Origin of the sequence: Treponema bryantii (assembly GCF_036492245.1) — a bacterium.
In the GTDB taxonomy this organism is placed as follows: domain Bacteria; phylum Spirochaetota; class Spirochaetia; order Treponematales; family Treponemataceae; genus Treponema_D; species Treponema_D bryantii_C.
Window position 1 is genome coordinate 1,492,710 of the sequence record NZ_AP025286.1, and the last position, 57,671, is coordinate 1,550,380.

At 31.9% G+C, this 57,671-nt stretch carries 38 protein-coding genes (2 of these 38 cut by a window edge); 31 read left to right on the plus strand and 7 right to left on the minus strand.

Going from position 1 to position 57,671, the window contains the following annotated elements:
* The 19 genes from AABJ44_RS06625 to AABJ44_RS06715 form a co-directional block, all read left to right on the plus strand.
* Nucleotides 1-3,606, plus strand: the end of a protein-coding gene (locus tag AABJ44_RS06625; protein ID WP_338371099.1) for an OmpL47-type beta-barrel domain-containing protein. The gene continues 11,421 nt to the left of window position 1, outside the view; only the last 3,606 of its 15,027 coding nucleotides appear in the window; its start codon lies beyond the left edge, outside the window; the stop codon is at nucleotides 3,604-3,606.
* A 16-nt stretch (nucleotides 3,607-3,622) separates the two neighbouring features.
* On the plus strand, nucleotides 3,623-6,994 hold the full coding sequence (locus tag AABJ44_RS06630) for a hypothetical protein (RefSeq protein WP_338371100.1): 3,372 nt from the start codon (nucleotides 3,623-3,625) through the stop codon (nucleotides 6,992-6,994).
* Nucleotides 6,991-8,169 carry an SH3 domain-containing protein gene (locus AABJ44_RS06635; protein ID WP_338371101.1) on the plus strand — a complete coding sequence of 393 codons (1,179 nt, stop codon included), beginning with the start codon at nucleotides 6,991-6,993 and terminating at the stop codon, nucleotides 8,167-8,169. The genes AABJ44_RS06630 and AABJ44_RS06635 overlap by 4 nt, the downstream gene beginning before the upstream one ends.
* Before the next feature lie 66 nt (nucleotides 8,170-8,235).
* The gene (locus AABJ44_RS06640; RefSeq protein ID WP_074645648.1) at nucleotides 8,236-9,123 is read left to right on the plus strand and encodes a toll/interleukin-1 receptor domain-containing protein; all 888 of its coding nucleotides are present in this window, start codon (nucleotides 8,236-8,238) and stop codon (nucleotides 9,121-9,123) included.
* An 89-nt stretch (nucleotides 9,124-9,212) separates the two neighbouring features.
* On the plus strand, nucleotides 9,213-9,647 hold the full coding sequence (gspG, locus tag AABJ44_RS06645; protein ID WP_074645650.1) for a type II secretion system major pseudopilin GspG: 435 nt from the start codon (nucleotides 9,213-9,215) through the stop codon (nucleotides 9,645-9,647).
* A gap of 143 nt (nucleotides 9,648-9,790) precedes the next feature.
* On the plus strand, nucleotides 9,791-10,264 hold the full coding sequence (locus AABJ44_RS06650) for a hypothetical protein (RefSeq protein WP_338371102.1): 474 nt from the start codon (nucleotides 9,791-9,793) through the stop codon (nucleotides 10,262-10,264).
* Nucleotides 10,261-11,262, plus strand: coding sequence for a hypothetical protein (locus AABJ44_RS06655; RefSeq protein WP_338371103.1), 1,002 nt, complete (start codon nucleotides 10,261-10,263; stop codon nucleotides 11,260-11,262). The genes AABJ44_RS06650 and AABJ44_RS06655 overlap by 4 nt, the downstream gene beginning before the upstream one ends.
* Complete coding sequence (locus AABJ44_RS06660; RefSeq protein WP_338371104.1) at nucleotides 11,253-12,278, plus strand: hypothetical protein; 1,026 nt, start codon at nucleotides 11,253-11,255, stop codon at nucleotides 12,276-12,278. Before AABJ44_RS06655 ends, AABJ44_RS06660 begins: the two co-directional genes overlap by 10 nt.
* The gene (locus AABJ44_RS06665; protein ID WP_338371105.1) at nucleotides 12,271-13,050 is read left to right on the plus strand and encodes a hypothetical protein; all 780 of its coding nucleotides are present in this window, start codon (nucleotides 12,271-12,273) and stop codon (nucleotides 13,048-13,050) included. Before AABJ44_RS06660 ends, AABJ44_RS06665 begins: the two co-directional genes overlap by 8 nt.
* Nucleotide 13,051: 1 nt before the next feature.
* A complete protein-coding gene (locus AABJ44_RS06670) occupies nucleotides 13,052-13,699 on the plus strand; it encodes a tetratricopeptide repeat protein (protein ID WP_338371106.1) in 648 nt (215 codons plus the stop codon).
* Nucleotides 13,699-14,157, plus strand: a complete 459-nt coding sequence (locus AABJ44_RS06675) for a prepilin peptidase (RefSeq protein ID WP_338371107.1) — start codon at nucleotides 13,699-13,701, stop codon at nucleotides 14,155-14,157. The genes AABJ44_RS06670 and AABJ44_RS06675 overlap by 1 nt, the downstream gene beginning before the upstream one ends.
* Before the next feature lie 62 nt (nucleotides 14,158-14,219).
* A complete protein-coding gene (locus AABJ44_RS06680; RefSeq protein WP_338371108.1) occupies nucleotides 14,220-14,624 on the plus strand; it encodes a hypothetical protein in 405 nt (134 codons plus the stop codon).
* A 14-nt stretch (nucleotides 14,625-14,638) separates the two neighbouring features.
* Nucleotides 14,639-20,659: an RHS repeat-associated core domain-containing protein gene (locus AABJ44_RS06685; protein ID WP_338371109.1), complete on the plus strand. Its 6,021-nt coding sequence runs from the start codon at nucleotides 14,639-14,641 to the stop codon at nucleotides 20,657-20,659.
* A gap of 9 nt (nucleotides 20,660-20,668) precedes the next feature.
* A complete protein-coding gene (locus AABJ44_RS06690; RefSeq protein ID WP_338371110.1) occupies nucleotides 20,669-21,136 on the plus strand; it encodes a hypothetical protein in 468 nt (155 codons plus the stop codon).
* Between the two features lie 167 nt (nucleotides 21,137-21,303).
* Nucleotides 21,304-22,179, plus strand: coding sequence for an N-acetylmuramoyl-L-alanine amidase (locus AABJ44_RS06695; RefSeq protein WP_338371111.1), 876 nt, complete (start codon nucleotides 21,304-21,306; stop codon nucleotides 22,177-22,179).
* 9 nt (nucleotides 22,180-22,188) lie between these two features.
* Nucleotides 22,189-22,875, plus strand: a complete 687-nt coding sequence (locus tag AABJ44_RS06700) for a hypothetical protein (protein WP_338371112.1) — start codon at nucleotides 22,189-22,191, stop codon at nucleotides 22,873-22,875.
* Nucleotides 22,876-22,973: 98 nt separating this feature from the next.
* A complete protein-coding gene (locus tag AABJ44_RS06705; RefSeq protein ID WP_338371113.1) occupies nucleotides 22,974-23,381 on the plus strand; it encodes a hypothetical protein in 408 nt (135 codons plus the stop codon).
* A gap of 56 nt (nucleotides 23,382-23,437) precedes the next feature.
* On the plus strand, nucleotides 23,438-24,181 hold the full coding sequence (locus AABJ44_RS06710) for a hypothetical protein (RefSeq protein ID WP_338371114.1): 744 nt from the start codon (nucleotides 23,438-23,440) through the stop codon (nucleotides 24,179-24,181).
* A gap of 99 nt (nucleotides 24,182-24,280) precedes the next feature.
* The gene (locus AABJ44_RS06715) at nucleotides 24,281-24,589 is read left to right on the plus strand and encodes a hypothetical protein (RefSeq protein ID WP_338371115.1); all 309 of its coding nucleotides are present in this window, start codon (nucleotides 24,281-24,283) and stop codon (nucleotides 24,587-24,589) included.
* A 36-nt stretch (nucleotides 24,590-24,625) separates the two neighbouring features.
* Here the strand turns inward: AABJ44_RS06715 and AABJ44_RS06720 are convergent, their stop codons facing one another.
* The 3 genes from AABJ44_RS06720 to AABJ44_RS06730 form a co-directional block, all read right to left on the minus strand.
* Nucleotides 24,626-25,621 (minus strand): type II secretion system F family protein, encoded by a 996-nt coding sequence (locus AABJ44_RS06720; protein WP_338371117.1) that lies wholly within the window; start codon nucleotides 25,619-25,621, stop codon nucleotides 24,626-24,628.
* A 211-nt stretch (nucleotides 25,622-25,832) separates the two neighbouring features.
* Entirely contained in the window at nucleotides 25,833-27,212 is a 1,380-nt protein-coding gene (locus AABJ44_RS06725; protein WP_338371118.1) for a GspE/PulE family protein, read from the minus strand.
* Nucleotides 27,199-29,364 carry a type II and III secretion system protein gene (locus tag AABJ44_RS06730; protein WP_338371119.1) on the minus strand — a complete coding sequence of 722 codons (2,166 nt, stop codon included), beginning with the start codon at nucleotides 29,362-29,364 and terminating at the stop codon, nucleotides 27,199-27,201. Before AABJ44_RS06730 ends, AABJ44_RS06725 begins: the two co-directional genes overlap by 14 nt.
* Before the next feature lie 222 nt (nucleotides 29,365-29,586).
* Here AABJ44_RS06730 and AABJ44_RS06735 point away from each other — a divergent pair, with 222 nt between their 5' ends.
* From AABJ44_RS06735 to AABJ44_RS06770, 8 genes are all read left to right on the plus strand, one after another.
* Nucleotides 29,587-34,026, plus strand: a complete 4,440-nt coding sequence (locus AABJ44_RS06735; RefSeq protein WP_338371120.1) for a hypothetical protein — start codon at nucleotides 29,587-29,589, stop codon at nucleotides 34,024-34,026.
* Nucleotides 34,027-34,087: 61 nt separating this feature from the next.
* Nucleotides 34,088-44,110 carry an RHS repeat-associated core domain-containing protein gene (locus AABJ44_RS06740; protein WP_338371121.1) on the plus strand — a complete coding sequence of 3,341 codons (10,023 nt, stop codon included), beginning with the start codon at nucleotides 34,088-34,090 and terminating at the stop codon, nucleotides 44,108-44,110.
* A gap of 2 nt (nucleotides 44,111-44,112) precedes the next feature.
* Complete coding sequence (locus tag AABJ44_RS06745; protein WP_338371122.1) at nucleotides 44,113-45,024, plus strand: formylglycine-generating enzyme family protein; 912 nt, start codon at nucleotides 44,113-44,115, stop codon at nucleotides 45,022-45,024.
* A gap of 61 nt (nucleotides 45,025-45,085) precedes the next feature.
* A complete protein-coding gene (locus AABJ44_RS06750) occupies nucleotides 45,086-45,340 on the plus strand; it encodes a hypothetical protein (RefSeq protein ID WP_338371123.1) in 255 nt (84 codons plus the stop codon).
* 181 nt (nucleotides 45,341-45,521) lie between these two features.
* The gene (locus AABJ44_RS06755) at nucleotides 45,522-45,785 is read left to right on the plus strand and encodes a hypothetical protein (protein WP_338371124.1); all 264 of its coding nucleotides are present in this window, start codon (nucleotides 45,522-45,524) and stop codon (nucleotides 45,783-45,785) included.
* A gap of 506 nt (nucleotides 45,786-46,291) precedes the next feature.
* Nucleotides 46,292-46,783 (plus strand): RHS repeat domain-containing protein, encoded by a 492-nt coding sequence (locus AABJ44_RS15325; protein ID WP_479681741.1) that lies wholly within the window; start codon nucleotides 46,292-46,294, stop codon nucleotides 46,781-46,783.
* Nucleotides 46,784-46,815: 32 nt separating this feature from the next.
* Entirely contained in the window at nucleotides 46,816-46,968 is a 153-nt protein-coding gene (locus AABJ44_RS06765; protein WP_338371126.1) for a hypothetical protein, read from the plus strand.
* Between the two features lie 23 nt (nucleotides 46,969-46,991).
* Complete coding sequence (locus tag AABJ44_RS06770) at nucleotides 46,992-48,014, plus strand: hypothetical protein (protein WP_338371127.1); 1,023 nt, start codon at nucleotides 46,992-46,994, stop codon at nucleotides 48,012-48,014.
* On the opposite strand, the gene AABJ44_RS06775 is transcribed toward AABJ44_RS06770, so the two are convergent.
* From AABJ44_RS06775 to AABJ44_RS06785, 3 genes are read right to left on the minus strand one after another with little or no spacing between them, the layout of a single operon-like run.
* On the minus strand, nucleotides 47,959-48,576 hold the full coding sequence (locus tag AABJ44_RS06775; RefSeq protein ID WP_338371128.1) for a glycosyl-4,4'-diaponeurosporenoate acyltransferase CrtO family protein: 618 nt from the start codon (nucleotides 48,574-48,576) through the stop codon (nucleotides 47,959-47,961). The genes AABJ44_RS06770 and AABJ44_RS06775 overlap by 56 nt on opposite strands.
* Nucleotides 48,577-48,600: 24 nt before the next feature.
* The gene (locus AABJ44_RS06780; RefSeq protein WP_338371129.1) at nucleotides 48,601-49,461 is read right to left on the minus strand and encodes a lysophospholipid acyltransferase family protein; all 861 of its coding nucleotides are present in this window, start codon (nucleotides 49,459-49,461) and stop codon (nucleotides 48,601-48,603) included.
* Complete coding sequence (locus AABJ44_RS06785) at nucleotides 49,458-50,489, minus strand: glycosyltransferase family 8 protein (protein WP_338371130.1); 1,032 nt, start codon at nucleotides 50,487-50,489, stop codon at nucleotides 49,458-49,460. Before AABJ44_RS06785 ends, AABJ44_RS06780 begins: the two co-directional genes overlap by 4 nt.
* 132 nt (nucleotides 50,490-50,621) lie before the next feature.
* Between AABJ44_RS06785 and ileS the strand changes: the two genes are divergently transcribed.
* From ileS to AABJ44_RS06805, 4 genes are read left to right on the plus strand one after another with little or no spacing between them, the layout of a single operon-like run.
* Nucleotides 50,622-53,843 carry an isoleucine--tRNA ligase gene (gene ileS / locus AABJ44_RS06790; RefSeq protein WP_338371131.1) on the plus strand — a complete coding sequence of 1,074 codons (3,222 nt, stop codon included), beginning with the start codon at nucleotides 50,622-50,624 and terminating at the stop codon, nucleotides 53,841-53,843.
* Nucleotides 53,830-54,723 (plus strand): lipoprotein, encoded by an 894-nt coding sequence (locus tag AABJ44_RS06795; RefSeq protein WP_338371132.1) that lies wholly within the window; start codon nucleotides 53,830-53,832, stop codon nucleotides 54,721-54,723. The genes ileS and AABJ44_RS06795 overlap by 14 nt, the downstream gene beginning before the upstream one ends.
* A 34-nt stretch (nucleotides 54,724-54,757) precedes the next feature.
* A complete protein-coding gene (locus AABJ44_RS06800) occupies nucleotides 54,758-55,795 on the plus strand; it encodes a uracil phosphoribosyltransferase (protein WP_338371133.1) in 1,038 nt (345 codons plus the stop codon).
* A complete protein-coding gene (locus AABJ44_RS06805) occupies nucleotides 55,767-56,441 on the plus strand; it encodes a tetratricopeptide repeat protein (RefSeq protein WP_338371134.1) in 675 nt (224 codons plus the stop codon). The genes AABJ44_RS06800 and AABJ44_RS06805 overlap by 29 nt, the downstream gene beginning before the upstream one ends.
* Here AABJ44_RS06805 and AABJ44_RS06810 read toward each other — a convergent pair.
* A protein-coding gene (locus AABJ44_RS06810; protein WP_338371135.1) for a hypothetical protein crosses the window boundary here: on the minus strand, nucleotides 56,419-57,671 show its 3' portion. Its footprint extends 100 nt past the window's final position; 1,253 of the gene's 1,353 nt are visible here — the last part of the coding sequence; the start codon falls outside the window, past its right edge; the stop codon is at nucleotides 56,419-56,421. The two genes, AABJ44_RS06805 and AABJ44_RS06810, sit on opposite strands and share 23 nt — an antisense overlap.

A 57,671-nucleotide genomic window follows, 5' to 3' on the forward strand; every position in this document is an offset into this window, starting at 1 on the left:
TATACAGTAGAGTGTGAAGTAGCAAACGATAACAGTCCGGACAATAAGGACAGCTTCACATTAAAGATTACTGTAGAAAACCCAAGTCCAGTTATTACAGCTGTATATCCAGTAACTGTAGACGGAACAAAAGAAAATGAAATCACAATTTATGGTGAAGGTTTTGTTCCAGGAGTAAAATACTATCTTGGAAATAAAGAAGTAATTACAGTAGAGAGTGAAGATGAAAATCTGTTCTGCAGAACATTAAAGCTTCCTGTTTTGACTGAACGGGGAATGTATAAGGTTCGTGTATTGAATGATAAAGGTGAAGAAGCAGAGTATGAGCTTGGAGTAATTATTCCTTCATACGACGTAAACCTTTATACAACAGAACTGTATCTGAATAAAGGACAGACAGGAATCTTCAACATTAGTGTAAGTCCATTTGACGGATATGAAGAAGATGCAGGTTTCTCAATCGAAGAATGCAGTGACCAGCTTAGTGTTGAATTACCTGTAATTCCGATGAATGAAAACGGCAGCATCAATGTTAATACACAGAATGCTGAAGAAGGTGACTATAAGATAGTTGTTAAGGCATCTTCAGGAAAGACATTTGAACTTACCGTACATGTAACAGCAGAAAAGATTCTGCCGGTAATTACATCATTCAATCCATATAAGCTGAACAAAGGCTGTGATGCTTCTGTTATGGGTTATGGATTTGGAGATAATGGTAAGCTTTACTTAAATGACAGTGAGCTTGAAGTACAGTCTTATAGTGATTCGAAGATTGATTTCGTAGTTCCTGCAGATATAGAAGGCGACAGTGTTACTATATATGTAGAAAATGAAAACGGAAAATCAGAAATTGTAACTAAGAATGTTTATGAGTACAGTTACACAGTTCGAATTCCAAAAGATAAATATACATTGTCTGGTGGAGAAAGCGAGACTGTAAATATTGCAGTAAACGGTTATGCAACAAATGTAAAACTTAAGGCTGAACCGGAAGCTGGTGCTCCATTGACAGTAAGTTTGTCTAAAGATGTTGTTTCAACAAATGCATATGTAGAAATGCAGGTTACATGTAACGAAGATGCTGAACCTGGAGAATACAGCATTGTAATTACTGCAGAAGGAAACAATATTAATATTACAAAAACTGTAAAGGTAACAGTTCTCAGTGATATGAAGATTGTTACAGAAAAACTTGCAGAAGCTGTACTTGGAGTTAAATATGAAAATAAACTTGAAGCAGAAACTGAAGGTGCTCAAGTAATTTGGAAAGTAAGCAGCGGAAGCCTGCCTCTTGGAATCAGACTGAACAGCACAACAGGTGTTCTCGAAGGAACTCCAAGTGTAAGCGGTGAATTCAGCTTTACTGTAAAGATTTCTAAAGTTGATGGAACATTCTGTGAAAAAGATTTGACCCTTATTGTTAAGGATGAAATCTGGGAAATGAATGGAAAGAATGGCGGAAATACAAACAGTGTTGTAAGTGACATTCCTTCTAACAGCCAGGAATACTGGAATGCAAAACTGAAGGAGTCTGTAGCAAATATTTACAGTAATGGAAGTAAAGTTGTTGTCCTTACAGAGTCTGGAAGAATGTATATCTTCAGCGAACATGGAAAGCAGCTTTATGATTCAACAAATATCTTCTACAAGAAGGGATTCATTACAAGCCGTTACTTCTATGGAATTACAAAGAATAACGTTCTTGAAGCACGTACTCTTGAAAAAGGATTCTTAATGTGGAATCGTGAAAATGTAAGTAACATGACATATAATTCATCTGTACTGATTGCACAGCTTGAAGAGAATGCTATGCGAATAGATCCTGTAAACGGAACTCTTGCAGAAGAACTTCCATTCAGTCTCACAGATACAAATTATGTATGGAATAATACCTGTCTGTATGCATACACTGGAAATAAGTTATATGGATTATATGGAACTGATAAGACACTTGAACTTGAAGAAGTAATTCTTAAAGTAAGTGCAGATAGTGACGGCTTTGTAATTCTTACAGAGAATAAATTGTACAGCTACACATCAGAACTTGAATTGAAGATTGAAGGTATGATCAGAAATGAGAAATCTTGCAGTCTGGCAATTTCAGCAGGTGAGATAGCAGTTTCTAATAACAAGGCAACAGTTCTTTATGATCGTGAAAACCTTAAGGTAAAGCATGTTTATGCCGGAAGTTCAATTGCAGCACTCGCAAATGAAAAACTTGTACTTGCTGATTCAACAAAACTTAGCGTAAACAATGTTTATAGTGGAAATGAGATCTGGAATGTAAAGGGTAATATTACAGCAGTTGCAATGTGTAACGGAAAACTGTTTGCTGCAGATAAGAACATCCTTCGTTCATACGAAGGCAGCAGCAATACAAGCGCTCCTTGTGTAACAGTTACTTATTCAACTCCTGCAGACGGAACTGATAACTGGTATAAGGGACTTCCAGTTGCCACAATCAAGGCTGATGATAAGGAAACTTATGTTGAAAGCATCTGGTACCGTCATAACGGAGGAGAATTCAAACCTTATACAGAATCATTTACTGTAGTTGAAGGTGACAATTTAATTGAAGCCTACGCATTTGATTCTAAGGGAATGAAGAGTGATATCGTAACAAGTTACATAAAGACAGATATCACAATTCCAGAAAGCAGCATCTATATAACACCTGTAAAGAATGAAAAGGGCTGGTATGAAAATGATGTAACGGTACGCTTTACAGCATATGACAGCGGTTCTGGAGTAAACAGAATTGTTGTAAACGGAAATGTTTACGATAAGCCACTCGAGTTTACAAAAGAAGGTACCTATGAGCTTACATGGTATGCTGTAGATAATGCCGGAAACAAGGAAGAAGAACGTACTGAAGTTATTCAGCTGGATAAGTATAATCCGACAACTGGAATTAATGTAAGAAGTGATAAGGGATTAAGTATCATCCGTCTTGAAGCACAGGATAGTTATTCAGGAATAGATTACATCAAGTATGTACTGGATAACGGAAATGAGAAGACTTATGAAAATGAGCTTTTGATTTACGAACCTGGACGTCATACAATCCGCTGGCAGGTATTTGATAAGAGCGGAAGAAAGTCTGGCCTTATGACTCAGACATTTGTAGTACAAAGAGAAGATGGAATTGGAAACTTCATGGCATTTGCTGAATTGAATGGCAAAAAACATGAGGTAAAGACTCCGTTCTCATATGACAGTCAGATTTATGCCAACGATGCTTCAGATTATACACAATGGCCTTACATGTACTGGGAACGTGCTTACCTTCATACACTTCCATGGTATGTAACAGGTGGTGACTACATTCAGTATCTTGGATCAGACATGAACATAAAGGGTAAAAGAACTGTAGAGTTCTATCTGAAAAAGAATATTACCCTTTACATGTTTGCTGGTCCTGAAATGGCTGTAGACAGCAGCTGGACATTAGTAGAAAAGAAGTTTGGTATGCAGGGCCACTGGTATAAAGATGGCTGGAACGTCTACAAACGAAAAGCTTCTAAGGGCGAAAAGATTGTTGTAGAAGTTGGAAGTAACGTACTGGCGTTGCCGGTAATCACAGCTAAACAGGAAAATAATTAAAAATAGGAGTGCAGAAATGAAAAACATGAAAATTAAATTATTATCAGTTATAATTTCTGCTCTCCTGTGCTCACACCTGTGGGCCCAGGGGAGTGAGAGTGCAGGACAGACTTTCTATATTAAACTTGCAGATGAGAAAAATACAACAACTCAAATAAAACTTACTACAGAAAATGGAATGCATAGAATAACTAGTGGCTATGTTCCAACTAATGGATATTCAGCGTTTTTTATATCAGATGATGGAAATTATTATATTTATGATTATAAAAATGGCTCAAATGGTTGGTTTTCTGCAGATACAAATGAAACAAATGCAATTGAAACACTTTTTAATTATGTGAAAAATCAAAACTCTGAAATAATTTCAGAAGAGGGAGATATTTACATAAGTAATTCTGGTTATGCAGAAATGATGAAGAGTAAATTAAATATAAATTCAAAATATAATCCTGTTAGAACTATAAACAAAGGTTTTAATGATTTATATGTTTATAATAAGAAAAAAGGAATATTCTTATTTGTATTATATCCACAAGATGATTCAAAACCTGTAAAAATTTTATGTTTTAAGGACAACAAATCAATCGCAGAATTATCAAAATCACTTCAAGGAAATGAAAACCAATATTTAACCGAATATGCAAAATGGTTACAGGATAATAAACAAAATAAAAAGTCAAATAAAAAATATGATGAGTATACACGTCTTTCTCAAGTTATATATGAAAGTCTAAAAAATAATAAATATAAAAGATTTTATAATCTATATACAAGTGATAATCTTCTATTACGAAAATATCTTGATGTTGCACAAAATAATAATAAAAATGTTTATTATTTGGATTATGATAAAGAATATAGTAATAATTTTGTTACAGTGGATTCAAATGATGGTGATACTATCGCTAGAATTGCAAATGAATACACTAAGATAAGTTTAACAAGCAAAAAAACGATTGCGATGCCTTATAAGACAAGTGGAAAAGATACTCCTGCAGAATTATTAGCTAAATATAAAGAAAAGAAGTCATCAATTAGAAATAGTGGATGTGATGATATTGGTTTTCTTACTAGTATTTTAATTAATTCTAATATCAGACAAGAAAATGCTTTACCAGACGATATTAATAAGTATTCATTGATTATTAGTGATGTTAATCAAGTTCAACTAGGTGATATTGTTGTATTTGAACAGCAAGTTAAGGAAGAATCTAGAAATCATTCAAATCTAAAATATGGTATTATTGTTGAAAAAAATACAACTTCTGTAATTGGATATAATCAAAAAGATTTATTAGGAAATATTTCTGTAGTATGGATGAATGAGGACAAAGGAGCTGAAAAAACTCAACTCTCAAATATTTGGAAAACTAAAGATGGTTTTGATGTTCCACCTTATACAGAAATCAGAAGAATCCTTAAAAAATCTGAAAAAAATATTAATTCAAATACAAATTGGAATGTTTTGATGGATCAAGATTTAGAAATGAAAGTTGAAATAGGCTGGCTTCGTGAAAATACTCAAATAAGTCCTGAAAGATATCGTTGGATTCCAAATACAGGAGAATTTCTGAATTTAGAGAAAGTTTCTATTAAAGCATACAACGATTTAGGTGTAAATATTAATGGAAATGAATGGACTGTTACATTAAATGGTGCAATTGATCGAGGATGGGAAAATAATAAATCAGATGCTATATATAGTAATATTTACAATAATAGTAATTGTAAATTTGAAATATATGTTGAAGGTGTAGATGATAAAAAAATTATACTAACAAAAAATGGTAATAAATATGATGTAAGTGGTGATGAAATTAAATTTCAGCTAAAAGGATATGATAATATTTTAGTATATAAAGATGGAGATAACTGGAAACCTGCTGTTATTCAAATAAGACCAGAAAATGCAAAAAATGCTAGACCTGGAGATGATTTACTTTTGACATTTAAAATCGAAAATGTAAAGAACAAGAATTCTAATGCAAATACAGATTTTACTGTAACAATGCAAGATAAAGATTATATATCAGTATATGATAAAAAAATGTTATGGAGAGCAAATTTATATCTCATTAAAAATGATGAACCTGAACTTGGAGGATTAGATTGGAATAATGCGCATCCATGGAATGCACCTTCAAATTCTAATGAAGCTCAAAATGCACCTTATTGGTGGAAATTAGGTCAAAAGGATTTAACAGAGGCTGGAAATAATTGGGGATATAACGAGTGGAATAGAAAATTTGATTCTTCAACCTTTAATGGAGAAATCTTTACAGGATTAACTGCTTTGCCTCAGGGGGATGGTGGTCAAGTTACTGATTTAATAAGTTTTACTCCAATCCGAACAATAGGCGGTACAACAGCTACGCCAGATGAAAATAATATAATTCAAAATACAGTCGCATATAGTTTTCCAATGCATAACCATGAAAAAGAGACTGGTGATGCAGGAAGTATGGATAGTCCATTTGATTTTAATAAAAAGATGCTTGTACAACAACTTCAGTTAAATAAATGGTATAATCAAAATGGAAATCGAAAAGAAAATATAGAAAGCCAATATAATGATAATAATTGGACATTTATGCATGCTCCTCAAAATAGTTGGTGGCATTATGAAATATCTTTCGATGACAAATATAAACATGCATTTATTCCTTCTTTGGGATTAAAAATTCTGACGAATGGTAAAAATAACTTAGACGGTTATGATGAAAATATGCATGCAATAACAGGCGTTGCACAAAGAAATGATTTTATAGATTTAAAAACTTCGATTGAAGCAGGAACTGATTGTATTGGTTTTGCGCAGCGTAGTGCTAGTTATAGTAATAATACATATTTATGGTATGATTTGCCTAAAGGATGGACAGAATATGCTACATCAGGAACAAATGATATTCAAACAGCTATGTCTAAATATAATACAAAAAACAGTAATGATACACTGTTAAGAAATTATCCAAGTGATTCTGTTGAGCATAATTATAATACAGGATGGCCTGAGGTTGCGGTTAATATAATTGAAAAAAAAGATATTAATACTTCTTATAAAAAAATATATAATATTGTACCGGGAGATATCTTTGTAAAAGATTCTCTATCAGATTCCGATGAAAGAAAAAGAGAGCATATTGCAATTGTGGCATATGTTCCAAATGATTTATCTTCTTACGATATAGAAGAATTGTTAGATGAAATAATACTAATTGAAGCTGAATATACGAATTGCATACAAAGTGTTATTAAAACGATTTCATTAGGAGATTATCATTTTAATAATTTACCTAAAGGTACAAAATTTTATCCAGGTTTTGAGATAAAAACAAATGCACAAAGCTTAAATTGTCAATCATGGGCGATAAGGAGATTGAAATGATAAAAAAAATATATAGTTGTATTTTGATAATTTCTTTAACATTTTTGAGTTTTGCACATAATTTTAAGGAAAATGAAATAGATAAGTTTGTAAAAATTCCAATATCTTCAATGGATTTTGCATTACATTATAATTTTGATGCTTATGAGGGCGAATCTCCAACTGGGATAATAATTTCGCATAATGGAGATTTAATTATTTCAACCAACTATAAAAATGAGCAAGATTTATTTATACAATATGTCTATAAAGATAAAAAAATAGTTGATAAAATATATATGGATGATTATTTTTCGAATGTAATTAATCAAAATGGTTACATTCTAAATAATTCTGCAATTTATCAAACAAAAACAAATATTCAATATATTGATAAAGGTGAGTTCTCAAAAGTTTTTCGACGAATAAATCAAATCAATAAAATTACCTATTTTATTGATAATATTATCGTCTATGAAAATAATTCATCTGAGGGTAATAAAGAAATTTCATTTTTCTTAATTGAAAATAATACAATTTCAAAAGAAATTTCAGAAGATGAAATTTCTTTTTACTTAAAAAAATCGAATGGTTTATATGAATACGATAAAATAAATAAAAATATATTAAAAAATGGTATGATATGGTCACCTATGAGAGGTGATAGTAAAGGAAAATTTCTTGGCAAATTAAAATCAGGACATAATATTTTTAAAACAGACTTAAATGAAGTTGAAATTATAAATTGTATTGGAGAAAAAGAATTATCTTTTACTTTAGAATTAAATAATTTTGATGTATGTAGTTTGGGTAATTATGGTGAATTTTATATTTTATCTTCTCCAGAATTAATTTATTCAGATAATTATAGTTATGCAAAAGATGGTGATTTTTCCGAGTTATTTACTTATAGAATTCATCTAAAAAGTTTCGGAATACTTAATGATGACAAAATCCGTCTAAGAAAAGGACCTGGAACAAATACTGAGAGTTTAGGAACCTATCCAATAAAGACTGGTTTCAGAATTTTGGAAAAAAGTGGTGTAAAACAAACTATTGGTGGTGTTACTGACGAATGGGTAAAAGTGCGACTTTTGGATGGAACAGAAGGTTATTTCTTTGGTCAGTATGTACAAAATCTTTATGATGGTCCAGGAACTCCATTACCATGGCCTAATGTTCCAGATTGGGATTAACTATTTTTTACCAAAATTGGGTATAGAAAAAAACTTAATAAAATAAAAAAAAATAAGAGGAAAAAAATGAAAGTATTTATTAGTTGGTCTGGCGATTTAAGTCATAAAGTTGCAATAGTAATTAGGGATTGGATTACATCTATTCTTCAATTTGTAGAACCTTATGTTTCTTCAGAAGATATTGATAAAGGTGTTCGATGGTCTTCTGATATCTCAAAAGAATTAGACAATTCTAAATTTGGAATTTTGTGTGTAACTAAAGAAAACTTTGAAGCTCCATGGTTAAATTTTGAAGCTGGAGCTTTGGGAAAAAGTTTTGAAAGCGGAAGAGTATCTCCTTTTTTATTTGGTATTGAAAGATCAGAAGTAAAAGGTCCGATTTTACAATTTCAATCTACAATTTATGATAAAGATGATGTATTAAAATTAATAAAGTCAATTAATCAGGCAAATATTGAAAAACCACTAGATGAAGCATTGATTGATAAGTCTTTTGATTTATGGTGGCCAAAATTTAAAGAAGAACTTGATAAAATAGAAATAAAAGAAAATTCTAAAACAAAGAAAACTCAGAATAAAACTGATTCTGTATTAGAGGAAATATTGGAATTAAGTCGTAGAAATCAAAGATTATTAAATAATCCAGAAAGATTGCTTCCTCAAGAATATTTGGAGATGATTGTAAACAGGAATAGAAGTTATTCTGGCGTAAGAACGTATAACCATCCGGTATTTAGAGATCTGTTTCTTAATTATCATGAATTAGAGGATTTAGTAATTCAAAAATTAAATCTTAATCCAGATATAACTGAAGAGAATATAAAAGAAATCTTTGAACCACTTAGAAGACTTGGTGAATGTATTAGATATATTGAACGGCATAGTGATTTTCCAAATGTAAAAACAGGTAGCAGGCTTCGTAGTTTTTCAACAGAAAATTTTGATAATGTCTAACTTTTATAAAAACTTATGAGAATAATTCGAAACAAATATAGTTTTTTATATACTATATTTGTTTCTTTTTATTTGGTATAATAATTATTATGAAAAAGAAATATAAAAAATATTCAGAAGGATGGTCTTTTGTTGAGACCCTTATTGTAATGGCAATTGTTCTCATTCTTACTGCTGCTGTTGGGTTTAGTGCAATTAAGCAGATTGAGAAGGCTCGTGTCGTTACTGCAAAAAGTCAGATTGAAACTTTTTCACTGGCGCTGGATTCTTACTATATGGATGTAGGTGCTTATCCAACTTCAGAACAAGGACTTGAAGCTCTCTTTACAAAACCTGTATCACTTTCGAATAATAATTGGGATGGTCCTTATATTACAAAAGCTGTTCCAAAAGATCCATGGGGTAATGATTATCAGTATATAATTCCTGGAGAAAATGGGCTTCCTTATGGAATTTCATCTTTGGGTAAAGATGGAATGGAAGGTGGAGAAGGTAAGGATGCGGATATCAGATCCTGGGAATAAAGAAGGTTTCTCAATAGTTGAAGCTTCTGTCTCATTATTTGTGGCAGGAGTTTTACTATTGGCTGTAATAAGTTTTGTTCGAACTACTTCTAAATATACTCAGAAACTTGTAAATCGCGTGGATTCTTATATTCAATATCAAAATGAATATACTGAAAAGTCTTTATAATCATAAAAAATCTAAAGAGGCTTTTACTTATATAGAAGTAATTGTCTCTCTTCTCATTATTGCATTGCTGGCAGGGCTTTTATATTTTTCTTATGCAATCTGTATTAAAGGAATTAATTCATCCCGTAAATCTGTGAAAGAATCTATAGAATGGTTAAATACTGATTCGTTAATAAGGAAAAAAATAGAACAGGTTTCTATTCCTTTTTGGGTAACTGACTATGAATACTCCTTTTCTTCAAACAGTCTGACTTTATCATGGATAAATGGAATTAATAATTCAGAAACGTTAAATATTCCAGAGATATTTAAGATTCAAACAATTGAAACAATCGATGCAGAGAATGATTCAATCAAAGGTTTAATTGTCAAATATCAATACAAGAATACGGATTATGAATTAAAAGCTTTATTTGCTTCACGTTCTTTTGGGAGTTCTCAAATATGAAGCATAATAAAGGTTTTAGTTCACTGGAATTCATTGTTACATTATTTTTTCTTTCACTTATTCTTATCGCTTTGGGAATATTTTTAAGAGTTTCTGATTTAACGATTTCTAAGCGGACTCAGGATAAATCAGATAAAGAACAAATTGATAATGTTTTAAACTCAATATTTGAAGAAATCAAAAAAGACCATACTCCTAATGTAGATTCAAAAACTGATCCTGTATGGAAGTATAATGATACAAATATAGACGGATTTGATATTTCAATAAAATCTCTTTCCGGTTTAATAAATTTAAATTACGTTCCAAAAGAAATTCTGGTAAATACTACTCTGGTATCTGCTTTTGAAGCTCCTGAATCAATTGAAAAGATAAAAAATCTGATTGAAGAAAATGGAATGATTAATTCTTACGAAGAAATCTCTGATTTAATTTCGGAAGAAAAATTTAATGAAAACTTTACTTTGCATGGCTATTTGAATTTTAATGTTGCAGATGAAATTCCTCTGGCATTTATAGGCAATAATATAACCAACTCATATTTTGGCGACGAACTTGCAAATAAAAGAAAATCATTAAGAAACAATAAACAATTTATTCAGAATGAAACTGAATTTAATATGCTTTGTGGAATTCATTATGATGATATTACTCCATATATTAATTTGAATCCAACTTTAAATATAAATTTTATGAGTGAAGAAGTATTAAAAAGTTTTCTGACATATCCACAATTTAAACTAAGTAATGCACTACAGAAAGCTAATACAATAATTTCACTACGGGATTCAAAAGAAATTACACAAGAAGAATTGATTTCTATTTTGGGGATTTCAAAAAATCACGAATTATACTATTATATAGGTAGTAAAACATGGTTCTGGCAAATACATATTACGGGAAAAAATACTTCTTGTAATGTGATTTTAGCGAGAGATCCTGAAGAGGGAACTTTAGGCGAACCTAAGTTTTATTTAATAGAAAAAAAATGGATATAAATAATAAGGCAAAAGATAAAAAACTCTATTTCGTTTCTCCTCTTGAAGTCAGGCATTATATTCTTGATATTCCTGTTACTAAACCTAAATATCAATATAATGCTGTTAAGTTTGCATTGCGTCCTTTATATCCTGGAAATGAGAATTCAACTGTTATTGATTATATTTCCCGGAAAAAAAATATTCTCGGAATTGCTGCTAATTCAAAACGAATAGAAAATCTGAAAGAAGAATACAATTCAATTATTTCTCCTGTTCTCGTTATTTGTCAGATTATTAAAAATGGAATTGTGATTTCTGCTGGTAAAGACTGGTTAGAACTTCAAATAATAAAAGATGGTTTTCCAGTTTTCTTACAATCTTATTCATATAGAATGTATAATAAATGTCTGGAAGATGAGGAACGTCTCTCAACTGAATTTAATTTTACAGAAAAAAATAAATCAGTTTTCCTCTTTGATGTTTCTGCTTCAGATTTGCCGTGTAATTTTAATGAAAGAGGTTTTGTTGTTAAGTATATAGAAAATTATCAGAAAGCCTATAAAATTGATTCTGCTTGTCTTTATATCGAAAGAAAACAAAAAAACAATAAGGTATATCTTCTTGCTCTGATTCCGCTTCTTATTCTTTTAATTCTTCTGGATGTTTCGTATTATAAAAAAAGTAAGACACTAAAGAATGAGGCAATTGAAATTAGAAAAAATTATCAGGCTGCAAAACAGAATATTACAACTTCAAATACAAATAATGAGTTTTTCGAAAGCTCAATTAATAACGTATATTCAATAACAGACATATTAAATGAAATATATAAAACATCAACTTCAATTAGAATTATTTCACTTACATTAAATGATAATAATCTGAAGTTTGAAGCAGAAAACGCAACTGCAATAAAAGTTCTGGATAAGTTATCTGAATCAGCTTTACTTAGTGATGTTGTATTACATCAATCTTTGCCACAGGATAATGGGTTTGAACGTTTTGTAATTTCAGGGAAGATAAAGAATGACTAATAGAGAATCAAAACTTTTAATATTTTTAATTTTCTTCTCAATTGCAGTTTTGTTTTTCTTGACTTTCCAGAATTCATTTTCGGAAATAAAAGAATCTAAACAGACTATAGAAAAATATACAGAGATGACTCAAAAACTTCAGATGAAAAAACAGCCTGAAAATAATAATTCCAAAACTACATCGAATGCAGCGGTTAATCAAATCCAGTCAACCTCTGAAATTACAGATTTAATTATAAAAGATTTAAGAAGGGCAGGGATTGTTCCTTTACGATATCAGATTTCAAAAGACAGTAAAGGAGAATTTATTGAAGTTTCCCTTAGTTGTAGTAATACGCGACTTGTCAATTATTTCAAACAAATGAAGGCCGATATCTATCCTTATACAGTATCTGTATTGAATATAAAAACAGATGCAGATAAGGTAAATGCGTCAATCAGATATTCAGTAAATCCTTCAAAAATTGTGAGTTCAGCATCTGAAAAAAGTTATCCAATTGAACGACTTTTCAGACCTGTCTATAAGAATACTGTAGTTCAAAATTCTGTTGTAGAGACTCCTGCTAAAACAGAAGATAATATTCATTATAATAATGATTATACTTTTATTGGACGTGTAAAAGGTAATGATGGAATTGAATACATGTATTTGAAAAATCCAAATACAAATCGAATCTTAAAAATTGCTCCGAAAGATATTATATCTGAGGATAATGAAAAATATTTGATTTCAACAGGAACTGAAAAATTTTATATCAGGAAGGTAAATTAGTATGAAAAAAAGTCTTTATATTTTAGTAATCTCTTTACTCTTTATAACCGGATGTAAATCTACAAAACCAGTATTACCTGTGGTACAGGGAATGATTTATGATGGAGATAATGAAGCTGTAAGTGATGTAGAAATTTATCTGAACAATCGAAAGAATGCAATATCTGATATTTATGGACATTTCACTTTGTCTGCTATGGATATTGATAAAAAATATGAACTTAAAGCGAAAAAGAAAGGCTATGAAGAAATGTTTATTTCTTTTACATACACAAATCCATCACAGGTTATTTATTTGCGTATGTATTCTTCTCGTGAACTTATTAATTTAGCTGAATCAATGGTTGAACAGAAAAAATATAACGACGCTGAAACTTACTTAATTCGTGCAGAGCAGGCTGGTGGTAGTTACTTGAGCGTTAATTATCTACGAGCTGTAATCTGTGTTTTAAAGTCTGATTATGATACTGCATTAAAATATGCAAATGATATTATTGCTGCAGGTTATGTAGATTCATATATATATATTCTTTTAGCAGATATTTATAAGAACGGTTATTCTGATATAGAAAATGAACAGCTCTATCTTAAAAAAGCCCTTAATCTTTCTTATGATCCTGCAATTCAAAAAAGAATTATTAAAGATTAATGTACTTAAAGTTAATTCTTTGTGTTTTTATTATAGTTTCACTTATTAATTCCTATCTGGATTTAAGAACCATGCATATATCAATTATTCTAAATTATATTGGAATAATTGCTTGTGTGGTTCTATATCTTTTAAATTCTCCTAAATTATTTATAAATAATTTAATGGGGAGTTTAATATTATTTTTTATTTTTATTCTCGTAAGATTAATTGCTCATAAAGGACTTGGCTGGGGAGACATTCATTACAGTATTTTTTGTGGTTTAGTATCGGGAGTCCCTGGTTTTATATTTTCAGCTTTAATGGCATCAATTTCTGGCCTTATTATTTTTTTAATTATAAAAATCAGGATTGGCTCAAAAAGCATAAAACAAATCAGAGTACCGTTTATACCAATGATGTTTTTGGGAACTTGTTTTGGCCTTGTGTTTTTAACTTTATTTTCTAATGTGATATAATATTTTGTTATATTTACTATTCAATACTTGAAAAAGCTAAATAATTGATTTATTAGAAAATTATGATGAATAAAAATATTTATAAAACTATTATAATTTTATTAATTAGTATTTGTTTATTTTCTTGTGCTCAAAATCCTGAGCAGGTTCACAATGAAGGAATCCTTACTGTTGTCAATGCAACAGAAAAAGATTTTGTACATGTCATTTGGAAATTTAATGATGAGGAACAGATATCTCTAGGAACAGATGATATTTATGAAGTTCCAACTAACATGAACACTAAGGGAATCCAATCTAAAAGTGAATATTCGATTACTCTAAAAGAAGGAAAAGGAACTCTATTTTTCTATCTGGCTGATGGCGGGGATGAAATGGAATTGAATGAAGAATTTGAAATAAAGAAAAGTTGTGAAACTGAAATTCTAATTACCAATGAAACTCTTGTAAAATATTATAAAAAGTAAAAAAGGAAAAGTATATGAGTATTAAGAAAATTTTTTTTAATAAAGTGTTTTTAATTTTAATATTTTTAATTTTAGGATTAAGAATTCCTGTTTATGCATATGCTGAAAATGATCAAGGATATCCTCATTCATATGATACTGGCGGAGGTGGCGGAGATGACCATGGTGGAGGAGGTGGTGATGATCACGGAGGAGATGATCAAGGAGGAGATGATCAAGGAGGAGATGATCAAGGAGGAGGCGGTGGGGGTACAAATACACCATCAGATCCTTTAGCTTCTCTTGTAGCTGACGTTCTCTCTCAATTTAGAGATACTGATGGAAATATAGATACGAATAGACCAGAGGTCCGTGATGCAATTAACGGAATCAAGAGTTCCGTACCAGCTGCACAGACATTATCTCAGGAAGCTTTTAATCAAGTTGTTGATTCAGCAGTAAAAAATAATAATTCTGTTACTCAAGGTGATCCAGTTCAAACAAATACTGGTAGTTTTACTACAACAGAAACAGATATTCATTTTGTCTATAATGAAAATGAAATTAAATTTGAAAGAACTTATACAAGCTCAAATAAAAGCAAAGGTTCTTTAGGAACTGGTTGGGAATCATCTATAGATGAATCATTAATTTTTGGAACTCTATATAATATCGAAAATATTTATACTACATATTTAACAAAATACAATCAGTCTTATCAAAAATACCTGGAATTAGCTTCAAAACTTGAAGCGATAAAATCATATGGACAGCAAGTTATGGACCGCAGTGAAGTTTCTTCTAAGTATGAGGCTGTAAAAACAAATCTGAATGGGATGGCAGATGAGTTATATATTTTAAAACAATTAATAAATAATGCTGAAGTTGATTATACAAAAACATTAGATTCTATTGAACGTAATAAATATAACTATAAACTTGGAGTAACAAGACAGGAAACAAATATTGGGTGTGATCGTATTTTATTCCGTACAGGAACTGGACTTACGCGAACCTTTGTTACTACTGACGGAGTAAATTATCAGATGAATGGTATATATGGAGATTATACCTTAATAAAATCTAATGATAAACAGTTTGTTCTTACGACTCCAAAGAAACAAAAAATTACTTTTGATTATTGGGGAAGAAAAGTATCAGAAGAAGATATAAATGGAAATTTGATTAGTTATGAATATGACACAACTTCTGGACTATTAAAAACAATATCCGATAGTTCAAATAGAAAAATAGTTATATATCGAAATCCAAAGGGCAAAATAATTTCAATAGAAGCTCCTGAACAAACATTAATTCAGTTTGCCTATAATTCAAATGAACTCCTTTCTTCTGTAATTGATGCAAAAGGTGATGCTGTTAGATATGAATATAATGGAACTTTGCTTACAAAAATCATTAAACCAGATAATAGTTTCTTAAAATATGAATATGACAATCAGAATAGAATAATTTATACACAGGATGAAGAAGGCAATAGAGAATATTTTACATATGATTCAGCTCTTAAACTTACACAATATACAAATCCTGCAGGGCATGTTATTAAACACTATCATGATGACAGATACAGACAGATAAAAAATGAATATGAAGATGGAACTGAAGAAAGTTATGCTTATGATGAGTATGATAATCTTATAAAATTTACAGATAGACGTGGAAATCAGACATCATATACTTACGATGAAAGAAAGAATAAACTATCTCAAACAGATGCTGATGGAATAACACAAAAATGGACATATAATGAATTCAATAAAGTTACGACATATAAAGCAAAGAATAATAGCCTAACAACTTATAATTATAATTCTCTGGGAAATTTAATATCTGTTATATATCCAGATGGAACAAGCGAAAATTATACATATGACAGTCATGGACGTGTAATTTCACATACAGATTGTAATGGTGGAACAGAATATTATGAATATTATGCAACGGGCAATTTAAAACAGAAAACAGACGCCAATAATAATTCCACATTATATGAATATGATGAACTTGGAAGAGTAACCAAATCAATTAATCCTGAACTAAAAACTATTCAAAATGTATATTATAAAGATGGACAGTTAAAATCAAAAACAGATAGTTATGGCAACTCAGAATTCTTTGAATACAATGAAAGAAAAGATCTGGTAAAGCATATAGATTATGAAGGAAATGAAATCCGGTATGTATATAATCGTAAACACGAAGTAATACGAATCATCGATGCAGAGGGAATTGTAAAAGGCTTTGAATATACACCAGATGGAAAAGTAAAACTTGAGAAAAAAGGAAAACTTCTTGATAAGTATCTAATTTCAAATCCTGTGGATAATGAAAGTGAAAAGCAACTTTACATTATGACAGTAGGAGAAGTTATTGAGTTAGTCGAAAGTGGAGAAGCTGATGATGCAGTAGAAAAAAGACTTGCTTTCTTAAAAAGTCTTAATTCGAAACTTAATCTTGATGATGTTAGTGATGGGGTTGCCTGGCTCATTCATACATCTTATGAATATGATGAAAACGGCTATGTAAAACATACAAAGAATTTAGAAACTGAAGAAGAAATCTTAACAAAATATGACAGCCTGGGTAATCTTGAATGGAAACAGGATGCAGAAGAAAATAAAGAATTCTTTAGTTATGATTCCATGAACCGATTACAGAATTATACAGATTCCTATGGTAATTCAGAATATTTTGGTTATGACAAAATGGGAAATCTGAATTGGCATAAAGATAAAAATGGAAATGAAAGAAGCTGGGAATATAATATTATGAACCGGCTCGAAATAATAATAGATGCAGAGAATAACGAAACACAGCAAATATTTGACTCATGTGGAAGACTTATTAAAAAAATCGATGCATTAGGAAACAAAACAGAATATGATTATGACAAATGTGGCAATTTAATATCACAAAAAGATGCCAACGGTTACATAACAAAATATGGGTATGACAAGAGTGGATTACTAGTTTCTATTACAGATGCAAGAAATAATACAACTTATAAAGGTTATGATAAAAATGGAAGATTAATTTCTGAAACAGATGCAGATGGTAATTCTAAATTCTATACATTAAATAAAAATGGTGTTGTAATTGCTATAAAAGACAGACTGGATAATGAATGGCTATATGAGCTTGATACAAATGGAAAAACAGTAAAAGCCACAGATCCATATGGTGCAGAAACAAGATATGAGTATGACATCAATGGTAATGTCTGTCGCGTAACAGATGCACTGAACTTTGCCTCTTTTATAGAATATGATGTGAAAGGTCGTGTTCTGAATAAAATTGATGCATTAAGTAATGTAACAAAATATGAATATGATAAAAATGGAAATCTCCGTTATGAAACTGATGGCGAAGGAAGAGTTACAGAATATAAATATGATGAATTAAATCGTCTGATAGAAACTGTTAGCTCTGGTGGTGATTCTGTACAATACAAATATGACAATGAAAAAAATGTTACAGAGTTTATAGATGCTAAAGGTGAATCATATAAATATTTGTATGATTCATGTGGAAGAAAAATTGAAGAAACTGACAGGCTTGGAAACAAACAGAAGTATGAATATGATGCTGTAGGAAATCTAATTACAAAAATCGACTTTAACGGGGCTAAAACAAATTATAAGTATGATAAAACTGGTCATCAGATTAAAGTTGAATTTGAAGATGGCAGCAGTAAAGCTTTCAGTTATGATAAAGTATATAATCTTATAACTGCAGAAAATGGAGTCAGAAGTAATAGCTATTCATATGATAATCAGAATCGTATGATAACAAGTAAAGATAATGATATTGGCCAGACAATAAAATATGAATATGATGCAGAAGGTCGTAGAACTAAAATAACTTATCTGGAAGGAAAACGCTATCAAAAATATATTTGGGGTAAAACAGGAAAATTACTTTCAGTAAGAGATAAAGAAGGAAACATCACAGTTTATAGTTATGATAAACTTGGTAGAGAAACTGGCGTTGAATATCCAAATCATGTAAAGGAATCAAGAAAATACGATGCCTCAGGTCGTCTTGTAATGGTAAAAGCAGAGTTACATGGAGCTGTTCTTGGAGCAGAAAGCTATGTATACGATAATTCTGGTAAACGGCTATTTACAGTAAATGAAGGTGGAAAACTAGAAGCCTATACTTATGATGAAAACGGTCGAGTAAACAATGTTTTATACAGTTTCGCTGGTGGAAAAATTTCCAACGACTATGAAGAAAGACTGGAATATGGTCTGTTCCCAGAGTATAAATCAATTGATGATTATACTGATTCAGTTTTGTTAGATTTTGACTTCCCGGAAACATTGGATATAAATAAAGAAGATTTAATAGAAGCAATTCGAAATATTCTTAACTCTAAAAAAGATGTTTATGAAGGCTTTACTGGCAAAAAACTATCCGGTCATGGAACCTGGTGTATTAAACCAGAAGATATAAAGAACTTTGGAAAGTTTATGAGTCCTTCAGGTCGTGAACGCCAGATGCTTGAAGCAGCTTTGGCAAGAATTGTAAATGGAAAAGGTGTATATGGTGGACAAAGCCTTGTATGGGCAGAGAACTATAAATATGATGAAAATGGAAACAGAATTTCTAAAACAAATGGCTGGGGAACATTAAATTATGAGTATGATGCAGAAAATCGCTTAGTAAAAGCTGGAGAACGCACATATACATATGATTTAAATGGAAATCTGATTCAGGAAAATCTTGGAAAAATTGCTACAGCCTATGATTACAATGCAGAAAATCGTGTAGTAGATGTAAATACTCAGGTACAGGGTATGATAGGACACTGGTGTGGCTGGGGTTACTGGGCAGTATATGGACGACAGGAACTTAAAAGCGGTGTTCGATATGAATACGATGCATTAGGCCGCCGAGTTACCCGGGCAGAATATACAACAACAAAATCAAGCTTTTACGGCTGGCAGCGACAATGGACAAGTTCGACTGTAACAGAAAGCCAGTATGACGGACTTGGAATGAATGTGTTGCAGGAGTTTAATGATACCGATTATCATCCGGATTACGGAATGCCATGGGCACCATGGTTCGGCTTTAGTTATATAAGACCTCTGTGGGGTTATTATGCACCGTTTACATTCGGCCGCTGGGATATGTATGTTCCGGCAGGAAAATATACCCCGGTTAGTGAATATATTTATGGAAATAACCTTGTAAGTCGCAGCGACTATGACGAAAAGTATGCCTGGAGCGGAAGATTTACTGGAACAGAATATTACACAACCGACATCCTTGGAAGTGTTATGCTGACAACTGATTCACTAGGACGTGTATCAAACCGCTATAATTACGATGCCTACGGAACCAACTATACCGGTTCGTTCAGCGGCAAAAACAAAATCGGCTACAACAGCAAACACTACGATACCGGGACCGGCTGGTACAACTACGGTTATCGCGATTACGATTCAAAACTGGGCCGTTTCACAACCCAAGATCCAATCCGCGATGGAATGAACTGGTACGCTTATTGTGGCGGAGATCCGATAAATCTTATTGATTTGTGGGGGTTGTTTACTGAAAGTGATCTTAATCTGGCTGGAGTTCCTTCTCAGTATAGAGATTTGTTAATAGCACAATATAACAATAGTCATTTATTAGGATCTGGTGAGCAATTAGCATCAAATATGGAAGCTTTGGTAGGGTCAAATTATGTTTGGGGTGGAAATTCTCCTGAAGATGGTGGTATGGATTGCTCTGGTTCATTAATTTATGGTATTAATCAGATGGGGAATAATGTTTCTGATCAAACTGCTGCTCAATTATATAATCTTACAAGTTCAGTAAGTGGAGAAATTCAACCAGGTGATTTACGATTTTTATCTGATAGTAATGGCAATATTAATCATGTTCAGACTATTGTGGGGGAAGATGGATCAAGGGTAAATGCAACCGGTGGTCCTGAAAATACAATTGATAATCCTGGAACTATTGAATTATTACCAGGTCCATTACCTAATTCAGGAGAAATCCGAAGATTAAATTTTAGATAAGGAAATAAAATGAAAAAGAATTTTTTATTGTTAATAACATTATTTGTTATAATAATAAACTGCAATGCAAATGAAAAAAAAGAAAGTTATTTACAATCTTTCTTTGCTGATAATCAGTATAAAACAGATTATTATAATTTTAATGATTTAAATATATGTTTTTCATATATTTATGCTAAAAATTCTAGTGCAATAATAAATAAGGGTGTATTTTATTATTATTTAGAAAATAAAATATATCCTGTATTAATTATTGAAAATGAAAAGATTTTCAATAATTCAAAATTACTGTTTCAAGGCATGATACAAACACAAAAATTTTATGGATATAAAGTAAAAGTTATAGAAAAAAATAAATGTATAACAACAGAATTTTATACAAATGAAGGAAAAAATGTCACTGACGGTCCTACATTTCTATGGAATACAAAAAATCAAACATTTTCAATATATGAAGTTGATCGAAGTCAATGGTAATTTTTTAATATATACTTTAGAAAATGAGATAATTTCATGGAAACCTGATTCAGGAAAATCTTGGAAAACTTGCTACAGCCTATGATTACAATGCAGAAATCGTGTAGTAGGTGTAAATACTCAGGTACAGGGGATGATAGGACACTAGTGTGGTCCTTGGAAGTGTTATGCTGACAACAGATTCACTGGGACGTGTATCAAACCGCTATAATTACGATGCCTACGGAACTAACTACACAGGTTCGTTTAGCGGCAAAAACAAAATTGGCTACAACAGTAAACACTACGATACCGGCACCGGCTGGTACAACTACGGTTACCGCGACTACGATTCAAAACTAGGCCGTTTCACAACCCAGGACCCAATCCGCGATGGAATGAACTGGTATGCTTACTGTGGCGGGGATCCGATTAATTATGTGGATTTGTGGGGATTATTTTCTGAGAGTGATAAATCAACTCGTTATACAGATAATATTATACAATATAGAATTCCGGATGGAAATGGATCGAGAATTGAAAAAAATAGAGCAAAAACAACTGGTATTGTAATTCACTATACAGCAGGTGTTCAAATAGGAAAAGATGGTAAAGAATATGCTCAAACTCCTAAAGAAACAATTGATTATTGGATTGGTGCTGAATCAATAAATGCTCATTTTGTTATTGGTGAAAACGGAGATATATATCAAGCACTTCCGAAACAAGAAATTGGTCAACATGCAGGAAATGGTGGGCCTTATACAATTCAGCCTGGTATAGTTGAAAAATTAGGAGGGCATCCGAATGCAAGAACAGTAGGAATAGAAATGGAAAATATTGATTCCAAGGGAACTATTACTGAACAAACAAAAAATGCAACAATCCAATTAACTGCAGAATTATGTGTTGAATATGGGTTAGATCCACAAAAAGATGTTTATAGGCATTATGATATTACAAATAAGCCTTGTCCAAAAAATTATGTCGACAACCCTGATTCATGGAATGATTTTAAAAATCAAGTTGAAAAAGAAATTAACAAAATAAAAAATAAAATATAGGGAGTTGATATGAAAAATAAATGTTTAAAAATTATTATATTAATTCTGTTATCTTATTTTAATTTAATTAAAATGTTTGCAGGAAGTGATAGCGAAACTTTAAAACAAGATGTTTCTCAAATTAATATTGATAATCCTATTTATTTATTAGGCATAAATGAAGAGAAAGGTATAATAACATATATTAATAGCTTTATTAGTGTAGGAAAAGGTGATATTCGATATAGTTATATTGTTTATGACTTTAAAAATAATAAGGTATTAGAAACTGTTAAGCAGACTTGGATGACAAGATTATATGATGAATATGGAATTATTAATTGGAATGATGAAAAATATTCTGTATTAGCTTATCAAAAGTATATAGAGGATGAGATTAAGCATTTTAATACAGAATATAATTTGATTCCTTATAATCTTAAAGAAACTGGGTATTCAATGGGTGAAGTCAAGCTTATTGAAAGGGAAAAAATAGTAGGCTGGTTTGAGAAAATATCATATAAAATATTTTTTAATATTGGAAATAAAGGTTATTTTTTTGATGAAAAACTTGATATAGTTGATTATGTCAAAAATATAAGTTTATTTAAAGTATATAAATTGAAAGATTATTATATCTTTATACAAAAATTAGCCCATGATACTTTTGAGGATGACGATTATTTTGATTATATAATACATGGAATTAAAAAATGATTAAATAATAAAGAAAGAGTTCTCATTAAAATAATATATGTTGTTTTTGATTTTTATCAAATATCACATTTTATAAATATAAAAGTAAATGAGGAACTATGAAAAAGATTTTATTATTTTGTCTGACAATTTTTATTTCATCACTATTATTTGCACAAGAAGTAATTGATCTCGGCGGTATTGAATCAATAAAGATTGAATCAGTAAAAAAAGATGAACAATTTATTTCAGCAAAAATAGGTACAAAAGAAGGATTTCAGCTTATTTTATCTGCAAAAAAGACAAATGGTGAGGAAAGAATATTAGCTAAGATTGCTCATTTTTCTGCTTATGAAAAATTATGTGAAGATGGAAAATATTATTTTTCCATAGATAATCATTTTTTAAGAAAACAGAAACCAAATTTAACTGCAGAATTATTTGTTCTTGATATTAAAAAAGGAACTATAAATAAAGTTTTAGATTCACTTGCTTTTACTGTTTCAAACGGTGTACAGATTATATAGTTTATAATATTTCAAATAAAAATAAATAATAAAGATTAATATTAAGGTATAATAAAATGAAAAGAATAATGACATTTTATATATTATGTTTTTTTTGTATTAAAAATATATTTTCTGAAAGTTTTATAAAAATTCCAAAAGCAAATAAAGTTAGCATAAAAACTATTAATACAGTTGAAAATAATGATAAAAATACGAGTAATTATAATGCAAAAGATTATCCAAGAATTTCAAAAAATAAAAAAATTTTAATTAATTGTATAAATTTTTATGATCAAAATGAACAATTGTTGGTTTCATGCGATAAAATAGAATTAAATAACATTCAACAAAATATTAATTCAAATGTATTTTTATGTTTACAATATGATAACATATTAAAAACCGAAAAGGAAAATCACTTATATCTATTTGATTTTATAAAGGGAATAAAACAACTAATAGACGTAAATGTAAATAAATATTTATTATCAAATGATGGAAAAAAGATATATTATATTACTAATTTTAACTATAAAGAAAGTTCTAATTTGAATTTTATAATAATTGAAGATAAACAAAAAAGAACTCAAACTATAAATTATAAAAAATTTACTAATGAAATTTGTGATGGTGTAATGATAAAAACAGAAAAAGATATAGTATCTTTATATTTTTATCAGGATGCATGTCTTATTTTAAAACTGTATATTAATTCATATTGTAAAGTTATAAATTATAAACTACCAGAATATGATGAAAAGATTGGTTCTAGTTATATTATAAATCCAGACGGTAGTATAGAATATTTGAACAATTAATGTTTTATAGAGAAGTTCTATTTATATTTACTTCAAAAAAAATATATAAAGTAGAGTTAAATTCTGTACAAAATCAATTATCAAAAGGAAAATAAAATAATGAAAAAATTAATCACAGCTTGTTTTCCAGTAATAATTTTAGTGCTTATAATTTATTCAATTATTGAATTTAAAAATAATATTTTTTCTTTAAAGTTTTTTAAGCAATTGAATAGTATTATTTTATGTATATCAATTCTTTTGTTTTGGAATAATTATAAGTTTTTAGGAATTGCTTTATATAATCTTTGTTTTATTGTTTTAATTATTTTAACATATCTTTCTGGAATCTATTTAAGAAATTCCATTGTAATATTAATTTATTTTATTTTTGATATTTATCAAATATCATATTATAAAAAATTATAATTTTTTATGTGAATTAATTTAATTGAAATCATATTTCTATAAAATTGCCCCATAGAGCGAGAATACCGGCACAATTACATTAATAATAAGAATAATCAGGAAAAGTCCAATTAATATAATAAGTGCCGGTTCAATTAATGCCATGAACTTTGTTGTGTATAAGTCTATTTCATTTTGGAAATAGTTTCGTAGCTGTGAAAAAACGTGTTCAGGTTTACCGGATTTTTCTCCAACCATCATCCATTTAATCATATAATCTGGAAATATTTTTTCATGAATTGCAAAAGCTTCTGAAAGAGATTCTCCTCTTGTGATTCTGTTTTTTACATCCTCAAGCGCTTCTTTATAAGCGCTGTTTGTCAAAACAAATTCAGATTCCTGAATAGAATCTTCAATTGTTATTCCTCCGGAAATTAAGGTTTCCATTGCAAATGAAAAGTGCAGTGTTTCAAGATATGTCAGAAATTTTCCAAATAGAGGAATATGTAAAATAAAGGAGTCTAAAAAGAGTTTGAGTCCTTTGTTCGTTTTTGCAACAATTTTTAAGGTGATGATTGATAAAACAATAATCAGAATAATAATAAAAAATACGATGAATCCTGTTTCCATTCTGGAAATATTCTTTTCAAGAAGAGAAGCAGCTTCTCCACCAAATTCAATAAACATCATTTTTAATTTTGGAAAAACAAAAAAGATCATTGCAATGAAAACTAAAAATGCTGTTATAAGTACAATTAACGGATAGAGCATAGCTCCCATTAATTTATCTTTTAATTTTTTTTGTGTTTCAAGATATAAGCGAAGACGAGGGAAAATCTTTTCTACAGAACCAACTTTATCACCAACAGAAATAATACCGCGGTAAACAGAAGGAAAAATTGTATCCATCTGGTTTACAGCATTTGCAAAGGAAGTTCCTTTTTGAATCTGCTGGTATAATATGTTAGATATATTGTCATTCTTCTTATTTATTAATGAACTAATTTCGAGTGCATCTTTAATAGAAAGTCCGGAGTTTATAAGCTGCTCCATAATTTGAGTAAACTCTAAGACCTTTTTTTCATTTTTCTTAATTCTGGATTTTGAAGATTTTTTATTAATTGGAACTATTTCAAGAGGAATAAAAGAAGAATTTAAAAAAGAGTTTGAAACGTCTTCTGTGGAAACGCCTTCTTTTATTATTGTTGAGATCTTACCTGATTTATCTGAAACAATACACTTATAGCTGTTAATTTAGGTCCTCCTAAAGCATAACTTCACGTTCTGCTTCCTGGCGGGTTGTTAATCCCAATTCAATCTTTTCTTCTGCATCTTCTTTTAAGAACTGCATCTTATTTTTATGAAGATATTTTATTATTTCATTTTGATTGGCACCATGCTCAATAATTTCTTCCAGTCCGGAATCCATTTTTAAGGTTTCGGAAATAACAGTTCGTCCAGAGAATACTTTTTTATTTGGAGCAAGTTTTCGAACAAGACGTTGAGCAATAGCACCTTTTAAAACAGCTGCAATCAGATATGGTTCAATTCCCATATTAATGAGTCGGGGAATTACTGATGCGGCGTCATTTGTATGTAAAGTTGAAAGAACAAGGTGTCCTGTCAAAGCCGCTCGGACAGATAATTCTGCAGTCGCTTTATCACGAATTTCTCCGACCATAATAATGTTAGGGTCCTGACGTAAAACTCTTCGCAAAATTGAATCAAAGCCGAGATTTATCTGTTCATTTATCTGAATCTGATTTACACCATCTACAATAAATTCAACCGGATCTTCAATTGAAACAATTTTGATTTCATCAGATACCAGTTCTTTCATCATTGCATTTAAGGTTGTTGTCTTTCCACTTCCTGTCGGTCCTGTTACAAGAATAAGCCCGTGTGGAATCTTCATCATTTCGCGTATTGTTGAAAGCTGATTAGGATTAAAGCCTAAAAGATCAAGATTGTCAGGAGCAGTGTTAGTTCCCAAAATACGCATTACAATAGATTCTCCACCGGTAACAGGAATAATTGAAACACGGAAATCTATATTTTCACCATTTATCGAAACTGTAATACGTCCATCTTGTGGCTGGCGTTTTTCAAGAATGTTAAGATTTGCCATGATTTTAATACGTGAAGAAACGGCGGCAAATCTTTCGTTTTCTATTGTTTTTACAGTCTGAAGTACACCATCAATTCTGTAGCGGACTTTTGCAACTTTTACTCCAGCTTCAATATGAATGTCGGAAGCCTTCATTCTGATTGCATCAATACAAATGCTGTTAACAAGATTTACTGTTGGAGCATCATTAGCCATCTTATCCAGTAAAGTTGTTTCATCAGCTTGATTATTTAGATTTGATTCAGGGAGATTATTTGCTTCTCCCATTTTATTTCCAATCCAGGAAGAAAGTTCTACAGAATCAATATAAACAAAATTTATATTTCCGGAATGATAGCCTCTGATTGTGGAAATCGTATTTTCACTTGTTTTGTCTGTTATACCTACAGTTATATCATCATCTGAAACTTCAAGAACAATAGCATGATTACGCTCAATAAATTCCATTGAGTACTGTTCATTATCAACAGGTATATTAGAAAATGATTTAATGCTGATTATATCATTGGCGTGCATATTGCTGTCCTAAGAATTTCTGATAATATCGTTCGATGTTAAGTGAGTCATTATCAGAGTTTCCTGTATCCTGAATTAAATGAGGTACTATATAAATAACAATTTCAGTCTTTTCTTTTGATTTAGAAGTATGCTTAAAAAGTCTTCCCAATACTGGAATCTTCCCAAGAACAGGAACACGACTTTCTGTTTCAGAGATATCTTCCTTTATTAATCCACTGATTACAACCGGTTCACCAGACATTGTTCTAACCTGAGTTGTTACAACTCTTTCTGATGTTGAAGGAAGGGTAGTTGAAGTTGATGAGCCACTGTCACTATTTTGTTTAGATACAGTCGCATTTACAGACATGGTAATCATGTTGTCACCAGATACCCAGCCATTAAGTCCAACTATAAGACCAGAAGTAATCTGCTGAGTTGTGCTTGAGCGGGTAGTGGAAGTGCTGTCATAGTTGTATTCAATATAGCGGTACGTATCAGTGTTTTGGAATTTTACTTCCTGACCTGAAAGGGCGGTAAGTGTTGTATCAGTGAATACATTTGCAGTATTGTCTGTAATTCGTGCATTGAGATTTGCAGCAAACTGATATCCGAATTTTGATATGATATCAAAGTTCAGGTTCATTATATTTGAAAGTTCACCATTAAAGATAAAACTTTCATTCCTGTTTTCATTATCTGGATTAAATGTAAAAGTTGGTTTTATTGCAGTAGAAGTTCCGTCTGTGTATTGAATTACCAGAAGCTGATACTTAATTTGTGGCTGAGGTTTATCAATTAAACTCAATTCGTGCTGCAATAATTCCTTGTTTTCTTCTGAACCTGTATAGAATAAAAGGTTTGGAAAACCAGAATCAATAATGTCTTCTTTATTGATTGATGGCGGAATGTTTTTCAAAAGAGTTTCTGCCTGTATGTACTTCAGTTTAATTGGAGTTCCTGTTTTTTTCTTATCGATACTGGCAATAAAATCTGTCAAAATATTTAAAGTTTCCTCTGTACCAGAAGCAAGCAGCGAATTAGTCCCTGGAATTACAACAGGAGGCTGCTGAATCATTTTTGCTGGAATTAAAGAAACTATTTCTTTTGCATTGATATATTTTAAATCAATCTTTTTATATTTCATTCCTCCCATTGGAGTATCAACCTTTTCGATGAAATTTCTTAAAGGTTCAATTTCCTCTTTTGTTCCGGTGAGGAGTAATGCATTATTGTTTTTATCTACCTTCATTACAGAAGATGAAGCAAGTTCAGAAGGAATTAAAGGAGTGATATCCTGAGAAGAAATCCATCTTAAATTGATGATTTCTGTTGTTTTCAATTTACCTGAGATTCCCTTTTTCTGCAGATCAATGATATAAAAAATACCATTCTTTTCTATATAATCAGCATTTCCTTGTTCAAGAATCAAATGAAGCATAGAATGAAAATCTTTATCTGTAAAATATAGATTTTCAAGCTGTGTATCTGCCTGAACAAAGAGAGAGTATTCAACCTGCTCAAGATTAAAAAGCTTAGTGAGAGTTTCAAGGAAACGGCCTTTATCAAGATTAAGGGTATATAATGAACCGTTTTTCTTTAAGGCTGTTCCATTGCTGCTTTTTGAGCCGCCCTGTTTTTCAACATTACGCTTAACATAATAATATGAATCAGCAGTTTCAACAGAATAATCAGGGTATTTTTTTATACAGATTTCAAGAATATCCTGAACTGGAAGATTATCAATATCAAGCGAAATTGAAGCCGAAGGAAGAGTGTCATAAAGAATTGTTTTTCCAATTTTGTCAGACAGTTTTCTCAATACAATTCCAATTTCAATATTGTCTGCTTTAAGTGAAGTAAGACCTGATTCTTTATTATGAGAAATCTTTATTTTTGAGACAGTTATATAATTGTCTTTCTTTTCAAAATAAAGTTTGTAAGTAGATAAAAAGCGTGTAAGAGCATCATCAAGTGAAGACTCTGAAAAATAAAAAGAAGCTTTTCCGGAAACAGTTTCATCTGGAATAATAGAAACGCCGCTGGATTCTGCAAGAACCAGAAGAATATCTGTTATATTCTGGTTATGAAACTCCATGCTTTTAATGTTTTGAGAAAATAAAAATGAAAAAGAAAAAATTAATAAAAGTGATAATACAACTTTCTTCATATATATACATTTTAGAATAGTACAATTAAAAAGTCAAATGACGAGGAAAGTAAGATGCATTTAATAATGGTAACATTGGTTATTTTTTTGTGACATTTGTCATAAAATTTTGTAATATTTTAAAATTCAAGTATAAAATAAAAAAAAATCTATTGATAATAAAAAAAGTTATGCTATGATAAATTAATTATAAAAAATTAATTAAAAAATGGATTTAAAAACATGAAAAAAATTATCTCTCTTTTATTTATTCATATTATCATTTTATCGTTTATTTATTCAGCAGAAGTTTTTTTTAGACAGGAAGGTGATTTAGAAGGACTCCCGAATTTATTCGAAAAGTTTCCGAATTTAGAAGAGCTCACATCTTCAATTGATAATCCTCATTATATTCTTGAACTTTCTTGTGAAAACGCAAAGTCTTGTTTTTATAAAGATGGACTTTACTATATAAAAAGTGGAGAAACTATTTTTGTAAATTATAAGCAGGCAGAATTATCAGAATTATATGGAGAAAGTTTAAGTTTGTATAACTCATCATATACTTATTTAAAAATACAAAGAGAATTTGATACAATGAGGTGTGGTGAAGAGATTTTTAATAATTCCTTTACGATTGATCAAGATTATTCATATATAATTACTTTATGTTGTGGCTATATACAATATGGAACGTCAATTTTACCTAAAGAATTAATAAAAGTAAAAATTCAGGCAGATTCAACACCTCCTTCACAGCCATTATTAAGGGAAACTGCTTCAGATTATTATGTAAGCAATTCTAACTTAATTATACGGCCCTATGGCAGTGAAGATGCAGATTCTGGTTTTGCATATTATGATTATGATTATTATGATTATAAGTTAGGGTATAAAAGTAAATCTATTCTACTTAATTGTAGATGGGATAATGACACTCTTTATATACAGACGGATGAAAATCAAGATTATAAAGGTGTAATTGAACTCAAAGCTGTAGATAATGTGGGTAATTTTTCAACAACGCTTGTTCAAATATTAATTGATAAAACAGCTCCTGTAATTAGTGCCGACAAACCTGAAAATACATGGACTAACGAAGATATAACAGTAAATATAATAGATGCAACGTCTAGTGTATATGGTGAGTGCATAAATGAAAGTAGGAGACATAGTTATGAAAAAATATCCTTCGATAATAACCAGGCTGTTATAAACGAACCAGGTTGTTGGCATATATATGCTACAGATGGAGTTAAAAATAGTGCAGAAGCAATATTTTTAGTGGATAAAACTCTGCCATATATTATAATTGATGGAGTGGATGAAAGCCAATATTCCTATTACTTGGAAAGTTCCTATTGGAAGGACACATGGAACAGAGAGTTCTCTGCGCCAGGTCACTTTGGAGGACCCTCCCCTAAAACACATTGTTCAATTTGGGGAATGGATGATGATTCTGGAATATCAAGTTTATCAATAACAAAGGATGGAATAACAACAGTACTTGATACAGTAGTAACTCAGACACAGGAAATTGATGGATATTTTAATTATATTCTTCAATTTGATCCAAGAATCGAATATAAAATTGAAGAAAGTGGAGAATATATAATACGAGCAACAGATATAGCCGGTAATTCAAAAGAAATTACTCTTCGTATAGATGCTGTTCCTCCTGAAATACAATGGCCAGAAGAACCATTCACTAATTTTTCTTACATTGAAAAAGACGAAACAAAATATCTTGATTGTTTTTATGTAAATAGTGTAGTAAAAGATAATCTTTCTGGAGTTGACATTATTGATCTTGCGGTTATAGATCCTAATAACGCTATATTTGGAGGCAATTGGGAACGTTTAGACGAAAAAGTAAAGGTAAGAAATATATCGGGACTTATTCCTGTTTATTGGAAAAGAAGAGTGAACCAAGAACCTAATATAATAAGAAAGACTGATTATGAAATAAAATGTGTAACTGATGCTAAGGATAACGCGGGCAATCACTCCGAATCCATTCCACTATCACTTACCCTTCCTAGAATAATTAACATTAAGCCTGTCGAAAAGGATGACAAACAACTTAATATCAGACGAAGTTATATAACAGAAGATGGGTATACTAAAGTTGGACTTATTATTAACAATATTAATTTTGATTTATATAAAGAAATTATATTAAAGCGTACTTTCCTTGGAGATCAAAAAGATGGAGAGTCTGAGAGAATTATTCTGACTTATGAAGATTATAAAGCAAAATTCGCCAATAATGTTGATGAAAAAATAATAAAAGAAAAATGGGAAGCAGCAGAAAAAACAATTATTACGAAAAATGATGTTAGAGAAGTTGTTATTGATGGGCAGAGTTACTGGTACTATGAAGATAAAATAGAAACTTCAAGTGGTCTAGGTCATAGAGGAATTCGATATCAACCGGAATGGACTTGGAAAGCATTGGATATAACTGAAAGAGGAAACTATTCCGTAATAGATAAAACTGCTAATGCTCCAGGAAATGTAAAAATCAGGATACAGGGAACAAATGAAGATGGCTCAGAAAAAAGATATATGGTTCTTGATTCAAATGGTAATAAAATTGAAAACGAATGTGATAAAGATTTTTTAGTTCCGGAAAGTGGTTTAATAGGTATTGCTTTTAAGATTGAAGATGATGATTTTGATGATTATAGTGTTCAAACTACTGAAGTTATAAAAGTTTCTTTCGATGGACAAGAATCTGAAATTACTGTGGCAAGTGAAAATCCTGTTTCTGAGGGATATATAGAGAAAATCTCTGTAAATAATAAAGTTAATCTCGAATCAAGATATACAAAAAATTCTGATTACTCAGATGGCTGGCATGAATTTGAAAATTCAGAAATAAAACTTTATTACAATAAACCATATAACATGAAAATTACAATGACAGAAGGGTGTAAAGGTAATAATGGAGCCTTTAAGGATGTAACAGAAAGTGGTGTTATTAGTTTACAAGCAAGTGGTTCTGATTTTGGAGGATTTAAGCTTTTAGTAGGAAAAGAGGCTGGATATAACATGGACGGAATTACAGCTCGTCCACATCAAGCAATAAAACTTGGAATAGAAGTAACTTCAAACGATGGAAATCCCTATGAAATAGAATGGGATTTCGGAGATGGTACTACCAAGGAAACAAAAAACGAAATTGTTCATAAATATAAACAATCACCTTATAGAACAGGTAATACTTCTGAATATAAACTTAAAATAAACTTGAAAGAAAAAAATGTTATAAAGACTGCACAAGTAAATGTTTACATAGTAGATACTCAAGTTGGAATTCTCTTAGGAAACGAAGAGTGGATTGGAAAACATCCTGTACTCGGAAAAATTCAAGTTGGAAAAGATACAACATTAACAATCATTGATAATAATGAAAAAAACAATAATCCAACAGAAATACTTTGTATTGGATCTCCAATAGAAGAAAGAAAAGGTGGAATTGAAGTTCTTTATGGTGGTTGTCTAAAAATTAATTGTAAAAATGTAATCATTGGTGAAGGAAAAAATGGAAATGATTTTACTAGAATTCAAACTGAAAAAGAAGGAAGTAATGAAGAAAGTCTTAAATGGGATGGAATAAAAATTCGAAGTGGAGCTTGTAAGTCAGAGATATGTAACGCAACAATTGAATATGCAGTCACAGGAATCGATATAGAAGATAAATCAACAATAAGTATTTCAAATACTGTAATAAAAAATTGTATGAATTATGGAATTGAAAATTCTGGAATAATTAATTCTGCAAATAAAATTGAAATTGATAATTGTGCTAACGGAATAAATATAAAACAAACAGGTTCTGTTTCTGGAGAAAACTTACAAATCAAAAATGTGCAAAATGCCATTGTTTGCAAAGGAAATATTGAAACTAAATCAATAAATCTTAATAACGTAGAAAATTGTAGTTTAGAAGGTAATGGAACAATAAAAACTGATTGTTTTATATCTGATAAATTAAGAAATGGATTAATAATAGAAAAAAATGGAAATCTGTTTGTAAATAACTATATTATGATTAATGAAAGTGAAAGCGGAATACAATGTGAAGGAAGTATTTCAGCAGGTAGTATTAATTTAACAAAAATTAAAAATGTTGGAATAAAACTTTCTGGAAAATTGACAACAAATAGTGAAATCATACTTGAAGGTAATGACGGAATAACAGGATTTGAAAATCTGAAAGGTGCAGAATTCAAAAGTAATAAAAATATTTATGTCTCAGGATTTAAGGAAGGCATTAAAAACTTAGGTAACATAAGAGTGACTGACAAAATTTCCACTGAAAATACTAAAAAATACGGTGTTAGAAATGAAGGTTATATAAAAGCTGGCACTCTTAAAATTTTAACTGAAAATGGAAGAGGTTATATTTGTGGAAGTGGTAGTGAAGCAAACTTTAATAACACTCAAATTAAAGCAGAGGAAATTGGAATTCATTGTATTGGAACAGCCGTTGCAAGTTTTGGAAATACTAATGTAAAAACTGAAACTTATGGAATAAAAACAGACAGAGATAAAAATGGAAGTCCAACAATAAAGTTTCCAAAATGTACTATAGAAAATGCTTTTGTACTATGGTATGACTGGAAAGACGGCGTACTAACAGATGAAGAAATACAGAAAAAAATTGAAAATAAATAATTAAAAAAGGTTTAAAAATATGAAAAAAAATAATAAAAAATTGTTTCAGAAAATAATTATATTGAGTTCTTTAGTACTTGCTGAAGTATTTGGTTTATATGCTTTTATAAAAGAAACTAACAGGAAAAATAGTCTCACAGAAGAATTCATAGAAAATCTAAATAATGTTATTTATAAATCAGAGTTTTTTGCATTCGATGGAAATTTTGAAACCTTTTGGGCTGTAGAATGCGGCAAAAAGGAAGGGGTATTAGAGCAGTATTTTTCAGAAGAAAAAGATATAGATGGAATAAACGCTAATTTGTTCCTTGCAGAAGACTGTAGATTATATGTAATGTGGGAAAAGAATGGAATACTTTTGCCATATGAAAATGGATATATAGAAGGACCTTTTGAAGGCAATAAAGAAATTATCTTTAGTGAAGATATAAGAAAAACAAATCATATCGTTTTTAAGGTTGTAGGCGAAAATGCAGATGAATGCAGAATAAATGAAATCAAAATAAACGAAAGAACAGACTGCAGAAAATATGGAAAGATAACACCTGAAAGCTACAGTTTTAATCAGAAGGAATATATAAACATTAAGCCTGAGCGACTTTGGGATGGTTATGTAAATGAAACCTGGTATGAACCTTTATGGAATATACCAAGTGAAATCTTGCAGACAGAAGAATATACAAGTGGAGTATTTCCAGAGTTTTATGGACATCCGTCAAAGAATGGTGAAATAATTTGGGAACTTGATAGTGTATATAAAATAGAATTACTTAAAGCATATTTTGGAGCTGAATGGCGTAGTATCGCCTTTGAATTCTGGAATGGAGAAAAATGGGTTTCAAAAACAGAACTTGGAAATAACATAGGCAAGGGCTGGCATAGAAAGGAATTAACAAAAACAGTAGAAACAGACAGAATCCGTATTACTTTTCCTCTTGGATGGGAAGGGGCAAGACACATAAATCAGATAGAAGTTTGGGGTGAAGGTGTTTATTCTAATACAGAACGTAAAGTATTATTTGAAAAAGATGAGACAAAAGGAATCTATAGAGCGAGCATCAGCGAAGTTGATATAGCTGGCTTTGAAACAGAAATCCTGACTGAAGGATATGATAACAACGGTGTAAGTCTAAAAATTAATGAAGATATAAAGAAAATAAATACTGCTTCATATACTGACGGCAAAAGAAGTGTATACCGTTTTGAAATAAATGGAGATGAACTTAGAGAAGGAACTCAGTTTATTGAAATCAACACTTATGGAAAAAAACTTGAAAATATACTGATACGTAACAAAGAGAAAAATGGAAGGATAAAACTCGGTGGTTCATACACAGATAAAAATCGTGAAAATTCATATAACCAGAATGAAATCGATAATGAAAAAGAGTTCCTTCTTGATAGAAATTATAGTCTTGAAAAGATTCGTATATATGCAGAGACAGAAAACAATTTGAGAATAGAAAATGAAGATGTCTGGAATTCTTTTATTAATTGTAACTATAACGAAAGAGGCTTTTATGAAGCTGATCTTGGAGGAATTAAAAAGAATAAAATTAAGATTAACAGCGATGGTGAATTTCGCATAAATGAGATTGAACTATATGGAAGTCCTACAGAAGATCTGGATGTTAGTATTGAAATATGGAGTAATCAAAAAAATGCTGGAGAAAAATCATGTCTTTTAGGTTGGATAGGAAATCCTAGAACTATTGTAACTGCAGATGATAGTATTAATCCAAAGCAAGCTGATAATATTTTCTGGATGCCTGTTAAAGACTGCGGCAGAAATTATCTTAAAAAAGACAGACATGAATTAAAAGCTGATCTTTACGGAAAAACAAGTATTTTAAAATATAGAACAAAACAAATTGATGATTCTGATATATATAGAGAAATAATAAAAGACAGTGAACTCGCACTTTCAATAGAATTGCCTTACAATTCTCTGATAACACAAAATGATAAAATCATGATTAGTGGTTGTGTTGGAAACGGGGATGAAATACAACTTGTAATAAACGGAAGCAAAACAGACATAAACTTAGATAGCTATCAGACAGAAATAAAACTTGATGAAGAAACTAATACAATTTCTGTAGTAGCTTTAGATATTACTGGTAGAAAATGTGAAAAGACAATTTCAATAATTAAAGATAGTATAATACCTGAAATACAGATAGTTGAGCCTGTTCAGGATCAATATATAAATACAGGGACTGCAAAGTTTGTCATTGACGGAAAAGAAGAAGATTTATGGTGGCAGTTCAATGATGAAGAATGGGAGAGAGGATATGGACGTTATAAGTATAAAGATTATGAAATCGAAGATGGTTTTTATACTTATAGTATACGTGCAAAGGACCAGGCTGGAAACATAGGAGAAAGAAAGAGTATCGATTTTTGCATAGATAAAACACAACCAGAACATTTTGAAATAAAGCTTGATGTAGAAGGCTGGACAAATAACAATACCCCTGTAGCACAGTTTGAGACGAATGATAAGACAAGTGGAATAGATCACTATGAGTATAAAATAGACGATAATATCTGGCAGGCATGTGAAAGTCCTTTACAACTTGAAAATCTAAATGATGGAAAAAGAATACTGTATGTAAAGGCAATAGACAAAGCTGGAAATATTCGTGAAGAAAACATAAAGATATATGTTGATACAAGTTGTCCTCAAGTTCCAGAAAATTTTAGATTAGCATCAAATAAAAATAGCATTTTTGTAAAATGGATCAATCAAAAAGAGAATCTAATTTTAGATGATGAATTAAATGAACAGGATAATAATATAAGTTATAAAATTGAAAGAAATCCTGAATGGCTGGATGGGAAAATAAAACAAATTACAAATATAGAAAATGGGCAACAAAAATGGGAAGATACAGAAATTATACAATATGAAACTTATAGTTATAGAATATGGGCAGTAGATGAAGCTGGAAACGAAAGTGAAAAAACACAATGGAAAACTATTACAGCAGGTTTCGCTTCTGTAGAAATAGAGGATGGTCCAACTTTTGTAGACTTTGAGGGACTTTCTATAAGTATCCCTGAAAATGCGCTTTCAGATGATATAGTAAAAATTCAGATTCATGAAGTTCCTTTGAGTATTATTACAGATGATTATAGACCTGTTAATCCATTATGCGGAGAAATTTATAGTGTTACTACTGTCAGAAAAAGTGAAAACGGTGAAATAAATTCTGATCATGCAGATCTTAATTTCGATGCAGTTTTGGAAATTGGTTACGATAAAAGTCTTATACCATCAGAATATGATGAAACAGAAATAGCAGTCTTCTATTACGACGATTTATGGGGATGTTGGCTGCCCTTGAGAGACTGTTTCATAGATACTGAAAAAAAAGTTGTTAGATGCAAGACTAATCACTTTACAGAATTTAGTGTTCAAGCAACAGAAAAAACAGTGCTAACAGAAGCAGAGCTTAGAGCAAGCGCCTATAGATTTGATGATAAACAAAATGGAAATCAGGAACTTAATATTTCTGGTGAAGATGGTGGTGTATCAGTAAGATTTGAAGAAATGTTTTTCCCTGGAAAGAATGGACTTGATTTATCTATTCAGAGAATTTACTCTACAGGCAATGCAATTGGAGATACATTTTCTAGTAAAGATGGTAGAGGTATAAATATTGATGGTGAATCTGTTTGGAAGATTACAAACGGATGGAAGATTAATATGCCTTACATGAAATGGAATGGAAATTCCATGGTTGTATATGGAACTGATGGTAATTGTACAACAATGGGGCAGATGTCGGTTATCAGTGCTTCAGATACAACTATAATTATGGAAAACCATGAATACTCTGATTTAACTGTAGAGCTTAATTTTGATAAAACAAATCATTATTTTTTGTGGTGGAAAACAGGCTCTTCATATAAATTTACAGGAGCAACTCTTTATCAGAGTGATGGAAGAAAAATTCGTTATGGAAAAGATGGAAAAGTTCTCTCAATTTCCGACTGTACTGGAAAGAATTCAATAAAGTTTTCATATTTTTCCGACAGTACCCAAATAATAGATAGTTATGATAGAAGCATTATATTTAATTATTCTTATACAAACAAAATATTCAATATCTATAAAAAAAATATAAATAAAATTATAAGTGGAAATTTTGTAGTTGATTATACAATTTATAATAATACACTTACAAATGCTAAAGATGTAGAAGGAAGAGATTGGACATATATCTATGAAAATAAAAAACTTGAAAATGAATACTATCTCAAGTCGGCAAATGATGAGCAAGGAAGAGAATGGGTATACAATTTTTTTAGTAATAATCTGCAATTAGCCAATGATGGGGAAAGTGAACATACAATAACTGAAAAAGATAGGAAAAGAAAGTCAATAAATATTCTTACGGGCGCAACTGGTCCTGGAGTAGGATTTACAAAGTTAGATTATGAAATTACAAATTTTAATTATAGAGATTCAATTATAAGTGATGGTACACTATATCGATATGATGTATATATAGATAAATTATCAGTAACTAATAAAAAAGAATGGAATAGTTATGAAGACTATGAAAAAGAAGTGGATTATCTCAGGAACACAGATGTTAAAATATCGTTTGCAGGACCTGTGGAAAAGAATATATATGTAAAAAAATCACAAATATTTGATGGAAAAACAACTGTAATAACTGAATATGGAACAGAAAGAAAAGAACGTACAAGATTAAGTCAAGCCCCAAAAGCAATTCAAAAAGTTACTGATTATGATTCAAAGGTTTCTGTTTCAAATGATAATATTCAGATTCTTACATATGCAAAAAAAATAAAAGTATATGATGGAATTATTGATGAAACTGTTAATGAACTTTATGAGAAATATAATAAACTTCTTGAGAAGTATAATAAACTTGAACTTCTTGAGGAATTTATTGAAGGAAAATTTTATGAATACGACGAAGATTTTTTAACTGCAAAACATATTCAAAGTATTGAGGAAAAATACCTCATTCAGTCTTGTATAAATGAAATAGACACCAATTTTATGAGAATTACGAAATCAGAAAGTGAGAAAGGTGTAAATAAGAAGACTGATGAATATACTTACGATGCTTATGGAAATATTTTGACAGAAGAACATAAAGTTTATATGCTTAATGGAAACACTTCTATAGAAAGAATTGAAAGAACCTATGAAAATTTGGATTATAGGTATTTAACATCAAGTGTAAGAAAATCCGCTTGGGTTGACATTAATAATGAAAAACAATTTGAATCAAACTCATTTGAAAGTTATAAATACAATGAATATGGACAGATGGTACAAGATTCCAAAGGTCCTGATGAAGATAATGTAAATACTTATATTTACAACTATGGTTTTGATGGACAGATTTCTGAAGTTGTTTCTCCGGAAGGATGTAAAACTCAATATTCATATACATATGATACAGATAAATATAGTACTACAGTTAGTTATATAGATATAGAAGGGCTTTCTGAAAATAAAACTTCAGTAAGTGAAAAATTCATATATGATAAACAAAGTGGAAATCTTGTTGAGTATATTGATCGTGATGGATACATTACTCAAAACAGATATGATAAACTAAACCGATTAACAGAAGTGAGAAAATATCACGAGATTGGTGAATCCGATAAAGATAATAAATGTTCTGTAACAAAAGTCGTATATAATGATCAAGAGCTTACATCAACTGTTACTGATGCACTTGGAGCTGTAACAATAAATACTTTTGATAATCTTGGAAGACTTATAAAAGTTGTAAAATCAGGAAATACAAGTTCTAGCGATGCATTAGAAAACGTTTCCCAAAAGGCTATCACTATTAATCTTGAATATGATAATTATGATCGAGTCATAAAAATGACAGAACCTTCTTATGAAGATTCTTCTTTAGATAATGACTTTATTGGAACTATCTTTACTTATGATTCTCAAAATAGATTATTGCGAAAAGTTGATGCAGATAAGAATATTCTGGAATATATATATGATGATAAAGATTGTAAGGTTACACAAAATGTAAAACGAATTTCAGATAATGAAGAAATTCTTGATGAGAGAAAAGAAATTTATAAGGATTATAATGAAAATATTCTGAAAGAAGTCGTATATTTTACTTCATATGATGAACAAAAGGAAACTCCAAAAGCTGTAACAGCATTATTTGATGGTGCGGGACGTATGGTTTGCGTTATAGATGCAGATGAAAATAAAACACAATATAAGTACAATTATATTGGAAAAGTTTCCGAAATATTATATCCAGATAATACTAAAGAAGTTTATACTTATAATAAGGATGGTAATCTTATAAAAACTGAAAAGATTGGAGATCAACTATCCTCATCTGTTGAATATAAGATAAATGGACTAGGTCAAATTATTGAAGAAACAAGACCTGTCGAAAATGAAAAGTTCCTTTCTGTCCGTTGTAAGTATGATGGTAGAGGAAATAAAATTTCAGAATCAATTTCATATAAAGGAGATTCTTCTGATGTAAAAATTTCTACATTTGTTTATGACTGGAATGGAAAGTTAATTTCTGAAACAGATGGTGAAAATAATACAACATTTTATGAATATGATGCTAATGGAAATATTACTTGTATAACAGATCCTAGACATTTGATAGATTCTTATGAAGCTGAATTTCAAATGAAACTTGAATACGACAGTTTTGGACGTGTTATTAAAGGTTGGCTTCCTCATAATGAAAAAAGAATTGAAGGTTCTTATGCTGACGTATATCTAGCATATGATGCACAAGGAAATTGTATTATTAGACAGGAAAATGAAGATATTATAACCAATTATGATTATACTAGTGCTGGTTTGTTAAAAAAGCAGTCAGTAGACGGATATGAGACAAAATACGAATATAATGGAGCTGGGAAATTAACTAAAGTAATAAATCCAGATAAAACTTGGACTTCTTATTTATATAATACAGCAGGTAAATTGATAAAAGAATATATTAGTGGTGTATCAAATCCAATCAAATATCAGTATGACAAAAGATTTAATATAATAAAAATATTTGATAGAAGTGGAAAAGAAACAGAATATGAATATGATGATATGAATCGTGTTATCAAAGAAAATAAGGAAAATCGATCAACAATATTATTTTCTTATGATGAACTTGGACGTGTTATTTCTGAAACTGATGGTGAGAATAATATTCATACTTATGAATATGATATTCTTGGACGTGTTGTAAAGGAAAAAGTAAATACTGTACCTGAAGCTACAGTAATGTATTATGAATACGATGCACGTGGCAACGTAAAAAAGTTTATTGATGCTGCTGGAACTGTTTTTGAGAGAAAGTATTCAAAGATAGACCTCCTTGAAGAAGAAAACGTTTATGTAAATGAAGATGGTGAGGATGTCCTAAAGGAAACAAGATCGTATAAATATGATGAAACTGGGGCTCTGAAATCTGCTGGTGAAAATGGTAATATTGTTTATTATAACGGTGCTGATTCTGATTACCAGCCTGATGCATATGGAAATACAAGAAAGGAAAGATGGGAAAAGACCGGATTTGAAATGGTTTATTCATATGATAAACTCAATCGACTCATATCAGTACAGACACCAGATAGAAATATAGAGAACTATGAATATAATAAAAATAACCAGATTCAGAAGTTTACAGGAAAGATTAATGGAACTCTTAGTTATGATAAGTCAAAACTTAGTACTATAAATTTTGACTGTGGTTTAGAAAAAACAATTAGTTACAATGATATTGGACTTATTTCAAGTTTTGCATACAGTTTGAAAACTGAAAATCAAACTTTAAATCCAAAAAAGAAAATAATAAATGGTTGTGAATATCTATATGATTCTGATTTAAATATATATGAGCGTAATAATATAGTAACGGGGAAAACAGATTATTTTAAATATGACAAGCTTAATCGATTAGAATCATCAAAACTACAAGGAAGATTTAATAAAAATTATTATGAGATAATTGATAATGAAAATATATTAGAGATAGACCGTGACATAGATGGAATGACATCTGAAAAAACTTCTACACTTAACGGTCAGTTCTTCCCGGCAGAGAAGGTTACCCTTGATGAAAAAGGAAAGTCATTTGTCTATGATTTTACAGAAGAAAAGGAAATTCAGAAGATAGAGCTGTTCAAAACTAATCTTGAAAGAAAGAGCCGAATCCGTGAGCGCGACCTTCACATTTACACAAAACAGAATGAGGCTGACGGCTGGGAAGAGCTTAATCCTGATAATTGGAACTACGTTGTAGATTCAAAGAACCAGAGCATACACCTTAATCTGAAAAATACGCTGAAGACCCAGTTCATTAAAATCCGTACAATCTGGGATGACCGCGATTTAGATAATAATAATGTCTCTGACTATGTGACATTCTCAAATGAAAGCGTACAGAAAATGATAAGAATCTGGACGCTCGATGATAAGAGGAATGAGGCTTACGGCTATGACAAAAACTCTAACAGATTAACTCTTACTGAGAACGGAAATGTAAGAACATACCAGTATTACAAAAATGAAGCAGAAGGCAATACCGCCCGAGTAATGTATGACGGAAAATGGTGGTACACCTATGATGCAAACGGCAACAGAACGGCAAGAGCCAGAACTGCTATCCGGAATGAAAATGAAGTGACACTCGACAAAAACTGTGAATACTGGGAATATGAATGGGATTATCACAACAGACTTATCAAAGTCGAACAGTACAATGCGCCGGATAATGCACAGAACGTAAAAGTAGAATATACTTATGATGCAATGAACCGTAGAATTGAAAGGGTAAGCTATACCAGTGAAACATCTGTCAAAACACAGTACGCCTACGGAAGAAACGGGGCAATAACATACCAGAAGAAAACTGCAGGCAGCTCTGTAACAACCCGAAGTTTCGTATATTTAAATAATCAGATAGCAGGCTTTCTGGATACAGAAGAAGGAACAGAAAGTATAAGATACGCAGTTACAGATATTCAGGGAAGTGTTACCGAGGTCTACGACGAGGATAACAGACTTCTCTGGAAATCCGGCTACACGGCGTTCGGTATTAAGGCTGGCGAGACAACAAACCTGATAGACTTTGATGGCCTTTATACTGGTTGTGACATTGATGCAGAAACAGGCCTTACCTATCACTGGAACCGCTGGCGAAGTGAGGATGGTGAGTCATGGCTTTCTGAAGATCCAATTCGTGACGGACTCAACTGGTATGGTTATGCAGGACAGAATCCTATTAACTGGCAGGATAATACAGGTCTTTCAACAACTCTTGACGATTTTAATTATCAGAAACAAACAGCAGATTCTGATAAGTCAATTGAAAAGCAGCGAGAATATGCACATAATGCAAGGGAATATGCTCTTCAAAATCAAGGACTGACAGATTTAGGAAACGCTATTCATAATAACGAAGAGTTTTTCTATAATTTTCTGGATAGGAGATTTGATGAAACTAATCCATTAAACCAGTTGGATTTAGACAGATTCTTAGGATTTAAGACGAATGCAAAAACTACACAGTCCTGTTTGCTTGCAGCATTATTTAATGCTTATGGAGTAATGCTGAGAAATGGTATAACTGGAGCTCAAATCTTAGAATCAATTTTTGATGATGCCGGTAATTTTAGAAAAGATAGTGATGGAAAGTCTTTTATCAAGATTGAAAAAAGAGGAGACATATATGCTCCATATGTGGATGGCAGTAAACTATGGGCTTTCTCAAATAATATTGGAAAAGTATTAAAGTTAACGAAAGGCGATTTTAGTAAATTTGATCCAAATGATAAAACTCCAGCTTATCTTAATCCAACAAATCCTCAGTCGTTTAATGATATCAAAAACGATATATCTCATCTTAAAAAAAATGGATGGTATGGTATCCTGAAACAAACTGCTACAGTAAACAAGAAAACAATTGATCATTTTGTTTTCGTAACTAACTTAAATATGTATGATTCTTTACCAGCTAACAGACCTAATAAGCCAGATTATACTTATTCAAGGTTTATTAGTATTTATATATCAGTGAGGAAATAATTATGAATAAATTAATAAAACATTTTGTTATCATCCTTATGTTGTTAGAAACGTTTTCTTTAAATGCAAAAGAAATGGTAAAAATTCCTGAAATAACATTTTCCAGGATAGACTCCCAAGGAAATTGTCAGAATGTAACTGTAAGTTCATTTTATATAGATAAATATGATGTTACTATAAATGAATGGGCAGAATATTTAACGAAAAGTAGAGAGTTAGACAGTAAATGGAAACCAAATTACAAATTTAAGGATTATTCTATTGAAGATCAAATAAATAGTATGAAATATTATTTTAGTGATTCTGGTTTTATACCCATAGAAACAATCAGTATTGATATGGAAAGTCCGATTTGGAATTTATACTTTAAAGATGCAATTTGTTACTGTAATTTTTTAAGTGAACAGGAAGGACTGGAACCCTGTTATGAAATTATATGGGATGAATTTGTACCAGAGAAAGTAATCTGGAATCAGGATGCAAATGGGTATAGAATCCCAACAGTTGCGGAATGGCAGGCTGTATCAGAATTATATACAAGAGAACCTGATTATGAGTATTTTCATAAATCAAATGTTTTTAATGATAAAATCGAAAAATCACAAGAAAAAAAACCGAATAAATATGGAGTTGTAGATATCATTGGTAATTGCGGTAAGTTTTTGTGGGATTATTATTACAAAGAAGAACTATATATACCGGCCAATGTAAAGAATCCGACAGGCCCAGACAAATATACACCCGATGAAAGTGCAATTTTTTTTAACGAACCAATTTATGAAGTCAGACTATTATCACGTTATTTTGACCAGAATAATAATACTATTGAGAACTACGCACAAAAGAATTTAGAGCCTTATCCGATAGATCTCGATGTCGGTGCAACTATCCGGCTTTGTCGAAACAAAGAGTAAAAATTTCTGAAATAACATTTTCTCGAACTGCTTTCAAAGGAAATAAACAGGAATATAATATATGAAACGAAAAATCCCTTTATTAATAATTCTATGTCTTATAACAAAATTATTTGCTTTGGAATATAATCAAATAATAACTAGTTTTACACCTTTGGAAGAAGATGAAACTGTAGAATGGGAAATTATAAATAATAAACTCGAGTTTTTTAAATGTACAAAAGAAACTAGAAAAGAATATTTTTCTTTTAAGAATTTTTCAGAACTGGGGAGATGGCAGGTTTCTGGAAATAAAAAAAAATATAATTTATTATGAATGGGAAAAATATGGTGAAATTGATAAGACAGTTTGTTTTTATATTATAGATGGCCTAAAAGGCGAAATCAGATATTTAGCAAATTTACCTGTAGAAGGAATTACAAGTCCTGATTTTAACTATTACCTATATAATAAGGTTGATATAGAAAATAAGAAAATTGATATAATAATTTATAATTTGAATAATTTTAGTAAAAAGGTTATAACCTGGAAACTAAAATCACAAGATTGGATAAATGATCATCCTTATGCTCAGATATTTAGGCTAATAAAGGGGAATAAATTTCATATTTATTTAGTAGGTGAAGGTGGGGGTATTATAGCTGAATCTATATTTTCAACAGATGAAAATATAATTAGCAGTTCATATGAACTAGATAATTACGAAGAAATTGTCCATATTTATGATTTGGAATTTTCAGATTATGAATATGGGCAATAGACTATTATCTAATTGTATTACTCTAATAATGGGAGTTAATTATATGCATGTCCCAGTTGGAGGTTTAAGGCATATTGAAATGTTTGTTTTCCGATTATCCTTCTAGGAAAATTACTGAAGATAAGTTCAAAAATTGGTAATTAGTCTTTTTGAAGTGTTTTATAATTCATATATATTTTTGATGGTGCAACAAATAATAATCTTTAAAATCGTCCAGTCCATTCTCATGCGAACGGGCTGACGAAAGTTTTTTGACAGATGAAACCGATTCAAAACGGCATGGCAATTTGAGTCGTAAAGAAAATACATTTAGAATACGAAAGTGTATTTTCTTTACGAATAATAATAAGAAAAAAAAGGTTAGCGATTGGAGCTGCGCCGAAGGCTTCCGGAGCGAATGAAATGAGCGTAGGAATGGAGCGGAAGAGGAACAGCGGAAAGCGCGCCCGGCTGCGAAGCAGCCGGGAACCTCCTGAAAAAACTTATTCGATAGTGACGGAAAGCTTATAAAGACCGAAAGAAAAGGGGCAGCAGAAACTTCATCTGCTGCATACAAGGTAAATGCGCTCGGTTATGTAACTGAAGAGACAAGGCCTGTCAGCGATGAAAAAACAGTTCTTGTAAGCCGTAAATACGATGGCCGGGGAAACATTCTTTCTGAGTCAGTTTCGTATAAAGATGACAAATCAGATGTAAAAACTACATCATCAGTTTATGACTGGAATGGAAATGTAACTTCACAGACAGACGGTGAAAAAAACACAACAACTTATGAATATGACAACGAAGGAAATCTTACCGGATTAACAGACCCGAGACAGAATGTATCTTCATACAAGGCAGAATTCCAGATAAAGATGGAATACGACAGCTTCGGACGTCTTATAAAAGGCTGGCTTCCTCAAAACGAAAAACGTAACTCTTATACAACAGCTGATGCTTATCTTGTCTATGATGCGCAGGAAACTGCACTTACAGAAAGGAAAATGAAGGTGTAGAAACTGTTTATTCTTATACAAAAGCAGGTCTTATGAAGCAGCAGATTACAGACGAAAATAAAACTTCATATGAATATAATGTTTTCGGAAGAGGAACAAATGTAACAAATCGTGACGGAACATGGACTGCCTCTATTTATGATAAAGTCGGACACTTGCTGTATGAATCTTATTTTGAAGATTAAAATTTCTGCCGATAATAAATTAAATGTCAAAGAAATTATTTTCTATACTTTCATTTTCTCTAATAATTACTTATCTCTTTGCCGAGACCCTCCCAACAAAGCTTCTTGGAATCTGGGAATCAAAAGACCGCTACGTTTTTTTTGAACAGAATGATGAAGATGAGCCTCAACTCGTAGTTGTCCTTAAAGAATATTATGGCTGGTATTATGACCGTGCTGCTGAACCTGCTTCTTATAATGAAAAAGAATCGCGTACAAGAAACATTCCAACTCCCCGTAATGCTGAGCATATTTACATTCAGAATATAGATACAAAAGAAACTGAAAACTCGCTTTACGGAGCTTTGGATCTTAAATATTCCAACTGGCAGAAAAATACAATTCCGTTCTTTATGCTTGAGGATTCAATATATCTGAAATATTTTGTACTCGATGAGCGAGAAGTTTCTGAAGAAAACGGAAGCCTGATGACTTCTGAAAATCAGAATGCATCTTATAAATTCTACCGCGGAATTGCTCCATCAAAAGGATTTATGATTAGTCCGCAGTCACTTCCAAAAGACATCACCGGCTTAATAATAGATGGTGAAAAACTTTATGATGTCCGTTACTGGCAGACTGATATGGATTATTCAACTGATTATATTACTTTTGAATACAAGGATGATTCATATACAATTCCAAAACATCTTCGCAGTTGTGAGACAAATTACAGCTGTGTTTCCGGACGTAGTAAGAAAGTGAGAAATGCTGTTAAGCCTTTTGAATATAAATCTGAAGATTATATTTTTAATGATAATCAGAAAGTATTTACTAAAAATGAAGAACCGTATTTAAAGAGGCTTGCAGACCATTCGACTTTTGAAGATTTAATGAAACTTGTAAAAGACGCTAATTCCCGTCGTAAGCCTGATCCGCCAGCCTTATTTCCTGAAAATGATTTAGACTGGCACTGGGACTTAATTGATATGCTTGAAAAAGATAATACAATTATTCAGCAGGTGAGGGCTCGGCAGAAGGCTTTTGGGACGCGTGGGCGCGATTAGTTTTTTTCTCAAGAACTGCAAAAAGTCTTTCCAGACGTGGAACGTTATACCTTAAAATCATAAGTGGAAGAATACTTAAGATTGAATTGGCAATAACTGCAGGTAAAATGAACCTTAAAGAAATCAAACGTGGAAAAAAAAGCATCAGGACAAAGCCTAAAATGAAATTCCAGAGATGAACCTGAACTCCATAATTACATTCCATAATGAATCTTGAAATATATTCCGGATCATTCGGGTTAGAAACTTTTTTCTTACTGAAGCTTGTAAACATTCCAAGTTCAAGTACATGATCCTTCCAGTATTTTATTCCAAGCAGTTCATAAAATTTACATTCTTTTTTTCCAACATGATGGAATTTAACATCTTTTGTAAACCATTTTTCGGGTAAAGCTCGTCGAACAAAGGTAGCTGAAATTCCATCCCATGCAACAACCAGAAACGGCAGCATCAAAGTAAGAAGGGAAATCTTGAGTAATGACATATCTACCGGGAACCAGAAAAAGTTTCCACAGAAAACCAGAATCATTGTAAGTCCAATTACAAGAATGTATAGAAGCATTTTATCCCCCAGTAGATATCAGAATCAGTTATTTTCAGAATTTTCGCATGAGTAAGTAAGAGGAATTCCATAAGTGGTTTCGTAAACTTCTTTCCATGCAGCATAGTTCTTATCTCTTAACATTTCCATGTTTTCTTTTGCGGATTTATTCGGATCAGGATAAATTGCAGGAAGGAAATGAAGAGTATATTCCTGAATTGGGAAACCGTCGCCGCCAATCTTATCTGAATCATTCATAGTGATAAAAATTGGAAGAACTGGTACGTTGCTTTCTACAGAGAACTTAAAGGCGCCAACTGTAAGAGGGCGGGGCTTTCTGTAATTCCACCACATTCCCTGTTCTGCATAAACAAGAACTTTTTCTCCTCTTTCAAGAAGAACTTTCATAGCAGCCATAAAATTTTTCATTGTAGAAAAATTAGCGCTCAGAGGAAGTGTATTACAGTGGCGGAAGAAAAAGCCGTAAAGTCCAGGAAAGTTTGTGTAGTTTCCTTCGCGGATTACCTTATATAAAGCTCTTCCATTCTTATAATACAGATATGGGAATAATGCATAATGAATTGCAAAGTTATCAAAAGGATTGAAATGATTACAAGTCAGAACAGCTCCTGAATCTTTAATTGCCTCATAATTTTCAATGCCTTTGATTTCTTTAATAATCATCTGGCCTGTTTTAACAAGCTTCTTAATAAAATGAATTGCAACGATATTTACAAATAATGTTGCAATTTTATTTTTCAGCTTTTTATTAAGATAATCAACTTTGTCTGGGGTAAGAGGAATTGTTGGAGGATCTTCTTCAACATCTTTTGACCACCAGCCTTTTTTCTCGTATTCTTCAATACGTGCTAATACTTCGAGTCTGCCTTTGTCTTTCTCAATCATTTTTTTCGCCTGAAAATACTTGCATTTATTATTAATCTGAATCTGATGATTATGCCGATTCTTTTGAAGAAGCGTACCCAGAATCCTTTCTTTCCACTGGTTTTATAGTAGTTGTTTGGATCGTCTGCATCATCCTGTGCCATCTTTGAAAGATTTTCCATAAGAAGTTCATCTTTCTTCTTATCTTCTTCGGTTCGGGAATCTCTCATTGTAATAAGACGTTCGTAGAAGTCTGTCATTTTTGCATATTTCCAGAAATGCTCTTCGTAAAGAACATCTTTATACTTCCATGGTCTCCAGTTTATTTTCCAGTGAATGATTTTCAAATCTTTATCATCAAAAGCATCATTCTTATATGAAGTCTTATTCCAGCCAAGGCTGATTTTCTTTACATTTCCTTTACAGAGAACATTAAGATAATCTTCATCCTGAACAACACGGAAAGTGTAGCGGTTCAAAAGATCAACAAAGCGTTCTGCAATGAACTTGTTTCTCCAGCGGCGACAGTTAATAAGAAGAATACCTGCATTGAAATATTCCTTGCGGTTAATACCGTCGGCCTGTTCAACATAATTTCCGAATACTTCGAAGGTCTGCATTACTTCTTCCTGTGCTGCAGCAACGTAATATCCGTGAATCTGTGTGTTATAAAGTTCACTTACATCGCCAAGAATTGTAATATCACAGTCGAGATACAAAACCTTATCATACTGAGGGAAAAGGTTTGGAATAAAGATTCTGTAATAAGTTTCTTTTGAATAGTAATCACGAAGATGGAACATGTCCTGAACTTTATCGAGCTCTTTAGAAAGCTGCACAAATTCGATGGAACAATTTTCCTGTTTGTGTTTTTTTATGCTGTTCATATTCTCTTCTGAAAGATGAGAAGTCAGAACATAAATCTTGTAAAAGTTTTCTTTTGATGCATTATCAAGTAAAGATGCAAGTGCAACAGTTAAAAATGGAACGTAATTATCATCTGTAGCAAAACAGATAGGTATTTTCTGTTTAAAGATTTTTCTGCTCATATCTTTTTAATTTTATTTGATAAAGGTTGATTAGTCAATCTTTATTAGAATAACATTATATATAGAATAAAATTAGATTTTATGTCATAATAAGAAGATTATAAATAATATCATATATATAAGGACGCATTCATGAGTTTCAAACCGGTTGATCCAAAAGTTGACTTTCCTTCACAGGAAGAATCAGTTTTAAAATTCTGGCAGGATAATGACATCTTCAAAAAGTCAGTAAGCCAGAGAGAAGGGGCAGAGGACTTCGTATTCTATGATGGCCCTCCGTTTGCTACAGGACTCCCACACTTCGGACATTTTATTCCATCAACCATTAAAGATATTATTCCACGCTATCAGACAATGAAAGGAAAACGAGTTGAGCGCCGTTTCGGCTGGGACTGCCACGGTCTTCCTGTTGAAAACCTGATTGAAAAAGAACTTGGACTTAATTCTAAGCACGAAATTGAAGCTTTGGGAATTGATAAATTTAACGAAGCTTGTCGTGCATCAGTTCTCAAATATACTTCTGAATGGCGTAAAACCATCACTCGTATGGGACGCTGGGTTGATTTTGATAATGACTATAAAACAATGAACCCAGAGTTCATGGAATCTATCTGGTGGGTTGCTAAATCTCTTTGGGATAAAGGTCTTATTTACGAAGGAAAATATATTCTTCCATATTGTCCACGCTGTTCTACAGTACTTTCTACACATGAACTTGCACAGGGCTATAAGGATGTTCAGGATCAGACTGTAACTGTACGCTTTAAGATTACTAAAGCTCCAGAAGGTGTTAATGATCTTGATATGACAAATGGAAAAACTTACTTCCTTGCATGGACAACAACTCCATGGACATTGCCTTCTAACCTTGGTCTTTGTATGGGACCGGAAATTGACTATGTAAAGATTCTCGATAAGGAAAGCGGAGACTTCTATATTTTTGCTGAAGCTCGTCTTTCTGCATACTACAAGAGCGAAGATGCTTACGAAATCATCTATCGTCACAAGGGTAAGGAATTTATCGGTGCTGAATATGAGCCATTGTTCCCATACTTTGCTAACCTTAAAGATCCTAAAGTTTGTGAAGAAATGAGCGGCCAGAAGTGCGAAAAGGGTGCTTTCCGCATGTTCAATGCTGAGTACGTTTCTACAGAAGACGGTACTGGTATCGTTCATATCGCTCCTGCATTTGGTGAAGAAGATAACAAGGTATTCCGTGGTTCTGGTGTTCCAAACGTTGAACCAATTGACGCTGAATGTAAGTTCACAAAAGAAGTTCCAGATTATCAGGGGCTATTTGTAAAGGATGCTGATAAAGATATTATGAAGCGCCTCAAGGACGAAGGAAAACTCGTTAAGAGAGATTCTGTAGTTCACTCATATCCACACTGCTGGAGATGTGGTTCTCCATTGATTTACCGTGGAATTGGTTCATGGTTCGTTAAGGTAGCTGATTATCACGATGTACTTCTTCGTGCAAACAGCAAAATCAACTGGCAGCCTAACCACATTAAGGAAGGCCGCTTTGGTAAGTGGCTTGCCGGTGCACGCGACTGGGCTGTAAGCCGTAACCGCTACTGGGGTAACCCAATTCCAATCTGGCGCTGTGATGATCCAGACTGTAAGCACACTGTATGTGTAGGAAGCCGTCAGGAACTTAAGGACCTCAGTGGAACTTACCCTGATGATCTTCACAAGCAGTTTGTTGATAAGATTACCTTCAAGTGTCCAAAATGTGGAAAGGGGACAATGCGTCGTATTCCAGAAGTATTTGACTGCTGGTTCGAATCAGGTTCTATGCCTTACGCTCAGGTACACTATCCGTTTGAAAATAAAGAGAAGTTTGAAAAGAACTTCCCTGCAAACTTCATTTCCGAAGGTCTCGACCAGACACGCGGATGGTTCTATACACTTACAGTTCTTGCTGCTCAGCTTTTTGATAAGCCTGCTTTCGAAAACTGTATCGTAAACGGTATCGTACTTGCTGAAGACGGACGCAAGATGTCTAAGTCTTTGCGCAATTATACAGACCCAGTAGAAGCTATCAACAAGTTTGGTGCTGATGCAATTCGTCTCTTCCTTATGCACTCTGCTGTAGTTAAGGCTGATGAAATCCGCTACTCAGATGCTGGTGTTCGTGACGTACTTAAGTCTATCATCATCCCTTGGTGGAACTCTTATTCATTCTTTGTTACTTATGCAAATATTGATAATGTAACTCCAACAGGTCACATGTTTGATTCAAAGCTTCCATCTAATCCTCTTGATGCATGGTTGCTTTCTATTACACAAAAGCTCATTGCAGATGTAAGTGCTGCATTGGATAACTATGATCTTTCTGGTTCTATCGATCCAATCGTAAACTTCATCGACGAACTTAATAACTGGTATATCCGCCGCAGCCGCCGTCGCTTCTGGAAATCAGAAAACGACAACGACAAGACAGAAGCATACGAATCACTTTATATCGCTCTTAAGACTCTTACACAGGTTGCTGCACCATTTGTTCCATTTATTACAGAAGAAATGTTCCAGAACCTTAAGACAAGCGAAGACAAGGAATCAGTTCACCTCTGTGATTATCCAACACCTAACAAGGCATGGATCAACGAAGAACTTGAGTTCAAGATGACAACTGTACAGAAGGCCGTTTCTATGGGACACAGCCTCCGAAACCAGTTCAATCTCAAGAACCGTCAGCCACTTGCAAGTGTTGCTCTCGTAACACGCAACCCAAGCGAAAAGACTGTACTTTCAGAAATGCAGGATACAATTGCAGAAGAGCTTAATGTTAAGAAGGTTGAATTCCACGACCGCGAAGACGAGCTTGTTGAGTACAAGGCAAAGGCTAACTTCAAGGTTCTTGGTAAGGAACTCGGACCTCTTATGAAGCAGGCTGCCGGAATTATCCAGACTCTTTCTAACGAACAGATTCAGTCAATTCTTGAAGGAACTAAGCTTTCTATTGATGTTGCCGGAACAACAGTTGAACTCAACGAAGAGAAGGTAATTGTAGAACGCTTTGAAAAAGATGACCTTAAGGTTTTGAATGACGGAACTCTTACAGTTGGTCTTGATTCTAAGATTACAGACGAACTTAAGAAAGAAGGTTATGTACGTGACCTTATCCGCGGTATTCAGAACCAGCGTAAGGAAAACGGTTACAATGTAACTGATAGAATTACTCTTGAGCTTGGCGGAGACGCTGATCTCGAAGCTGCTTATAAGATGTTTGCAGACTTTATTTCCGGAGAAACTCTTGCAGAAAAAACAAGCTGGAACTCAAGTCTTACAGGCGCTTATGAAGTAGAAGCTGATGATAAGAAATGGAGTTTCAAGATTGAAAAAGCATAATTTGAGATCCCGAAAGCTTTTCGGGATGACAAGTATTTTGCTAGTTCTCCTGCTTGCAGGCTGTAAATCTGCACCTGCAGGCAGACCTGTTGATGCTCTGGAATTGATTGATGACCAGAGTGCCTTTTATATCGCAGTACCTAAGGAAGCTGATAATATTCTTATAGAACGTATTATCACAGGCTTTTACAAAGATGCTACAGAATCTGATGCAAAAATGATTGCAGATCACGTAAACAAAATTTACTGTGGTCTCAATCGTTCAAAGCATGAAACAGAGGTTCAGGCATCTGTTGAAGGTAGTATACCATCATCATTCATTCCTAAAGTTTTGAATGCAAAAAAAGGCTGGGTTGTAAATGATTTTACTCCTGCTGAAAGTCTGAATAAATACAAGGTTTACACTGGCCCCGTTGAAATGACTTTCCCTTCACCAAAGATTGCCTGTATTGGACGTGGCCTTGAAGGTATGCTGACTAAATATGATAGATTAGCAGCACTGCCTGCAGATGATACAACGGAATTGTATTCTGATCTTGATGAAGAGCTTACTTCATATCTCAAAGGTGCAGAAAATGAAATCCGCTTTTTTGCGAATAAACCTCAGTCATTCCTTACAATTCTTACAGGTGCTCAGCTTGATCTTAAGTTAATTGATGTAAAAGGAAATTTTACAACTGATCCAAAACATCCAAATCAGTATTTTCTTGATTTAGATTTCCGATTTAAAAACGGAACCTTCCTAAAGGCCGGAAGAACACTTTTAATTCTTGCATTTGGACTTACTAATTCTCAGGAAGAAATTATCGGAGACAGTGAACTAATTATAAATGATATCAGAATAGATAAACAGCAGTTGTATAAACTGCTGTCGTTATAATCGGCCGTACGCGGCCTTACTCAGGAGCATTAAAATGGCAGGAGACAATAAGATTATTCTTAAAGCAGAGGATTTGGACGGATATCTTACTTCAGAAGATATGGCCGATTTGAAACACCTTGAAGTTATGTTCAAGGAAACTATGAAATCCTTTGAACCAAAAGATGAAGAAAAAATAATTGAAGGCTATGATAAGCTTGGTCACGAAATGCAAAATATCTGTGCTAAGCATCCTAATATTAAGGTTTACTCTTTTGTAACAGAAGAGGGTGCTCATGCTGAATGTTCTCGTGTAATTTCTAAGCTCCGCGACGAGCGCACAGACCATCAGGAGTTTATGTACTACAGCCAGCGTGCATACGAAATGCTTTTCCGCATGGCTTATACAGACCAGCACTCTGACAAGAAAGGCCACATTGTTGTAAAGACTCCGGTTACTTTCCCTGTTCAGAACTATGCTGTTCATAAGATTCCAGACATTGATCACAAAATTGAAAACACTGTAATGTGCGTTATGCTCCGCGGTGCTCTTCTTCCAAGTATGATTATGTCTAAGGAAATTCAGGAATATTCAAGCCACGGATACAAAACTCCATTTGCACTTTTCAAAATCAGCCGTAACGATACAAAGAATGAAGCTGATATGGAATACATTATGGACCTCAATAAATCATTCTTCAACCTCGACCAGCTCGACGGTAAAGATTTGATTTTTGCTGATCCTATGAATGCTACTGGTGGTTCTCTTGTAACTGTTGTTAAGTACCTTCAGAGCCAGGGCGTTCGTCCAAAGTCAATTGCTTTCTTTAATACAATTTCAACACTTAAGGGAAGTATCCGTGTAACTCGTGCTCTTGAAAACTGTACATGTTACACACTCTGGATGGACCCTGTAATGAACGAAAAAGCTTACATTATGCCAGGACTTGGTGATGCAGGTGACCGCTTGAACGGCTGCGATACAAAAGATGCACCACGTAACATGATTCAGTTGATTGCTGATTATGGTCATAACATTTCCGGACTTTATAAATCTCAGCTTTATGAAATTGAAAAAATCGTTCTGGGCTAAGTTTACTTCTATAGCTGCAACAATAATTTTTGCCTCATGTACAACGACAAATCTCTCTGTTCCGGTTCCGGGGCAGGAGGGGATAAAAACTCGTAATATTTATGCTGAATATTATAATCTTGGTGAGTCGTATTATGAACTCGAAGATTATAAAAAAGCAGCAGAATATTATGAACTTGCAATGCGAAAAAAAGAACAGTATTGGGCTGCATATTATAAACTTGCAAAATGTTATGTGTACAGTTCAGACTGGGCTAATGCTCTTCCAATGTATAAAACAATTCTGGAACGGGATCCAGAAAACTCTTCAATAAAAGCAAGTCTCGCATATATATATTCTATGCAGGGAGATTTCAAGAACTCTGTAATTGTATATGAAGAGCTTCTTGCTGTTCAACCAGATAATCAGCAATATTTAGAAAACTACCTTGCAGTGCTGATTGCAGATAATAAGAAGTTTGAAACAAAAAATGCACAGAAGTTTACAGAAGCTTATGAAACTCTGAAAACAGAATATCCGGACAATAAAAATCTTAAAACTTTTGAAGATAAGTACAAAGAACTTATGAAGATTCAGGAAGAGAAACCGGAAAATAAAGAAACTCCAGATGTTCCTGAAGCTCCTAAGCCTGATTCTGCTCCATAAGCTTTCGGTACTTTTCTGAATCTACACGGAAAGCAATTACCGGAGAATCTGCATCTGAATGTTCGATTGACTGTTCTGCTTCAAGTAACAGACGGTCTCCTCCAACCATTCGGATTGAACGTGAAGAAATTCCAATACGGCTGTCTTTATTATTTACGATATTGCTTATATCACTGTATAACTTATCTGCAAGAGCAAGTGCTTCATCAACACTCATGCTGATTTTGATTGCAACAATACAGTCTTCTTTATATTCAAAAAGAAGATCCTTGAACTGGAACTGAATAGAAAGATAATTACAGACATTCTTAAACTCTTCACTGGTCTTTTCTATATTTGCAAGCTTAATGATAAACAGGGATAGATCAATTTCTGAAGCAGTTGCTCTGTCTATTTCATTATCAAGACGTGTCATTAAATATGATTCCCAGCCAATACCTGTTTCCGGATCAAATAATCCGGCAGGGGAAGTTTCAATTTCATCTATAGGAAGTTTTGCCATTTCAGTCTGAGCATCTGTAAGTGGCTCAGAGAAAATAGCCTGTACTTCTTCAGGAGTTACTTCACTTGATCTTTCTTCTTCCTGTTCTGGTGCTTCTTTCTTTACTGGTTCAGATTCTACAGGCTGCTCTTTTGAATCATTTTTAATTTCTGCTGGAGTTTCTGGTTCTGATTTTTTTTCTACAGGTTCAGATTCAGTTGCTTTGTCAGCTGTGTTTATTTCATTTTCAGATTCAGTTTCAATTTCAGTTTTTGAAAAATCTTCGTTATCTTCAATCTCATTTTCTTCTGAATCATCTTCTATATCTTCTTCGATTTCAGAAACATTTGAATTAGTCTCTGTTATATTCAGATAGATAATCATAATAATTGTAATAATTGTGATTATGAGGATTAACAAAAATGAGATTCTTGCATAATAAAAAATAGAATCAGGACGGATTAAATAAATATTACTTTCAATTGTTATATTCTGTTTATTAACATTGAGGTTTGTGCTGAAAGTTTTTGTCAGTCTGGAAATAGTTTCTTCTTTGCTTTTTCCTGTAGGATATAAAATTACTGTTTCATTATTTCTGCGGACATGAATGTATGAAAAATCAGATGCTTCTCCAATAGCTTTTTTAATTCCCTGTGAATATGCTGGAGTGTTTTCATCCTGTGCATAACTTAATGTTCGTATATCATTGGCAAGTTCTGTAAAACGCAGTTCAGAAGTTTTCAGATTTT

What these genes read in the sequence shown, in the direction of transcription:
- AABJ44_RS06630 (WP_338371100.1), top strand. Translation starts at nt 3,623, where the DNA reads ATGAAAAACATGAAAATTAAATTATTATCAGTTATAATTTCTGCTCTC.
- AABJ44_RS06635 (WP_338371101.1), top strand. Translation starts at nt 6,991, where the DNA reads ATGATAAAAAAAATATATAGTTGTATTTTGATAATTTCTTTAACATTT.
- AABJ44_RS06640 (WP_074645648.1), top strand. Translation starts at nt 8,236, where the DNA reads ATGAAAGTATTTATTAGTTGGTCTGGCGATTTAAGTCATAAAGTTGCA.
- gspG (WP_074645650.1), top strand. Translation starts at nt 9,213, where the DNA reads ATGAAAAAGAAATATAAAAAATATTCAGAAGGATGGTCTTTTGTTGAG.
- AABJ44_RS06650 (WP_338371102.1), top strand. Translation starts at nt 9,791, where the DNA reads ATGAATATACTGAAAAGTCTTTATAATCATAAAAAATCTAAAGAGGCT.
- AABJ44_RS06655 (WP_338371103.1), top strand. Translation starts at nt 10,261, where the DNA reads ATGAAGCATAATAAAGGTTTTAGTTCACTGGAATTCATTGTTACATTA.
- AABJ44_RS06660 (WP_338371104.1), top strand. Translation starts at nt 11,253, where the DNA reads ATGGATATAAATAATAAGGCAAAAGATAAAAAACTCTATTTCGTTTCT.
- AABJ44_RS06665 (WP_338371105.1), top strand. Translation starts at nt 12,271, where the DNA reads ATGACTAATAGAGAATCAAAACTTTTAATATTTTTAATTTTCTTCTCA.
- AABJ44_RS06670 (WP_338371106.1), top strand. Translation starts at nt 13,052, where the DNA reads ATGAAAAAAAGTCTTTATATTTTAGTAATCTCTTTACTCTTTATAACC.
- AABJ44_RS06675 (WP_338371107.1), top strand. Translation starts at nt 13,699, where the DNA reads ATGTACTTAAAGTTAATTCTTTGTGTTTTTATTATAGTTTCACTTATT.
- AABJ44_RS06680 (WP_338371108.1), top strand. Translation starts at nt 14,220, where the DNA reads ATGATGAATAAAAATATTTATAAAACTATTATAATTTTATTAATTAGT.
- AABJ44_RS06685 (WP_338371109.1), top strand. Translation starts at nt 14,639, where the DNA reads ATGAGTATTAAGAAAATTTTTTTTAATAAAGTGTTTTTAATTTTAATA.
- AABJ44_RS06690 (WP_338371110.1), top strand. Translation starts at nt 20,669, where the DNA reads ATGAAAAAGAATTTTTTATTGTTAATAACATTATTTGTTATAATAATA.
- AABJ44_RS06695 (WP_338371111.1), top strand. Translation starts at nt 21,304, where the DNA reads ATGCTGACAACAGATTCACTGGGACGTGTATCAAACCGCTATAATTAC.
- AABJ44_RS06700 (WP_338371112.1), top strand. Translation starts at nt 22,189, where the DNA reads ATGAAAAATAAATGTTTAAAAATTATTATATTAATTCTGTTATCTTAT.
- AABJ44_RS06705 (WP_338371113.1), top strand. Translation starts at nt 22,974, where the DNA reads ATGAAAAAGATTTTATTATTTTGTCTGACAATTTTTATTTCATCACTA.
- AABJ44_RS06710 (WP_338371114.1), top strand. Translation starts at nt 23,438, where the DNA reads ATGAAAAGAATAATGACATTTTATATATTATGTTTTTTTTGTATTAAA.
- AABJ44_RS06715 (WP_338371115.1), top strand. Translation starts at nt 24,281, where the DNA reads ATGAAAAAATTAATCACAGCTTGTTTTCCAGTAATAATTTTAGTGCTT.
- AABJ44_RS06720 (WP_338371117.1), bottom strand. Translation starts at nt 25,621, where the DNA reads ATGGAGCAGCTTATAAACTCCGGACTTTCTATTAAAGATGCACTCGAA.
- AABJ44_RS06725 (WP_338371118.1), bottom strand. Translation starts at nt 27,212, where the DNA reads ATGCACGCCAATGATATAATCAGCATTAAATCATTTTCTAATATACCT.
- AABJ44_RS06730 (WP_338371119.1), bottom strand. Translation starts at nt 29,364, where the DNA reads ATGAAGAAAGTTGTATTATCACTTTTATTAATTTTTTCTTTTTCATTT.
- AABJ44_RS06735 (WP_338371120.1), top strand. Translation starts at nt 29,587, where the DNA reads ATGAAAAAAATTATCTCTCTTTTATTTATTCATATTATCATTTTATCG.
- AABJ44_RS06745 (WP_338371122.1), top strand. Translation starts at nt 44,113, where the DNA reads ATGAATAAATTAATAAAACATTTTGTTATCATCCTTATGTTGTTAGAA.
- AABJ44_RS06750 (WP_338371123.1), top strand. Translation starts at nt 45,086, where the DNA reads ATGAAACGAAAAATCCCTTTATTAATAATTCTATGTCTTATAACAAAA.
- AABJ44_RS06765 (WP_338371126.1), top strand. Translation starts at nt 46,816, where the DNA reads ATGAAGCAGCAGATTACAGACGAAAATAAAACTTCATATGAATATAAT.
- AABJ44_RS06770 (WP_338371127.1), top strand. Translation starts at nt 46,992, where the DNA reads ATGTCAAAGAAATTATTTTCTATACTTTCATTTTCTCTAATAATTACT.
- AABJ44_RS06775 (WP_338371128.1), bottom strand. Translation starts at nt 48,576, where the DNA reads ATGCTTCTATACATTCTTGTAATTGGACTTACAATGATTCTGGTTTTC.
- AABJ44_RS06780 (WP_338371129.1), bottom strand. Translation starts at nt 49,461, where the DNA reads ATGATTGAGAAAGACAAAGGCAGACTCGAAGTATTAGCACGTATTGAA.
- AABJ44_RS06785 (WP_338371130.1), bottom strand. Translation starts at nt 50,489, where the DNA reads ATGAGCAGAAAAATCTTTAAACAGAAAATACCTATCTGTTTTGCTACA.
- ileS (WP_338371131.1), top strand. Translation starts at nt 50,622, where the DNA reads ATGAGTTTCAAACCGGTTGATCCAAAAGTTGACTTTCCTTCACAGGAA.
- AABJ44_RS06800 (WP_338371133.1), top strand. Translation starts at nt 54,758, where the DNA reads ATGGCAGGAGACAATAAGATTATTCTTAAAGCAGAGGATTTGGACGGA.
- AABJ44_RS06805 (WP_338371134.1), top strand. Translation starts at nt 55,767, where the DNA reads ATGAAATTGAAAAAATCGTTCTGGGCTAAGTTTACTTCTATAGCTGCA.